The sequence below is a fragment of the Caloramator fervidus genome, assembly GCF_900108045.1.
GTDB classification, from domain to species: Bacteria; Bacillota; Clostridia; order Clostridiales; family Caloramatoraceae; genus Caloramator; species Caloramator fervidus.
Genome location: NZ_FNUK01000004.1, coordinates 1 through 57,671, shown reverse-complemented (window position 1 = coordinate 57,671; position 57,671 = coordinate 1). Strand labels below are relative to the sequence as shown.

The window sequence follows — 57,671 nt, the reverse complement described above, 5'->3', positions numbered from 1 at the left end:
TACAGGTTATGGATTATGCAGTTTTACCTGAAAAACCTGTAAAACCCAAGAAGTTGCTAAATATTGCTATAGCCTTTGTTATTGGTGTTATGGTATCTTTAGGCTTAGTATTTATGTTAGAATATATGGATAACACTATAAAAACGGAAAATGATGTGGAAAAAGTATTAGAGCTTCCTGTAATAGGAATCATTCCAAAATATAAAGAATAATGGGAAGTGGTTTTATGTTAGATATTCATTCTCACATAATCCCTAAAATGGACGATGGGGCGGATTCGTTAGAAACTTTTTTAGAAATGGCTAAAATAGCACAGGATGATGGAATAAAAATGATTGTTGCAACTCCCCATTTTTTAGAAGGAAAGTATGAAAATAGTTTTGATGATATACAAAAAAGTGTTTTAGATTTAAATAATTATATTAAGAGAAAAAACATAAATATTGAAATTATTGCAGGTCAGGAAGTCATGATTTCAAAGAATTTAATATCTTATTTAGAGGAAGGTCTTATTTCTCCAATTAAAGATACTAATTACATCCTTATAGAACTTCCTTTTGATAAAATTCCAAGTTATACTTTTGACGTTTTATATGAACTTAAGATAAGAAATATAATTCCTATAATAGCACATCCAGAAAGATATTTGGAAATTATAAAAAATCCTGAAAAAATTAATGATTTTATAGATGAAGGATATTTATTTCAACTTAATTCTTCTAGTTTTATAGGATTGTTTGGGAAAGATGTTAAAAATACTGCAGAAAAGCTTTTAAGGTACAATGTAATAGATTTTTTAGGTTCAGATAGCCATGATGCAAAGTATAGAAAACCTAAGATAAAAAATGCCCTTGAAAGGATAAAAGAGATTAACAAAGATGCTTATGAAAGAATAATTTTAAACAGTAGGCTTTTCAAAACAGGAGAAGTAAAATCAAGGCCGGAAAAAGTTAAAAATAAAAAGAGCATTTTCAGTTTCCTTTTAAGAAAGAGGGGGTAATTTTATGAGGGTCAGAAAAGCTGTTATTCCCGCTGCAGGACTTGGAACAAGGTTTTTACCTGCTACAAAGGCTCAGCCAAAAGAGATGCTTCCTATAGTAGATACTCCAACTATACAATACATAATTGAAGAGGCTGTAAATTCAGGAATAGAAGAGATACTTATAATAACTGGAAGAAACAAAAGAGCTATAGAGGATCATTTTGATAGATCTATTGAGTTGGAGTTTGAGTTAAAAGAAAAAAATAAACATGATATGCTTAATATGATAAATAATATAACAAATATGGCTCAAATTCATTATATAAGGCAAAAAGAACCTAAGGGGCTAGGACATGCAATTCTTTGTGCAAAATCATTTGTAGGAAATGAACCTTTTGCAGTTTTACTTGGTGATGATGTAGTTGATAGCAAAGTCCCATGCTTAAAACAACTTATTGATGCCTACAACATGTATAAAACAACAATACTTGGGGTTCAAGAAGTAAAAGAGGATGATGTTGATAAATATGGAATAATAAGTGGAGTAAAAATTGAAGATAGGATATATAAAGTAACTGATCTTGTAGAAAAGCCTAAAAAAGAAGAAGCGCCGAGCAATATTGCAATTCTTGGAAGGTATATAATAACTCCAGAGATATTTAATATATTAGAAAATACAAAGCCTGGCAAAAACGGTGAGATTCAGCTTACAGATGCTTTAAAGGAACTCCTAAACAAAGAAGCTATATATGCTTATAATTTTGAAGGAAAAAGATATGATGTAGGGAACAAGCTAGGTTTTTTGCAAGCAACTATTGAGTTTGCACTAAAGAGGGAAGATATAAAAGATGAATTTTTAAACTACTTAAAAGAAATTGCAGCAACTTTAAATTAAAAGGAGTTGTTATGAATGAAGTTAATAACAATAAAAGATCAAAAATCTCCAATATCTGAGGCTTACAGAACTTTGAGAACAAATATTAACTTTTCTCTTCCGGATACTAAGGTAAAAACAATTTTAATAACAAGTTCTGGACCAGGTGAGGGGAAATCTACAACATCAGCAAATCTTGCTGTTGTGTTTGCACAAAATGGATATAAGACAATAATAGTAGATTGTGATCTTAGGAAAAATACTGTTCATAAAAAATTTGGAATTTCTAATATAGTTGGTTTAACTAATATTTTAATAGGAGAACAGGAATTTGACGAAAAGTTATTTAAATATGAATCTGTAGAAAATCTTTATGTATTACCAGCTGGAACAAGACCGCCAAATCCTGTGGAACTTTTATCATCAAGGAAAATGGAAAGGTTTATTGAATATCTTAAACAAAATTTTGATGTAATAATAATAGATGCTCCTCCGGTTTTAGTGGTGACGGATGCACAAATTTTATCCCAGTATGTAGATGGTGTAGTTTTTGTTGTAGCATCAGAAGAAGCAGATAAACATGCAGCAAAAAGAGCAAAAGAACTTCTTGAGAAGGCAAATACTAAAATCTTAGGGGTTGTATTAAATAAACTTGATACAACTAAAAAAGGTTATTATGGATACTATTACTATTATTATTATGGTCATGAAAAAATTGAGCAAAGAAAAGCAAGGTTTTTAGGTAGGTAATTTTTAAGATAAATTAATAAGGAGGTGATATAATGCAGTCTCAAGTCAATATGAATTTTGAGAATGAGTATAAAAAAAGTTTTATTTATGAATTTTTAAAAAGGATGATAGATATAATAGGGGCAATTTTAGGACTCATAATTTTATCACCGTTATTTTTGCTAACAGCGATAGCTATTAAATTAGACTCAGAAGGGCCTGTGTTTTTTGTTCAAGAAAGGTGTGGAAAAAACGGTAAAGTATTTAAAATGTATAAATTTCGTTCAATGTATGTAGATGCAGAAGAAAGACTTAAGGAGCTTTTAGACAAAAATGAAATGTCAGGACCAGTTTTTAAAATTAAAAATGATCCTAGAGTAACGAGAGTTGGAAGGTTTATAAGAAAAACCAGCATAGATGAACTTCCACAGCTTATAAATGTTTTAAGAGGAGACATGAGCCTTGTAGGTCCAAGACCACCTATAGTTAGGGAAGTTAAGCAATATAATGCATATCAAATGCAACGCCTATTAGTTAAACCAGGTCTTACCTGTTATTGGCAAGTCTATGGAAGAAATAAAATAAATAATTTTGATGATTGGGTTGAACTTGATTTGAAGTATATAAGAGAAAGAAATCTATGGATAGATTTAAAGCTAATATTTAAAACTTTCTTTGTATTGTTTGGCGATGAGAAAGCGTGTTAAAGAAAGGAGTTGATACAATGCTTTGTGCACTTATAATGGCGGGGGGAAAAGGGGAAAGATTTTGGCCACTTTCAACTGATGAAAAGCCAAAGCAGTTTTTAAATCTCATTAATGAAGATACAATGATTCAAATGACAGTTAAAAGAATAGAAAAGCTCATTCCAATTGAAAGAATATTTGTTGTAACTGCTAAGAGATATGTAAATCTTGTAAAAGAACAGCTTCCATATCTTCCAGAGAAAAATATAATAATAGAACCAGTTGGAAGAAATACAGCACCATGCATAGCATTATCGGCATTTTACATAAACAAAATTTATCCCGATGCGATATTAGCAGTTTTACCATCAGATCACCTTATAAAAGACGTAGAAACATTTATAAGAACAATTGATGCTGCAAATAAATTTATAGAAGAAAACAAAGATGCAATAGTAACTTTAGGCATAAAGCCAGATAGGCCCGAAACTGGCTATGGATATATAAAATTTAAAGAAACCAAAACAATAATAGATAATTTTGAAATCAAAGAAGTTGAAAAATTTGTTGAAAAACCAGATAAACAAACAGCTCAAAATTACATTGATGAAGGAACATATCTTTGGAATGCAGGAATGTTTATATGGAAGGCAACAACTATACTTAAATATACTTACAAATTCTTACCACAAACCTTTGAAGTTTTAAGTGAAGTTGCAGCAACAAATGAAGAAGACTTTGAAGAGGTCCTCAATGAAAAATACCCAACAGTTGATAATATCTCAGTAGACTATGCAATAATGGAAAAGGCAGATAAAATATATGTTATCCCGAGCGACTTTGGTTGGGATGATGTTGGAACATGGACAAGTCTTGAAAGATATAGGGAAAAGGATGAAATGGGAAATATAGTTAAAGGAAATGTAATTTATGTTGATTCAAGTAACAATACTATTATTTCAAATACAAAAAAGATAATTTTGTTAGGCTTAAAGGATTGTATTATAGTAGAGAACAATGATGTTATATTAATATCAAGCAAAGAGAAGGTAAATCAAATTAAAGATTTGAAATATATTTGTGTAGGTGATAAAGTTGTTTAATAGAATTAAGTTTTTGAATACTTTTATAGATAATGTTACATTTGAAGAAGCAATAGCTATAATTGATAAGTTTATTAATGATGGAAAGTATCATTATGTTGTTACTCCTAATGTTGATCATATAGTGAAACTTGAAAAAGATGAAGAGTTTAAAAAAGTATATGAAAGTGCAGATTTAATATTGACTGATGGGATGCCGTTGATTTGGATTTCTAAATTATTAAAAAAACCAATAAAAGAAAAAATATCCGGTTCTGATTTATTTCCTGAAGTATGTAAAATGGCTGCAGAAAAAGGATATTCGGTTTTTCTCTTAGGAGCAGGTCCTGGAGTTGCTCAGAAAGCGGCAGAAAAATTAATGGCAAAATATAAAGGGTTGAAAATTGCTGGAGTATATTCACCGCCTTATGGATTTGAAAATGATGAAAAAGAAATAAGAAAAATAATTGAAATGATAAATCAATCTAAGCCGGATATACTTGCAGTTGGATTAGGAGCGCCAAAGCAAGAAAAATTTATATATAAGTATCTTAGTGAATTAAAAGTTCCAGTTAGCTTAGGTATAGGTGCAGCGATTGATTTTGAAGCGGGTAATATTAAGCGTGCTCCGAAATGGATGCAAAGATGTGGACTTGAGTGGTTTTATAGGTTTTTAAAGGAACCTAAAAGAATGTTTAAACGTTATTTTATAGATGACATGCAAATATTTAGAATATTTTTAAAATATAAGGGTGAAAACTATGATTAATAAAAAGAAAGCATTATTTTTAACAACAGAAATTCCTTATCCGTTAGATAATGGGGGAAAAATTAGATCATATAATTTGATTAAAGGATTGAGTAAGAATTACTTAATTGATTTAGTATGTTTTGCAGAATTTGATGTAAATATAGATGATATTAATGAATTGAAAAAGTTATGTAATGATATAAGAGTAGTCAATAAGGTATTTACTAGTAGTTTAAGCAAGGCAAATACTTTTGTTAATGTAGTAAAGAGTATATTTAGAAATAGGCCGTTTATAATTGAGAAATTTAATGACATTAGATTTGCAGAACATATAAAACATTTCATGTTGAATAATTTTTACAATATAATTATTTTTGATCATTTAAATATAACTTCGTATATTAATTTAGTTAAAAATTTAAGTGATAGGCCGATGGTTCTTAGTCAGCATAATGCAGAGTATTTAATAATTAAGAGACGCTATGAGAATGAAAAAAATATTTTAAAGAAGATTTATTTAAAATATGAGTATGAAAAAACAAAGAGGTTTGAAATGAAGGTATGTAAAGAATTTAAAAAGGTTATTGTTTTGAGTGAAGAAGATAAATTGAGTCTAGTAAGTGAAGATTACAAAGGGGATAACATAGAGATTTTACCAATTTCTATAGAAATGGGTTATAGAAAGAGGCAATATAATTCTAAGATAAAAAATTTATTGTTTTTAGGAACAATGTCTTGGTATCCAAATGAACATGGTATTTTATGGTTTTTAGACAATGTTTTTCCTAAGTTAATTCAATATGATAAAGATATAAAATTGTATATAGTAGGTAAGAATCCTAGTGAGAAAATTTTAAAATACAATAGTGATAATATAATTGTTACAGGATATGTAAAAGATGTTAATGAATATATAGAAAAATGTGATATATGTATAGTTCCTATATTTATAGGTGGAGGTATGAGGGTGAAAATTTTAGAATGTATGACAAAAGGGTTGCCATGCATATCAACAAGTATAGGTGCGGAAGGTATTAAAGCTGTTGACGGTGAAAGTATAATAATTGCTAATAGTGAAAGTGAATTTATTGAGAAATTATTAAATTTAAATCATAAATTTCTCATGAAAATTGCAGATAATGCTTATAAATTGGTTTGTGAGTATTATTCAGTAGATGCAGTTAATAATAAGTTAATTTCTATATTAGATAATGTTGATAAAGATTAGTGTTTTCTTTTTAATTTATAGTTAATATTGTATTTGTTAAAGTTAAAAAATATAGATAATTTTTATTTTGAAAAGTAAAATTTTTGTTTAGTTATGTGAATTTTAATAGATTAAGAAATTCTATAGCTAATTAAGTGTGAAGTAAGGTTTTGTATTATAAGTGATAAATTATATTTTTATTAAATTATATGTGTAATACATAATATTATATGATTTTAGTAAAATTTGGGTGTTAAGTAAGGGGTAAAGATATATGAAGAATTTGTTACATATAAGCACAAGAGATTTATTAAATTTTATTATCATTATTTACCCTATTTTTGATATTATTTTTACTATAAATAATAAAATATTAAATATAAACTTACCAGTAAATCAGATAGCTAGATTTTTGATTATGTTATTGTTTTATACAAAAATTTCAGATAAAAGAAAAAAATTTTTAGTTATAGTATTGTTTTTTTTATTTTTAATTGGTGAAATTAGTTATAAGTATTTTAATGATTTTGGGTTTATATTAGAAGATTTTAAATATATTTTTAAAATGTGTTTTTTAGTTATAACGATTTTTGCCTTTGAGGATATGATTAAAAATAATATTTTACGCATAATGGATGTAATAAAGTATATAGTTTTGTCTTCGTGGTGGATTATATTTAGTATATTTTTGAGTTTAATAGGTTTTGGATTTAAGTCCTGGGGGGATTATAGATATGGATACAAAGGGTTATTCTTAGTTCAAAATACTATAACAGCAAGTTTGCTTATTATATTACCATTAAGTCTGTATGTATATATTGAAACAAAGAAAAAAAAGTATCTTATTAACTATGTTTGTATGATATTATCTTTATTTATGATTGGAACAAAAGCAGGAATTATAGGAGCTATTTTTATATTTATTATTCAACAAATTTATTTATTATTTAGAACTAAAACAAATTATTATAAATTAATAATTTTGTCATTTTTACCAATTATTTTGGGAATAGTTTTATTTCTTTCAAAAGGATTTTTTAAAAATTTTATAGAGCAACAAAAATATTTGTTGTTAGCAATGTATAATAATGATTTTAAAAGCTTTATATTATCTAATCGTAATTTACAAATAATGTATATAAAGTCCTATATTAATGCTATGTATAGTTTCAAACCTACTTTATTATTTGGTATTGGATACTCAATAGCAAATAAAATAGTAAATATGGGTAAGTCGAATTTTTTAGCAATTGAAATGGACTTTTATGGTATATACTATTATTCAGGGGTTTGGATATTAAGTATATATATTATTATCATTTTAAAGAGGATTTTTTTAAATCTCAAATTATTGTTTAAATCAAAATTTAATTTAAGATATTTTTGTTTATTTTTAAGCATAATTGTTGGAGTAGTGCATTCATATTATGGAGGACATGTTTTATATGAAGCATTAACAATTTTGTATTTTGGTAGCGTTTTAGCAATTGCAAGTTTGAATTATTAGTTGATTAAATCGCATGCTTTTTTAAATTTTGGAGATATATAAATTTATTTCTTATTTGGGATGTAATAAGGTGCACTAATAAAGTTGAGAGTTTTACTTATATACTTAAAAATGATTATTTTCTTAAAAAAGTATTTAAATCGAAATTATAATTCTGTTTTGATAAAGTCTGTATTTTTTGTATATTTTAATGTTTAACAGTTTTTAGTCTAAAGTATTATTTATTCTTGGAATTGAAGATAAATTTAAAAGATTTATAATTAAAGCTAATTACGTTGATCTACGAGGGTTGTGAGACTTAACTACAGTTTTAGAGGTGAAAATAAAGAAGTTTAAGAATTTGTGGTAAAAAATAAATATCAAAGTATTAGCACTATTAAAGGAATTTAAAATTTCTTTTTTTCTTATACAAATCTTTCGAAGTATTATTGAAGTCCTCAATAACATTGAAATATAATCATTAAACGAAAAAAATTAAGTGTTTAACATTAGTAAAGATAACTTTAATAAGGATGTTACAAGCAGGGAATTTATCAGTAACAATTGAAAAGGGATAGCTAAACTTACTAGCAGAATTTAAAAGAGAGAAAGTATTGTAAATTTTTTGAGACAAATTAAATCCATTACTTATTTTTACTAAAATTATAAAGATTTTTACTAGTACATCTAGAACATGAATTTTTATTCATGTTTTTGCATGTGCTTTTACTTCTTCGTTGGAGTTAGTTTTATTTGGTCTATATTAGAGATAACTCTTTAAGAAGAGATAAAATTAAAATTTTATATAACTTTATGAACTACTTAATTTATGGGGGGATGTATATATATATGAAACAAAATATTTTAAATCTTAGGCAAAATAAAATTAGTTATTGGGTTATTAATGCAATTTTAAATTATATAATAAGACTAGTTCCTAGAAATAAAAAAATATGGATTTATGGTTCGTGGTTAGGATATAAGTATCAAGATAATTCAAAGTATATGTTTGAATATGTAAATAAAACGAATTCAGGTATTAAGCACATATGGATTACCAAAAATAAAAATATAGTTAATTATTTGCAAAGAAAAGGATATGAAGCTTATTATTATTTAAGTTTAAAAGGCTTATATTATCAAATTAGGGCAGGTGTAGTATTTTTTACAAATTCTCACCATGATATTAATGATTTAAATTTAATATCAGGAGCATATAAAGTTTCTTTATGGCATGGTATGCCGTTAAAAAGATTATATTGGGATGATAGAGTTGATTTACCCAGTAATAAATTGTTTAAGCATATAAAGTTATGTTTAAAAATGATAAAATGGAATATTTATTCAAATGTTAGCAGAGATTTAACAATAGCATCTTCAAATTTTTGTTTAAATAGCTTTAGATCTGCCTTTAGATTGAAAAATACGGATGATGTTTTATTGGTTGGACAACCTAGAAATTATATTTTGTTAACTTCTAAATACGATTATGATAAGAAGAAATTTTTAAGTAGTTTAAATATAAATATAGGTAATAACAACTTTAAAATAATAACTTATATGCCTACATATAGAAGAAGTGATAGGTTAATTGAGAGACAAAATAATTTAATTAAAGAATTATTAAGTAATTATAAATTACAAACTATTTTAAAAGAATTTAATTGTATTCTTCTAGTTAAGTTTCATGAGTTAGCTAATAATGATATTAAATTAATTGATAATGTGTATTTCCTTAATAATGACCAAATAGATGTCCAAGAGTTATTGAAAATGACAGATATTTTAGTTACTGATTATTCAAGTTGTTTTATTGATTATGCTCTTGTTAATAGGCCAATAATATTTTTAGCTAATGATATTAAAGAGTATGAAAGATTTGAAAATGGTTTTTATGTTGATTATTATTTGTTAGCAGGTAAATTACTAGCTCAATCTGTAGATGAATTTGTTTTTATTTTAAAAGATATCTTAACTAAAAATTTAGATTATTATGAAAATATTAAATATATAAATAGCCTCTTTAATGAATTTGAGTCTTCAAATTCATGTAGTATAATTGTTGATTATATAAAATCTAAATTAAAAATAAAGGAGGATTAAATGAAAAAGTTTATTATTAAAATATCCTTTAGCTTTAGTTAAAATTGTTTATTTAAACATAAGGGGGAAGTATTGTGGTAAGGGTAATAACTTATGGAACTTTTGATCTTTTACATTATGGACACATTAATTTATTAAGAAGAGCAAAAGAATTAGGGAATTATTTAATAGTTGGATTATCAACAGATGAATTTAATTTATTGAAAGGTAAAAAGTCTTATTTTTCTTTTGAAGAAAGAAAAATGATGCTTGAAGCTATAAGATATGTTGATTTAGTAATTCCCGAAACCTGTTGGGAACAAAAAGTAGAAGATATAAAAAAATATAATGTAGATATATTTGTTATGGGAGATGATTGGAAAGGAAAATTTGATTATTTATCTCAGTTTTGCAAAGTTATATATTTACCTAGGACACCTGAAATATCAACAACAAAAATAAAGTATGATTTAAAAGAAATTGCTTTGACTAAAGAAAAATAAATAATGGAGTGATACCATGTCAAAAAAAAGCATTATAAAAGGTTCTGCTATTATAATAGTATTTACAATCCTCAGCAAATTCCTAGGGTTTCTTCGTGAAACCCTTCTTGCTTTTAGGTTTGGTGCATCGTATGATACGGATATATATACTTTTGCTATGGGACTTGTTATGTTGATATTTGCAAGTATAGGAAGTGGAATTGGAACAACTTTTATTCCAATTTTTACGGAGTTTATTGAAAAGAAAAGTAAAGAGGATAGGATAAGGTTTGTTAATAATGTTATTAATATTATTGGGATAATAGCTATTGGATTTATTTTATTTGGAATTATTTTTTCAAAATATATTGTAATGTTGTTTGCACCTGGGTTTAGACAGGATTTTGCTGTTTTTAATAAGGCTGTTGTTGTATCAAGGATGATGTTTATTTCGATAATTTTTATTGCAATGCAATTTATTTTTACAGGAATTTTGCAGTCTCATAAGGAGTTTATAGCTCCTTCCTTTGTTGGAGTTTTGATGAATATTGTTATAATTTCATATTTAGCACTTTTATCACAAAAGTTTGGCATTTACGGTTTGACTTTAGCAACTATATTGGCTTATTTTGTTCAGTTTGTATTTTTGGTTCCAAAGTTTAAAAAATTAGGTTATAAGTATGAGTTTTATTTGAATTTTAAAGATGAGAATATTATTCGAATGATTAAACTCATGGTTCCTGTTATAATCGGTGTTTCTGTTTCACAGGTTAACTTTTTAGTTGATAGAATGCTTGCAACAACAGTCGGGGAAGGTTCTATTGCTGTATTAAATTTTGCAAATAAATTAAATACTTTTGTTTATGGTATATTTGCAGTTACAATAACAACGGTTATATATCCAACTCTTTCTGAGTATTCTGCAAAAGAAAATTTAAAGGCATATAGGGATGTGCTTATTAAGGGGATAAACGTGATTTTGGTAATAATGTTTCCTGCAAGCATAGGGATGATGGTTTTAAGACAGCCTATAGTTGATATTGTTTTTAAGAGAGGAGCATTTGATAGCAAAGCTGCATATTTAACATCTCTTGCACTTTTATTTTACTCTCCGGGAATGATATTTATAGGGGTAAGGGATGTTGTAGGAAGAGCATTTTATTCTATTAAGGATACGAAAACACCAATGATAAATAGTGTAATAGGGGTTGTTTTAAATATAGTTCTTAATATTATTTTAGTAAAATTTATGGGAGTTTTAGGGCTTGCACTTGCAACGTCAATTTCAACAGTTATTGTTACGTTGCTTTTAATAAGAAGTTTAAATACAAAAGTAAATGATATAGGTATGAAAGTAATAGTAAATTCTTTTAATAAAATTTTTATATCTTCATTAGTTATGGGAATAGTTGTATTTTTATTAAATAAGTTTATCCAGCTTAAATTTGGGATAGGATTTAAAGGAGATATTGTTTCTGTATTTATTTGCACTTTTGTTGGAGCACTAGTTTATTTTGGTATGATATATATTTTAAGGCTTGATGAATTTGAATATTTCATAAATATAGTAAAGAAAAAATTATTAAATAAAGCTGCCTAATGCTTAGGAGGTGTTGTATGCTCTATCCATTGTTTTTTAAGCCTGTTTATAAGGAGACAATATGGGGAGGACAAAATTTAAGAAAAATTTTAAATAGGGATCTACCTTTTGAAAAAACTGCAGAAAGTTGGGAAGTCTGTTGTCATAAAAATGGAATGAGTATAATTGAAAATGGAGTATTGAAGGGGAAAACTCTTCGGGAAGTTATTGATTTGTATAAGCAGGATTTAATTGGTTATAAAACTTTAGAGTATGATAGGTTTCCTATTTTAATAAAGTATATAGATGCTAATGATAAATTGTCTGTTCAAGTTCATCCAGATGATGATTATGCATTAAAAAATGAAGGCGATTTTGGAAAAACGGAAATGTGGTATGTATTAGATGCAAAAAAAGATGCAAAATTAATTTATGGTGTAAAAAAAGGAGTAACAAAAGAGGAATTTAAAAAAGCCTTACAAGAAAAGCGTTTAGAAGATTGTTTAAATTATGTTTCTGTAAAAAAAGGAGATATAATATTTATCCCAGCTGGGACGGTTCATGCTATATTAGATGGCATAGTAATTGCAGAGATACAGCAAAACAGTGATACAACATACAGAGTTTATGATTGGAATAGAGTTGATAAAACTGGAAAACCACGGGAGCTTCATATAGAAAAAGCCCTTGATGTAATTGATTTTAGTATGAATGGTAGTGTAACCTTTTCTAATCCTGTTAAAATGAACGGTTATTGTGTTGCAAATATATCAAGATGTAAATATTTTAATGTAGATGAAATTTCAGTTGAGTATGAATATAAGGATAAAACAAATGGACAAACTTTTTTCATCTATATGTGTATTGAAGGAAACGGAAAGCTTATATATAAAAATGGAGCCTATGAGATTGAAATGGGAAAAACATTTATGTTACCGGCAAAAGAAGAACAATTTAGTATACATGGAAGATTAAAATTGTTAAAAGTCTATCTTTAATGGGTAATATGTGTTTTATTGAAAAATTATGTAATATGGTATAAAATAATAAAGTGACTGTGTTTTTGGGAGGGATTCTGGTGAATTACATGGATATGTATAAAAGGTGGCTAAATTTTGATGAAGATACTAAAAATGAGCTTTTAAATCTTGATGAAAAGGAGATAAAGGAAAGGTTTTATAAAGAACTAGAATTTGGAACGGGAGGACTTAGGGGAATAATAGGTGCTGGAACCAATAGAATGAATGTATACACAGTAAGAAAGGTAACACAAGGGCTTGCAAATTACATAAAAAATAAAGGGATTGAAAATGCTTCTGTTGCAATTGCCTATGATTCAAGAAAATTTAGCGATAGATTTGCAAAGGAAGCTGCCCTTGTTTTAAATGCAAATGGAATAAAAACATATATGTATAAAGAATTGAGGCCAACTCCTATGCTTTCTTTTGCGGTAAGATATTTAAAGACTACAGCAGGTATAGTTATAACTGCAAGTCACAATCCAAAGGAATATAATGGTTATAAGGTTTACTGGTCTGATGGTGGACAGATAACAGAGGAGCATGCAGAGGGAATATTAAAAGAGATAAGTAAGGTTGATTATGATGATATTTTAACTATGGATTTTGAAAAAGCTGTAGACTTAGGGCTTTTTAATTACATAGATGATGAAGTTGAAACGGCTTATATTAATCTTGTAAAGGGGCTTACTGTCAACAAAGATATTGTTGAAAAAGCAAAAAATGATCTAAAGATTATTTATACCCCATTACATGGAACAGGAAATAAACCTGTAAGAAGGGTTTTAGAAGAAATAGGTTATAAAAATGTTTATATTGTAAAAGAACAGGAAAATCCAGATCCAAATTTTTCAACAGTAAAATATCCAAATCCAGAGGAACACGAAGTTTTTAAAAGGGCAATTGAAATGGCAAAAGAATTAGAGGCAGATCTTATAATAGGAACAGACCCGGATTGTGATAGAGTGGGGGTTGTTGTTAAAAATAAGGAAGGAGAATATATTGTTTTAACAGGAAATCAAACAGGAGCTTTGCTTACTCATTATATATTAGAAAATTTAAAGACAACAGGAAGGATGCCTAAAAATCCGGTGGTTATAAAAACAATAGTAACTACAGAAATGGCAAGAAGGATAGCAAAAAGTTATGAAGTTGAAGTTATAGATGTTTTAACTGGATTTAAATATATTGGAGAAAAGATTAAAGAATTTGAAGAAAAACAAAGCAAGGATTTTGTATTTGGTTTTGAAGAAAGCTATGGTTATCTTTCTGGAACATTTGTAAGGGATAAGGATGGAGTTATAGCATCAATGCTTATTTGTGAGATGGCAGCCTTTTATAAATTAAAGGGTATGACCTTATATGAAGGTTTAATAAGTCTTTATGAAAAATATGGATATTTTAAAGAAGATTTAAAATCAATAACTTTAGAGGGAATTGAAGGAAGTCAAAGGATAAAAGAGATTATGGATATGTTAAGGAATAATCCTCCAAAGGAGATTGCAGAAATTAAAGTAAGAGAAGTAAAAGATTACTTGAAAGGAATAAATGATCTTCCAAAGTCTAATGTTATTCAATTAGTTCTTGATGATGATTCAATAATTACAGCAAGACCATCAGGAACAGAACCAAAGATTAAGTTTTATTTTGCAGCAAGAGGAAAAAGCTATAAAGATACAGAGGAGAGACTAGAAAAGATTAAAATGGAATTTTTAAGACTTACTATTTAAACCTCAAAGCATAAAGCTTTGAGGCATTTTTATTATTAATAAAAAATTTAAGAATAAGCTATTTTACTACCCATCATATTTGAAGTATAATTATCTTTGGTGTTAAAATGATTGTATTTGGAAATATTATTAATTGAAAATAACTAAAGAGGTGGAAAGATGAGTTACTTGGTTATGTTTGTATCATCAGCCATTTTAAGTTTAATATTAACACCACATGTAATAAAACTTGCATATAAGCTAAATGCCATAGATGTTCCAAAGGATTCAAGGCGTGTTCATAAAAGGCCTATTCCTAGAATGGGCGGTTTAGCTGTTTTTATATCGTTTTGTATAGTTTCAATTTTTTCACTAAAATTAGATTTGACGCTAGTTGGTTTGCTTTTAAGTTCTTTAATTATAGTTTTTATGGGAATGGTAGATGATATAAAAACTTTAAGGCCTGTATCTAAGCTAATTATTCAATTGTTTGCCTCCATTTTGCTTATATTGTTTGGAATAAAAATAAAAAGTTTATCTATACCATTTATGGGGGTAGATAAATACATTAATTTGGGGTTTTTTAGCGTTCCTTTAACAATATTTTGGGTTGTGGGAATGACTAATGCCTTTAATCTTATTGATGGTTTAGATGGCCTTGCTTCAGGAATAGGTTTTATATCTTCCATAACTTTATTTATTATTTCTATTTTAACTTCTAGATATTTATCTTCTGTATTGACTATAATTTTAGCAGGTTCTTGTCTTGGATTTTTATATTATAATTTTAATCCGGCAAAGGTTTTTTTAGGTGATACAGGTTCTCAATTTATAGGTTTTATTCTTGCAAGCATTTCGATTATAAGTGCAATAAAGTATTATACTGCTTTTTCAATTTTAGCATCTGTATTAGCTTTTGGAGTTCCAATATATGATACTTTATCAGCAATAATTAGAAGAAAGCTTAATAACAGGCCAATAATGGAAGCAGATAGAGGACATTTACATCATAGACTTTTAGATAAGGGATTTTCCCATAAAAATGTGGTTATTATAATTTATTTGATTTCAATGGTTTTAGGTATTATTTCTATTTTTACCATTGTTTTGCCTAGTAGTATTTCAGTATTTTTATTTATATCAGCAGCTACTTTGTTAGTTTTTTGGAAAGTATTAAATAAAAACTACAGAGATCAACTTTATAATAAATGAGGTTTTAATGGGACTTAAAATTAGGAGGAATGATAAATGCTAGAGAATAAGCACAAATTGAAAAAAATTGTTTTTTTTATTTTAATATTAAATCCTTTTATAGATGTTGCAACAAGTTTGTATTTAAGAGTATTTAAAGGCAATAATATGTTTACTCCGGGAATTATTATAAGGAATGTTATATTGTTGTATTTAATTTTTTATTTTATAAGACATAAAAATAAAATTAAAAATTTAATATTATTAGCTATGACGTTAATTTTGACAATGGTAGTTCAAATTTTTTATGGCGTTAATTATAATGTATTTTTGGAAATTCAATATTATTTTAGATTTTTATTAAATTTTTTATTTTTAATTTTTATTGAAGATATATTAAAGCTTTTTAAGTATGAAAATAAAATTGCAAAACAAATTCTTAGGTATATAAATTATTCAGGTGCTATATTTGCTTTGATAATTGTTTTATCCTTTATTTTTGGAGTGGATTTTAAAACTTATAGAAGTTCTTTTTCAAGCAAAGGACTTTTTTATGCAGGAAATGAAGTTGCTGCAGTGCTTTCTGTAGTTTACCCTATAAGTATATATTTTTTAGTTTCAGGTGAAAATGTAATTTTAAATTATTTTCTTTATATAGCAACTCTTTTATCAATGGTGTTAGTTGGGACAAGAGTTGCCTTAGGGTCTATAATTGTAACTTTAATAGCTTTTATAATATTCTCATTGTATAGTTATAACAAAAATCTTTTAAATAAGATTGTAAAAATAATTTTATTATCAATGATATGTGTTTTTGTTTTTATAAAAGGAGTTTTATATTTTAAAAATATTAACTTAGTTCAACATAACATTGAAAGACAAATTGAAAACTATGAGAAAACCCAAAAAGATACAACGACATATGTATTAAGTTCAAGAAATATAAAACTTAAACAGGCTTATAAGGAATATAAAGAAAGTCCTTTGATAAGAAAGGTATTTGGGATAGGTAGAGGAAGTCAAAAGCTTACGATAGAGATGGATTTTGCAGAAGTTGTTATTTATTATGGAATTTTTGGTACGATAACTATGTTACTTCCTGTAATTACAAGAGGGGTAAGGTACATCTTAAAAATATTGAGCTTTAATAAAGATGTTTTATATATATCAATATTTTTATCTTTAGCTTTAGGTTTTGGATCTTCATTTTTGGCAGGTCATGTTTTGTTTAGTGCGGCAGGCATTTATTCCTTTATGATTTTAGGAATAGCAAGTTGTTTTACTGAAAAGGAGTGAAGTATTTTGGATATAATCTGCTTTTCGGCGGTTAATTGGGAACCACTTATGACGAGAATACAAAGTTTGATGCTTCGCATTCCAAAGCATAATAGAATTTTTTATATTGAACCCCCCAGCACTTTAATATCTCCATTAAAAGATAGTAAAAGATGGGAAGATTATATAAAATGGCTTAATAATCCTATTAAAGTTATTGATAACGTATATGTTTTCAAGTTGCCTCCAATACTACCTTTTTATAACAAAAATATTATGGTTAATAAAGTAAATCAATATTTTATAGCTAAATACTTAAATTTATTATTTAAAAAGTACAAGGTATCTAAACCTATTCTTTGGATTTATAATCCATTTAATGTTGATATATTAAAATATGTTGATTATTCTTGCGTTATATATGATTGTGTTGATAAGCATTCAGAATTTAAAGGTTTAATAAATAAAGAAATTGTAGAAGGATATGAAAAAAAGTTGTGTAAACTTAGTAATGTTGTGTTTGCTACAGCAGAAGCGTTATATGATAATGTAAAGTTATATAATGATAACACTTATTTAGTTCCTAATGGAGTAGATTTTGATTTATTTAATTCTGTAGATTTAATGAATTATGAAAGACCTTTAGAACTTAAAAACTTAAAAGGAAAAATATTAGGATTTATAGGTGCCGTTAAAGAATGGGTAGATCTTGAGCTGGTATATAAAGTAGCTTGTAAAAAGCATGACTGGAATTTTGTGTTTATAGGGCCTTTAGCTAGTTTAGAAATTATATCTAGACTAAAAAGTTTGAACAATGTTTGTTTCATTGAGCCTAAACCACAAAAAGATCTTCCAAGATATATAAAACATTTTGACGTTTGCTTAAACTTATTTAAAAAATCAGAGCTTACAAAAAACGTAAGCCCCCTTAAGTTTTATGAGTACTTAGCAACGGGAAAACCAATAATATCAACGGATATGCCTCATATAAGAAAATTTAGTGATTTAATATATATTGTGGAAGATGAAGAAGATTTTATAAAAAAGTGTGAAGATATTTTTAATGGTGAAGATGATATAAAGAAACAAAAAAGGATTGAAATTGCTAAAAAGGCTTCTTGGGATAATAGGATGAATGATATATTAGAATATATAAAAAATGTTTGTAAGATAAACTTAAGAGAAGGTGATAAACCTTGAAGAATAAATTAAAGTATTATTTGGATAGATTTGTTGATAAGTTAATCTTTGCATTTAGAAATTTTTTTAAAACTAAAAAAGGAAAAATTGTTCTTTTAGATTATACTCCTTATAGTGGTTCTAATACTTATGCTTTATATCAATATATAAAAAGTATTGGATATAATGATGTTGAACTTGTGGAGTTTAAAGATGTTAGATTTTCTAAATTAGGATTTAAAAAATACTTTGAAAAAGTAAAAAAAATATTAAGTGCGGAGGTTGTTATAACTACTCATGATGTTATTTTTTATAAAGATAATCAGCATTTAATTCAGCTTTGGCATGGGATTCCACTAAAAGCTATGGGGCTTTTAGATAAAACTTTAAACTTAAAAAGAAAAAGATATACTTTTGATAGTTTTAATAAGTATGATTATGTTATTTCAACGTCTGATACTTATAATACGTTATTAAACGCTTGCACGGGATATGTTAAAGGCAATTATTGTATAACTGGTCTTCCAAGGAATGATTATCTTTTTAAAAAGGGAAAATTAGAAAAACTATATGATGTTAAAAAATATAAAAAAATTATAATGTTTATACCAACCTTTAGAAAGGGTTATGCTCAAAAGGAAGAAGGTAATAATAGAAATAACAATATTTTTGGGTTTGACAGCTTTAATTTTAAAAAGTTTTGCGATTTTTTAAAACATAATGAGTTTTTATTTATTGCAAAGCTTCATCCTTTTGAAGAAAATTATTATAAAGAGCTTTATAAGGGTATAGAAAGTGAAAACTTTGTATTTTTATCTATAGACGAACTTTCAAAAAATAAAATTGATTTATATGAGATATTGAAGGATGCAGATTTATTAATTACGGATTATTCAAGTGTATATTTTGATTTTCTGCTTACAGACAAACCTATTATATTTATAAACAATGATATAGAAAAATATGAACAAAATAGAGGTTTTTTGCTCTATCCCTATGATTTTTGGACTCCTGGACCAAAGGTAAAGATGCAGGATGAATTAGAAAATATGATAAAGTTTATATTTGAAAAGGATGATTATAAAGAACATAGAAGAGTTATAAGGGATATTGTATTTAAATATAAAGATGATAAAGCAAGTCAAAGAATATGGAGTTTAATAAAAGATATATTGGGGGTATAATATGAAAAGGGTTATAACTTACGGAACTTTTGATATGCTTCATTATGGACATATCAATTTATTAAGAAGGGCTAAAGAGTTAGGAGATTATTTGATTGTTGGTCTTTCAACAGATGAGTTTAATAGACAAAAAAATAAAATTTCATATTTTAATTATGAAGAGAGAAAAAAATATTTAGAGGCTATTAAATATGTAGATGAAATAATTCCAGAAGATAGTTGGGATCAGAAAATAGATGATATAATTAAATACAAAATAGATGTATTTGTTATGGGAGATGATTGGAAGGGTAAGTTTGACTTTTTAAAGGAATATTGTGAGGTTATATATCTTCCAAGAACTCCCGTAATTTCAACAACTTTATTAAAACAAAATATTCTAGGTGGTGAAAAGGATAAACATGGAGAAAGAAAGTAGAATAAAAAAGCAGGCATTTTTAGTAACCCTTATTTTTTTTATGTCAAGGGTTGTTGGATTTATAAGAGAAATGATAATTGCTAAAATTTTTGGAAGGAATTCTTTAACAGATGCTTTTTTTGCTGCTTTTACAATTCCGGATGTTATGTACGATCTTTTAGTTACTGGCGCGTTAAGTTCAGGTTTTATGCCGGTTTTTAATGAGCATCTTGCAAAAGATGATGAAGAAGGTGCTTGGAAGGCGGCAAATACTTTTATAACAGTTGCACTCTTATTTATATTAGCCTTTAATATATTGTATTTTGCTTTAGCAAAGTACATAATACCTTTTGTAGCAATAGGGAATGTAAAAAACCCAGATACATATAACCTTACGGTTAAACTTACAAGGATAATGACAATTTCTGTAAGCTTTACAGTATGTGCAGGCCTAACTATGGGGATTTTAAATTCATATAAGATTTTTATTGCACCAGCGTTAGGGCCTGTTTTATATAATGTTGGTATAATAATTGGAGCTATTGCATTGGGAAAAAAGTTTGGCATATATGGCCTTGCCTTTGGAGTTATATTAGGATCTATGTTTAATTTATCAGTTCAGATTCCTAATTTTTTAAAGGTAGGTAAAAGGTTTAGATTAGAGCTTAACTTGCAAAATAAAAGCTTTAGAAGAATGCTAAAGCTTATGATTCCTGCATGGATTGGGCTTGGAGTTTTAAGAATTAATTTGGTTGTAAATCAAAATATAGCCTCTATTCTTGATGAGGGAAGCATTACAGGTTTAAGATATGCGCAAAGAATAATGCTTCTTCCAGCTATTTTTGGTTCAGGAATATCTACGACTATATTTCCTCTTTTAAATACTTATGTAGCTAGGCAAGAATATAAAGAATATAAAGAAGCTATTTTATATGGAATAAGGATATTGCTTTTTATTATAATCCCTTCTACATTTGGCTTGATTGTATTAAATTATCCAATAGTTAGACTATTATTTAAATCAGGTAAATTTACCAATCATGATGTTGCTGTTACAGCATTTGCACTTGCTTTTTACAGTATAGGAATTATTGGACAGTGTGTTTCACCGATTTTAACAAGATCCTTTTATGCTTTGCAGGATACTGAAACACCTGTAAAAATAGGAATAGTTATTGTTATATTTAATATCACATTGAACTTAATATTTGTAAAGTTTAGCAAACTTGCAATAGGTGGTATTGCTCTAACAAGCTCTTTGGGTTCTATTTTTCAATGTATGATAGCTTATACCATTCTTCAAAAAAGAGTTGGAAAGTTTAATAATAAGAGATTGTTAACTACTTTTGTAAAGGTCATGGTTTCTTCTATAGTTATGGCTTTAATAGTTAAGCTTTCTTATGGATATATATCAAATATTTTAACTTTTAGTGAAAAAATAAACGATTTAATTTCAGTTTCAATATGCGTATTTATAGGAGTTTTGGTTTATTTTTTCATGACCCTTATTTTAAAAGTAGAAGAAGTAAATGCGTTTGTTGACATTATAAAAAGAAAATTAAGTAAAAAATAAAAGATGTGGTAAATATGTTTGTTAAAATTTATAATGTTTTTCTTTATGTTTTATGCTTTTTAATTCCTTTATTTGATTATAAGCTTTTGAAAATAAATTTTGATAAATTTATTGTTATTGTTATGTTTATTATTTCATTTAAATATTTTAATTTAAAATTTTTAAAGAATAACAAGCTTTTGTTTAATTTTCTTTTTATTATTTCTTTTTTATTGTATTGTGTTTTTTCAATTTTATTTGTTAAAAATAAATATGAAGCCATAAAACAGCTTATTGATTTTATGGAATGTTTTGTTTTATTTTATTCAATTATGTTATTTGCTGATAAAAGGGCAATTAAAATAAGTTTTTTGTTCTTTTTATCTTCTATTTTCCTGAGCTTGTTCTATGGCCTTATACAGCTTATTTTTAGATTATCACCTTATACTCAAGAGGGTGTTATTAGGGTTTATTCAACATATGTAAATCCTAATTATTGGGGTGCTATATTAAATTTTGTTATATTTTTGCCAATTGTGGAGATGATTTATAAAAGAAACATAATGCTTTCTAGGGTTATATTGTTATTGTTAATTTTGATTAATTTAATGTTTACTTTAAATAGAAGTTCATGGATTGCATTTGTTTTAGGATTAACATTTGTTTTTTTAAATTTTAATAAAAAGTTTTGGTTTGTTTCTTTATTTTACATTCTTATTTTGTTGATGTTTCCTTATACTAGATCGAGATTGTTATCATTATTATATATTAATAAATGGATAGATAATTCGAGATTAAAACTTTGGAAGATGGCCCTTATAATTTTTAAGGAGTACTTTTGGTTTGGAGTTGGTTTGGGAAATTATAAGGATTATTATTTAGATTATATAAAAAAATATCCCTATTTAATTGTTAGTAAAAATTATTGGAGTCCTCACAATTCCTACTTAAGGGTTTTTGCTGAAATGGGAGTTATAGGTGGAATTATGTTGATTTTAATATATTTAAGTTTGCTTTATTTAGTGATAAAAAATAATAATAACAAGATTTTTTATTTAAGTTTACTTGGAGCATGGATAGCTTATCTTTTCCAAAATAATTTTAATAGCTTAATTTATGTTCATAGGGTTAATATTTTGATTTGGATTTTTACAGCATTTTATTTAAAATATACAAGGGAGGTTTAAGAAGATGGAACAAATAAAAGAAATGTATAAAAATGTTGCAGTGTTTGGTCAGGGGTTTGTAGGTCTTCCACTAGCTTTAAGTTTTGCTATGAGGGGTTGCAATGTTTATGGAGTAGATGTTGTAGAAGGGCTTGTTGAAGATATTAATAAAGGAATTACATATCATAAAGAAAGTTTTGAAGGAAAAACTATACAACAAATTTTAAATGAACAACTTAAAGCTGGAAGATATAGAGCAACAACTGATGGAGTTTTGGCTGTAAGAGAATGTAATAATATAGTTGTAACAGTTGGAATACCTATAAAAAATGGAGAACATGACCTTTCTGACCTTATAGAATGTTGTACATTGATAGGAAGAAATCTTAAAAAGAATGATTTAGTTTTGATAAGAAGTACAGTAATTCCAGGAACAACTGAAGAAGTTTTACTTCCAATTTTAGAAAAAGAATCAGGAATGAAGGCTGGAGTTGATTTTTATCTTGCTTATTCATCAGAAAGAATTGCTGAAGGAAAAGCTTTTGAAGAATTTGCTTATATGCCAACAATAGTAGCTGGTATAAATGAGGAAAGTGCCAAAAGGGCAAAGGAGCTTTTAGAGATAGTATGTAAAACAGATGTTATTGTTGCAAGTTCTATAAAAGTTGTTGAAACTTCAAAAGTTTTTGAAAATGTTCAAAGAGATGTGAATATAGCAATGGTTCAGGAGTTTGCAAGATTTACTGAAGCTCTTGGAATAAGCATTTTTGAGGTTATAAAGGTTGCTAATACTCACAAGAGAGTAAATCTTTTAATTCCAGGACCAGGGGTTGGAGGATACTGCATACCCAATGCATACCATTATTTAGAACCAAAGGCTAAAGAGCTTGGAGTAAACCTTGATATATTGAAACTTTCAAGGGAGAAAAATGCAAATCTTCCTAAAGTTATGGTTGAAATTTTTGAAAAATTACTTAAAGATGTTGGAAAGGATTTAAATGGAGCAAGGGTTGGAGTTTTAGGACTTGCAATGAAAGATTATTCTAATGATGATAGAATTAGTCCAGCAGTTGAAATTGTAAAGATTTTAAGACAAAGAGGAGCTGAAGTTTTAGCTTTTGACCCTGCTGTTGTTACAGAATATAGTTTTAAAGTAAATACCCTTGAGGAAGCTCTAAAGGATGTAGATGGAGTGATGATTTTAGCAAAGCAAAAGGAATTTGAAAATATTAATGCAGATGATATTTTAAAATATGTAAAGCCTGATGTGGTAATATTTGATACTAAAAATCTATTTGAAGGTTTTAAAAAGTTTTTTGAAGATAGAGGAATTATATATAAGACTATATAGGAGGATTTTCCCTCCTTTGTTGTAAGGAGAGAAATATATGAAGGTTTTACATATTATAAGCGGAGGAGAAGTTGGAGGTTCTAAAAAGCATCTTTTAAGCCTTGCTTTAAATGCTGATTTTAAAAATATAATTGTGTGTCTTATTGAGGGAGAGCTTTATAAAGAGGCTGTTAAATTGGGACTTGATGTTCGTTTAATCAAGCAAAAGGGTAGGTTTGATTTAAGCGTTTTAAAACAAATACAAAGGATTGTTATGGATGAAAAAGTTGATATTATAAATTGTCATGGGGGAAGAGCAAACTTTTTAGGTTTGTTTTTAAAAAAGTCTTTAAAAAAACCTTTTGTGTCTACAATTCACAGTGATTATTTAAGGGATTATGAAGGAAATTTTTTAAAATCTTTAATATTTTCAAATATTAATGCTTATGCATTAAAAAAATTTGATTATTATATTGCTGTTTCAGATGAGTTTAAAAAAATGTTAGTTGAAAGAGGATTTCCAAAGAATAGAATTTTTGTTGTTTATAATGGAATTGACTTTGATAAAGTTTATTCTTTTGAACTTGAGGATGTTGTAAAAAAATATAATTTACCTAAAGATAAAAAATTTGTTTCGATGGTGGCAAGACTTCATCCTATAAAAGGGCATAAATTTTTATTTGATGCAGCTAAAAAAGTTTTAAAAGAATATAAAGATGTTCATTTTCTAATAATAGGAGATGGTTCAATTAAAGAGCATCTTATAAATTATGTAAAAAAACTTAATATAGAGGATAATGTAAGATTTTTAGGCTTTCAAAGGCCTGATGAATTTTTAGCTATATCAAGTTTTAGCGTTTTAACATCTATGAGTGAAAGTTTCCCTCTTAGTATATTAGAGGCGGCAAAATATAAGAAAACTGTTGTTTCTACTTTAGTTGGAGGAATTTCAGATCTTATTGAAGATGGTTATAACGGATATTTAGTTAAATATGGGGATGTAGATGCCCTTTGTCAAAAAATATTGGATCTTTTAAAGGACGATTTAAAAGCCAAAGAGTTTGGAGAAAGATTGTATGATAAGGCAAAGGATATGTTTTCTTTAGAAAAATTTGTTGATGGTTATTCTAAAATATATAAAAAAATTATGGGGGAATGATATGATAAAGGAAAATTATTTAGGAGTAGATGTTTGTGCGCTTAACATGGAAGAAGTTTTAGATGAAGTGGATAATATAATTTTACAAAAAAAACCTTCTTTTATTGTAGCAATAAACCCTGAAAAGATAATGAAGGCGCAAAAGGATGAGAATTTAAGAAATCTTTTAAATAGTGCAAGTATTCAAATTCCTGATGGTGTTGGAGTTGTTATAGCTTCTATTTTAAATGGTGGAAGGATAAGATCAAGGGTTACCGGAATTGACCTTATGATAAATATTTGCGAGAGGGCTTCTAAAAAAGGATATAAGGTTTATATACTTGGAGCAAAACCTGGAGTTGCTGAAAAAGCGGCAAAGGTTTTAAAGAATAAATTTTTAGGACTTAATATTGTTGGAATTAAAGATGGATACTTTAAAGATGAAGAAGAGGTTATAAATGATATAAAAGAAAAAAGTCCTGACATTTTGTTTGTTGCAATGGGAAGTCCAAAGCAGGAATATTGGATAACAAGAAATATGGAAAAGCTTAATGTTCCACTTTTAATGGGAATTGGAGGAAGCCTTGATGTTATATCAGGAAATATTAAAAGAGCTCCTAAATTGATGAGAAATTTAGGACTTGAATGGCTTTATAGGCTTATTAAAGAGCCTTGGAGATATAAAAGGATGGCGGTTTTACCTGTGTTTTTATGTAAAGTTTTAAAGGAAAGGTTTGTAAGGTAAGGTAGGATTGAAAGAGTTTTTTAAAAGTGATAGAATAACTAATAAATTAAGTATATTATAAGGGGGATTTTTATGGATTTAAATCAAAAAATAGACAGCATGAGGGAAGAGATAATAAAATCTACTCAAGAAATATTAAAAATTAAAAGTGTAGAGGACACTCCAAAGGAAGGAATGCCTTTTGGTGAAGGAGTGGCAAAGGCGCTAGATTATGCATTAAATCTTTCAAATCAGCTTGGATTTAAGACTGTAAATTTGGATGGCTATGTAGGATATGCAGAATATGGTGAGGGAGAAGATTACATAGCAGTTTTAGGACATCTTGATGTTGTTCCAGAAGGAGATGGTTGGATATATCCACCCTATGGTGCAGAAATTCATGATGGGAAAATATATGCAAGAGGTGCCCTTGATGATAAAGGACCAATAATTGCTGCATTATATGGTCTTAAGGCTATAAAGGATTTAAATTTACCTATCTCAAAAAGAATAAGAATTATATTTGGAACTAACGAGGAAACAGGTTCAAACGATATACCATATTATTTAAAATATGAAAAGCCTCCAGTTGCTGGTTTTACTCCTGACGCAGAATTTCCATTAATTCATGCGGAAAAAGGATTAACAGTATTTAATATAGTAAAAGATTTACAAAGAAAACCTTCAGGAGATATAGAGATTAAGTATATAAAAGGTGGACAAAGAGCTAACATGGTTCCTGATTATTGTGAGGCAGGTTTAAGGGTTAAAAATAAAGAATTAATTGAAAATAAATTAAAGGAATTTAATGATAAAGGATTTGACTTAAAACTAGAAGAAAAGGATGATTTATTGGCAGTAAAAGCTTATGGAATTTCTGCTCATGGTAGCACTCCAGAGCTTGGAAAAAATGCTATTATGATATTATTTGCTTTTCTTGGAGAACTTGATTTACCAGAAAGTGATATAAAGGATTTTATTAATTTTATGAATAAGTATGTGGGATTTGAAACTAAAGGTGAATCTTTTGGATGTTATCTAAAGGATGAAACAGGAGAACTTTCTTTTAATGTTGGAGTTATTGATATGAATGAAGACAAGGTTACAGTATCTTTAAATTTAAGATATCCTTGCACATATAAACTTGAAGATATGATGAATCCATTTAATAAGAGAATAGAGGAATTAGGAATAAAAGTAGAAGATTTTTCACATCAAGAGCCTCTTTATTTTGCTAAAGACCATGAGCTTGTTCAAAAGCTTATGAAGGTTTATAGAGAGTTTGTTAATGATGATAGTGAACCTTTAGCAATAGGCGGAGGAACTTATGCAAAGGAAATGCCAAACACTTTAGCTTTTGGTCCACTTTTCCCAGGAAAACCAGATGTAATTCATAAACCAAATGAATATATAGAAATAGAAGATTTAATTATGATAACAAAAATTTATGCAAAAGCAATGTTAGAATTAGCAAAATAAGCAGGGGTAATCCCTGCTTATTTATTAATAGGGGGGATACTATGTTTGATGTTCATTCTGATATTTTAGTGGATATTACAGTAAGAAGGCAAAGTGGGGAAAGGGATGTTTTTAAAAAGTATCACTACGAAAAATTAAAAAAAGGGGGAATTGATGGGTTTATTGCTGCTGTTTGGGTTGATAGAGATGATATTGACCCTTTAGATAGGATGATGCAGATATTAAAAGAAGGTTTGAAAGAGCTTGAAGATATAAAGGATATTGCTCAGTTAGTTTTAAAATATGAGGATTTTGATGAAATAAAGAATAAAGGTAAGATGCAAATTATTTTAGGATGTGAAGGTTTATCTGGAATAAAAGGCAATCTTGATTATTTAGAGTTGCTTTATAAAATGGGAGTAAGATGTGCAAGTTTAACATGGAATGAGGAAAATGAACTAGCAACAGGAGTTAAAGGAGATAAAAATAGAGGATTAACAAAGCTTGGTAAAGAATGTGTTAAAAAGTTAGAGAAACTTGGAATTTTAATTGATGTTTCCCATGCAAATGAAAAAACCTTTTGGGATATATGCGAAGTTTCCGAAAAGCCAATAATAGCTTCCCATTCAAATGTTTATTCTCTTTGTAGACATGTAAGGAATTTAAAGGACGAACAGATAAAAGCTATATTTGAAAAGAATGGAGTTATTGGAATAAATGCCTATCCGGATTTTTTAGACGAAGTAAATCCAACTATATATAAGTTTGTAGAGCATATAGATTATGTTGTTGAAAAAATAGGAATAGATTATGTAGCATTAGGTTTTGATTACTGTGATTTTTTAGGCGAAAAAGTTACATCAGGCCTTGAAGATGCTTCAAAGTCGGAAAAAGTTATAGAGCTTCTTATAAAAAAAGGCTATAAAGAAGAGGATATTGAAAAAATTATGTATAAAAATATTAAAAGGGTTTTTAAGCATACATTAAATTTTGATATTTCAAAAAATTAACACAAATGTTATAATAATTATAGGTTATGGCTTACATAAGGGGGGAACAAGATGAATAAAGTTATAATTGATGGGAACAGTTTAACTATTGAGGATGTTGTTAATGTTGCAAGAAATGGGTATTTTGTTGAACTTAGTGATGAGGCAAAGGAGAGGGTAAAAAAGGCTAGAAATTTAGTGGATAAGTTTGTTGAGGATGAAAAGGTAGAGTATGGAATAACTACTGGGTTTGGGAAATTTGCAGATGTTGTTATATCAAAGGAGGATGCCAAAAAGCTTCAAAGGAATTTAATAGTTTCCCACGCTTGTGCAGTTGGAAATGAATTTGATACTGAAATAGTAAGGGCTATAATGCTTCTTAGGGCAAATGCCCTTGCTAAGGGTTATTCGGGAGTTAGATTGTCAACCCTTCAAATGTTAGTTGATATGTTAAACAGAAAGGTTCATCCTGTTATATACGAAAAGGGGTCTTTAGGTGCTAGTGGAGATCTTGCACCACTATCCCATATGGTTCTTGTTATGATAGGAGAAGGAGAGGCTTATTATAATGGAGAAAGGTTAAGTGGAAAAGAGGCTTTACATAAAGCAGGAATGGAACCTATTGAGCTTGTTGAGAAGGAAGGACTTGCACTTATAAATGGAACTCAAGTTATGACTGCAATTGGAGCTTTAGCTGTATATGATGCAATGAATTTATTAAAGGCATCAGATATAATAGCAGCTATGACTGTTGAGGCTCTAAGAGGAATTACCGATGCTTATTATCATAGAGTTCATGAGGTAAGACCTCAAAAAGGTCAGTTAAAGTGCGCAAAAAATCTTTTAAAACTTCTTGAAGGAAGTAGCTTAACTACTAGGCAAGGTCAATTAAGGGTTCAGGATGCATATACTTTAAGGTGTATCCCTCAAATACATGGGGCTAGCAAAGATGCTTTAGAATATGTAAAAAAGGTAATAGAAATTGAAATAAATTCAGCAACTGATAATCCACTTATTTTTGAAGATGAAATGAAGGTAGTGTCAGGTGGAAATTTTCATGGACAACCTGTTGCTCTTGCTATGGATTTTTTAGGTATTGCTATGTCTGAGATTGCAAATGTATCTGAAAGAAGGATAGAAAGATTAGTTAATTACCAGTTAAATGACCTTCCAGCTTTTTTAACTAAAAATGGAGGATTAAATTCAGGATTTATGATAGCACAGTATACAGCAGCTTCTTTGGTTTCTGAAAATAAGGTTCTTGCGCATCCTGCCTCTGTTGATTCTATTCCATCTTCTGCAAACCAAGAAGACCACGTAAGCATGGGAACTATTGCTGCAAGAAAAGCAAGAAATATTATATATAATGTATCTAGGGTTTTAGGAATAGAATATCTTGCAGCAGCGCAGGCTATTGATTTTAGAGGAAATGCTAAGCTTGGAAATGGAACGGAGGTTGCATATAAGCTTATAAGAAAAGAGGTTGAGCATCTTGATGAAGATAGGATTATGTATATTGATATAAATAAAGCAAGCAAAATAGTAGATAGTGGCCTTTTAGTAAAAGAAGTTGAAAAAGCAATTGGAAAGTTAGAATAAAAAGGTTCGGGATTCCGAACCTTTTTGTGTTGAAGCAAGGTTCATATAGTGTTATAATAATAAAAAATTTAGGGGGGATTTTATGTTAAACAATGAAAAGATTTTAGCTGATAACAAAGAAAATTTTTATAAAATGCTTATTTATAGAATAGAAAGTTACTTATCTTCTGAAAAGGATGTTTTAGCAAATCTTTGTAATACAGCTGCTTTGCTATACCAAAATTTAGAAGATATAAACTGGGCTGGATTTTATATTATGAAAAATGGAGAGTTAGTTTTAGGGCCCTTTGGTGGAAAAGCAGCCTGCACGAGGATTAAAATTGGAAAAGGAGTTTGTGGTAGTGCTGCAAGAGATAAAAAAACATATATTGTTCCAAACGTTCATGAGTTTGAAGGTCATATAGCTTGTGACAGTGCTTCTAATTCAGAGATAGTAGTTCCAATAATTAAAGATGAAGTTTTATATGGAGTTTTAGATGTAGATAGTCCTATATTTAATAGGTTTGATGAAGTTGATAAATATTACCTAGAAAAGTTAGTTGAAAAGTTAAATAAATATATAGATTGGAATGAAATTGCTAAAGTATAAGGAGGATTTATGTTAAAGGAATTTTTAAAGGATTTAAACGATGCATATAATAAGCTATTAAATGGAGAAGAAGATTTATATATATTTCAAAAATGGGGATCTTTAGGAGAGGCATATCAAAATTTAACAAAAAAAGAGGATAAAAAAAGATCAGGAAGCGTTTATACCCCTTTTGAAATAGTAAAATATATGATAGATACTTCTATAAACTTTGAGGACTATAAAAAAAATCCATTTATCAAGATACTTGATCCCTCTTGTGGAGGAGGATTTTTTTTAATTTATGTATATCAAAAGCTTTTGGATTACGCTAAAATACTAAATATTGAAAATCCACAGGAGCATATAATTAAGAATAATATATATGGAATTGATCTTGATGATTCGGCTGTAAAAATAACTATTTTAGAGCTTTTTAAACTAAGCAAAATAGTATCCAAAAATATTTTAAATAAGGATTTTTTATTTGAATTAAAGGATAAGTTTGATGTTATAATAGGAAATCCCCCATATATGGGGCATAAGATGTTGGAGCATGGTTATAGGGAAAAATTAAAAAGTTATTATTCAGATGTTTTTTATAATAAAGGGGATTTATCTTATTGTTTTATAAAAAAATCTATAGATCTACTAAATAATAATGGAAGGCTTGTTTTTTTTACTTCAAGATATTTGCTAGAGGCTCAAAATTCAGAGGGGATAAGAAACTATATTATAAAAAATGCTTCTTTAGAAAAAATTGTTGATTTTTATGGAGTAAGGGTTTTTAAAAATGTTGGAGTGGATAATATAATCTTATATGTTTTAAAGGATAATAAGAAAGAAGTTGAATATTTTAAAGTTTTACCTAATGTTAAAGCTAACATTAATGAAATTTTTGATGATGTAAATAATAGATTAAATGTTTTTACAAAAAGGGTTACTGTTTTAAAAAATGAGCTAGAAGAGGGTGGATGGAATTTTTTAAATAGTTTAGAAAAAAATATAATAAATAAAATAACAGGTATAAGATTAGGTGAGATTGCTAAATGTTATCAAGGGGTAATAACAGGATGTGATAAGGCTTTTGTATTAACTTATGAAGAGGCAGAGCGTTTAAAAATTGAAAAGAATTTGTTAAAGCCTTTTATAAAAAGCAGTGAAGTTGAAAGGTTTAAAGTAAGAAAAGGAAATAGGGTTTTAATTTATTCTAATCTAATTGATGATTATGGAAAATATTTATATGCTTTAAATCATATTGGAAAGTTTAAGGATAAATTATTAAAAAGGCGAGAATGTAAAAAGGGAATTAGAAAATGGTATGAGCTTCAATGGGGAAGAAGCTTAGAACTCTTTGAATCTAAAAAAATAATATTTCCCTATAAATCCTCAAACAATAGATTTGCAATAGATAAAGGAAATTTTTTTAGTGCGGATGTATATGCTTTAAAATTATTCGGATTATATGAATCTTTATATTCTTATGAATTCTTAGTAGGAGTTTTAAATAGCTCTATATATGAATTTTATTTAAAAACCCTGTTAAAAAAGTTGGGAGATAATCTGTATGAATATTATCCTTATAATCTACTAAAAATAAGGATACCAGAATATATAAAAGAAATTGAAATGGAAGTTTTAAAAGAAAAAGAAGTTAATGTTAAGGTAATAGATGAAATTTTAATTGATAAATTTAAAATTACAAAAAAGGAATTTGAACAAGTAAAATTTTGGGTAAGGCATTGATTTTTTGAAACTAATGTTTTATAATTTATTTAGGATACCCCATATAGGTATAAAGGAGGAGTTAAATATGGCAGTTATAGTTTATACAACACCAACTTGTCCATGGTGCACAAGGGTTAAGGAATATTTAAGAGAAAAGAATGTTCCTTTTACAGAAAAGAATGTAGCAGCAGATAAAGCTGCAGCTATGGAAATGGTAAGAAAATCAGGACAGATGGGAGTTCCAGTTATAGATATAAATGGTAAGATAATAGTTGGTTTTGATAAAGAAGCTATAGATAGGGCTTTGTAAAGGACTGTCGGTTTAGACAGTCCTTTATTTTATATCATTTTTTCTGTATCCAAAGGTTTCCCTAAATTTTTCATCTATAAGGTCAATCCCGGGGCCTATTTTATATCTTTTAGATGCAGTTGGAAGTTCTTTACCAACAATATACTTTTTGCTTTTTCTTACCATATGCTCACCTCCATCTTTTTCTAATTAAATTATGTGTAAATTATAAATTTTTATTAAAAGTCTGGTATAATATTACCTAGATACTTATTAAAAGGTGGGAAAACATGATAGATAAAAAGGGATTAAAAAGCATGTTAATATTTTTTAGTATAATAATTTTGTTATTAATTTTTTCAAACCAATTAAACTTTCTACCTTACAACATTAGAAGTGTTATACTTATTTTATTTATATTAATTTTTGTTTTTTACGAATCAACAAGGCCAATTAAAGACTTAAAGGATATAAATAGAGTTTATCAAAGAAAAAGTCTTTTTAGCAAAAAGAAGGCATTGGAAACATTAAAGGAAGGGCTAAAATTAGAGAATTTAAATTATAATGAAAGATTATTATTACATATTAAAATAGCTGTTGAGTATTATAACATGAAGGATTATGCAAATGCCTATAAAAGTTTTAAAAAAGTTGTAGAGGAAATTTTAAAAAATGATAATTTAAAAATTGAAGAGAAGTTTTTAATAAAACTTATTGGAACCTATATTTTAAATGATAAAAAGGAAGAGGCAAAAAAAATTTATTACAGGCTTTTAAGTTTAGGAAGATGTGAAAAAAGTAAGCTTGTTGAAGATATGATAAAAAGTTAAGGCCTAAGCTGTATCACTTAGGCCTATTTTATTAATTCTTGAATATATTTTGGTAATACAAAGCAAGCTTTGTGAATTTCTGGAGTATAATATTTTGTATCTAAATCTGGTATTTTGGTTATATCAACTTCTGTTGGGTCGTACTTTTTAGAACCTATTGTAAAGCTCCAATATCCTCCTGGATATGTAGGAATTGCAGCCATGAACAATTTAGTTATTGGGAATATGTTTCTAGCATCATTAAATACTTTCTTTACTGTTTCTGGTAAGTAGAATGGAGTTTCAGTTTGAGCAACAAATATACCATCTTCAGTTAATGCGTTGTATATATCTTTATAGAAGTTTCCTCCGAATAATCCTTCAGCAATGCTAAAGGGGTCTGTTGAGTCAACTATTATAACATCGAATTCGTTTTTATGTTCTTTTACGTATTGTATTCCATCTCCAACGAATATTTCACATCTTGGATCATCAAGAGCACAGCTTATTTCTGGAAGATATTTCTTGCATTCTTCAATAACATCTCCGTCAATTTCACAAAGAACAGCTTTTTCAACGCTCTTATGCTTTAATATTTCTCTTATTGCACCGCCATCTCCGCCACCTACAACTAGTACCTTCTTTGGATTTGGGTGTGTAAAGAGAGGAATGTGTGTTATCATTTCATGATAAACGAACTCATCCTTAACTGTTGTTTGAACTATTCCGTCAAGAACAAGCATTCTTCCAAAGATTTCAGTATCAACTATTGCAAGGTCTTGGTACTGAGTTTTTTTTCTTACGAGAGTTTCTTTTACTTTGTAAGTCATAGCTGCGCCTTCAATTTGCATTTCTTTAAGCCACATTTCCATAGCGTTTTCCTCCCTCTGTTATACTATACAATATAGGATTTTAACATTTATTTTAGTTATTATCAAGAGAAATATAAAAACATCATATTTACAAACGTTTATAACTTTATTATAATTTATTGTAGATGTTAAAGGGGAGTAGCTGCCCAAATGGGTGATAAAGTCAACATGCTGGCCTTTGGCCTGGCTTTATCTGCTTTAAAGCAAGCGAGACCTTTAACACAATGCTTTTGCATTGTGTTAAAGGTTTTTTAATTTGTAAAAACTAATTATAAGGAGGGATATTATGGCTTTTATCAAAACATTGTTTTTAGTGTTAATTGCTGAAATGGGAGATAAAACACAGCTTCTTGCAGCAGCCCTTGCAAGTAAATATAAAGTAAGGGATGCCGCGATAGGCATATTTATAGCAACAATTTTACTTAACGTTATTGCAGTTTTACTAGGAAGCAGTATAGGGAATTTAATTCCTATGAAACTTATTCAAATAATTGCTGGAGTTTTATTTATAGCTTTTGGTATAATGACCTTAAAGGAAGATGATGAAGATGAAGAAGAGGTAAAGGAAACAAAACTTAAACTTCCTAATTTTGTTACAGTGGCTTTGGCTTTCTTTCTAGCAGAGCTTGGAGATAAAACTCAAATAATGGCTTTTACTTTAGCAGCACAACTTAAAAGTCCTGTATCGGTTTTAATAGGAGCAGTTATTGGTATGTTTATAGCAGATAGTTTAGGATTTTTATTTGGAAGTTATATAGGAAGTAAAATACCTGAAAATTATATAAAGCTTGTAGCAGGATTTGTTTTTATAATTTTTGGTTTATCAACTTTGTATTCTTTATTAAATATTGCTGTTTTTTTGCTTATAACTATTACAGTTGGAATTATGGTTTATTTTGTTAAGTTTAAAAAAGATAGTTAAGTGGTATTACTACTTAATTATCTTTTTTTTTATACTTAGAAGGAATTTTATGGTTTTTATAGAATATATATACTGTGATTTTTTTAAGGGGGGATTATGATGCAACTAGTTTTTGATAAAAAAGACGATGTTCTTATAGTTAAAATGATTGGAGAACTAGATCATCATTCAGCGGAGGAAGTTAGAATAAAGCTTGATAACAAGATAGATGAGACAGGATTAAATAAAATTATTTTTGACTTTGCAGGAGTTAACTTTATGGACAGTTCTGGAATAGGAGTTGTAATTGGAAGATATAAAAAGGTTAAAGAGTTTAACGGAAAAGTTGCTTTAATAAATTTAAAACCGCATGTAAAAAAGGTTTTTGAGCTTGGAGGACTTTTTAAGATAATAAAAGAATATGATAGTTTACAAAAAGCTTTAGTGGAATTCTAAAAGGGGGATGTAATATGTTTGAAAATGAAATGAAATTGGAATTTCCAAGTAAATCCCAAAATGAAGCTTTTGCAAGGGTAGTTGTTGCTGCTTTTGCATCTCAACTTGATCCTACAATAGAAGAACTTTCAGATGTAAAAACTGCAGTTTCAGAGGCGGTAACAAATGCCATAATACATGGGTATGAAAATACTCAAGGGACTATAGTTTTAAAGTGTAAAATTGAAGGAAGAAAGTTAACTGTTGAAGTTATAGATTATGGGAAAGGAATTGAAGATATAGAGCTTGCAAGACAACCCCTTTATACGTCAAGACCTGAACTTGAAAGATCAGGTATGGGATTTACTGTTATGGAAACTTTTATGGATACTTTAGAAGTTGAATCAGAGCCAGGAAAAGGGACAAGGGTTATTATGACAAAGGAGTTTAAATCAGTATGATGGGGGAATTTTTATGTGTAATGACTCGCCCACAAAATTTTTGGATAGTCAAGATGTTTATGACTTAATTATAAAAAGCCAAAATGGAGATAAGGAGGCCCAGGAGATATTAGTAAAAAGCAATTTAGGGTTAGTAAATCTTGTAATAAGAAGATTTGTAAATATGGGTTTTGATTATGAAGAGCTTTTTCAAATAGGTTGTATAGGGCTTATAAAAGCTATAAGGAATTTTAAGGTAGATCAAAATGTGAAATTTTCTACATATGCTGTTCCTATGATTTTAGGAGAAGTTAGACGATTTTTAAGGGATGATGGACTTATAAAGGTTAGTAGAAATATGAAAGAAACTGCAAAAAAAGTAAAACAAGCAAAAGAAAAACTTGCAAAACAGCTAGGAAGAGAGGCAACTATTGAAGAAATTGCACAGGAACTTTGTATCACTTCTGAAGATGTGGTTTTAAGTTTAGAAAGCCTTAATGGTCCTGAATATCTTTACGATACAATACATCAGGATGATGGATCCCCTGTTCTTCTTATAGATAAGATAAGTGAAAGAGAAACCTCTGAAGGAGATACTATAGATAAACTTGCTATTAAAGAGATTATAAACAAACTTGAGCCTAAACAAAGGCAAATTATATTTTTAAGATATTTTAAAGATTTAACCCAAAGCGAAGTTGCTAAAATGCTTGGAATATCTCAGGTTCAGGTTTCAAGAATAGAAAAAAAGGTTTTAAATTTAATAAAACAAGCTTTAGAGTAATCCGGATAATTCCGGATTTTTTGTATTTTTTTTTTGTATTTAGGGAAAAATAATGGTAGCCGGAGGTGCAGGTATGTATTATGAACATAAGAAGATAGAGGTGTCAACCATAAAGCAAAAAGAGGATAAGCTTTTAAGATTTGATTATGATAAATGTAAAGTGAATTTAGAGTCTTTTATTATAGGAGAAAATGAAAAAATAAAGGAAGCAAGGTGATAGAATGGAAAAACGTAAAGAGAATGAAATTAAAAATACCTATCAACAAATAGTTCAGAAAAAAGTTCCTCAATCTTCTATTTTAAAGGATGCAGTATTTGCTTTTGTAGTTGGAGGGTTGATATGTGATGTAGGTCAGTTTTTTATGAATTTATTTTTATCCCTTGGAGTTTCTAAGGATGATGTTGGTTATTATGTAGCTACGGTTATGGTTTTTCTAGGGGCGTTTTTAACAGGAATAGGTGTTTATGATAACATAGGCAAATATGCAGGAGCAGGCTCTATAGTTCCTATTACTGGCTTTGCAAATTCTATAGTTTCACCTGCTATGGAATACAAAAGAGAAGGTTATATTTTTGGAGTTGGATCTAAGATGTTTGTTATAGCAGGTCCTATTTTAGTTTACGGAATATCATCTTCTATATTGGTTGGAATAATATATTACATTATCAAAATACTTGCGAGGTGAAAATATGGCTGAAAAGAAAATAGGGCTTCATACTGTTAAACTAAAAAATCCTCCATCTATCTTATCTACTGCCACTATAGTTGGACCAAAGGAAGGTCAAGGACCTTTAAAGGATTATTTTGATATAATTCTTGAAGATGATTTGTTTGGAGAAAAGTCTTGGGAAAAGGCTGAATCAAAGATGTTAAGGGAAGCAGTAAGGCTTGCCATGAATAAAATTAATTTAACTCCAGATAAAGTGGATTATTTTTTTGCTGGTGACCTTTTAAACCAGATAATTTCATCGAGTTTTGCTGCAAGGGAACTTGGTATTCCTTTCTTTGGATTATACGGTGCTTGTTCTACATTAACTGAATCTATGAGTCTTGCAGCTATGATGATAGATGGAGGATTTGCGGACATAACTATTGCTGCTACATCAAGCCATTTTTCTTCAGCAGAAAGACAATTTAGATTTCCTCTAGAGCATGGAAATCAAAGACCGCCTACATCTCAGTGGACGGTTACTGGTGCAGGAGCAGTTATTCTTGGAAAAGAAGGAAATGGGCCCTATGTAACATATATAACAACAGGTAGGGTAGTTGATTTTGGTATAACTGATGCAAACAATATGGGAGCAGCAATGGCACCTGCTGCAGCTGATACTATTTTAAGACATCTTAAAGATACAGGATTTAATGCTGCGGATTATGATTTAATAATGACAGGGGATTTAGCTAAGATAGGAATGGAAATAGCAGTAGATATAATTAAGCAAAATGGATATGATATAAGCAGTAAGTTTACCGATGCAGGCATTGAAATATTTGACCTTTCTACTCAGGATGTTCATGCAGGAGGTAGCGGGTGTGGATGTTCGGCAGCAGTTTTTGCAGGATATTTATATTCTCAATTTATGAGTGGAAATTTAAATAGGATAATGATAGTTTCAACTGGAGCTTTATTAAGTCCTACAAGCACACAGCAAGGAGAATCTATACCAGGTATAGCCCACGCTATTACCATTGAAAGGAGTGTGGGAATATGATGGATTATGTTTGGGCCTTTATTGTAGGAGGAAGCATATGTGTAGTTGCACAAATATTAATGGATAAAACTAACCTAACTCCTGCAAGAATATTAGTTTACTTTGTAACTGCTGGAGTTATTTTAGGGGCTTTAGGTCTTTATGAGCCTTTAGTGAAAATAGGGAAAGCAGGAGCCACAGTTCCACTTCCAGGTTTTGGATATAGTTTAGCAAAAGGAGCTATTAAGGAAGTTGAAAAGTATGGTATAATAGGAGCTTTTACAGGTGGAGTTAAAGCAACTGCAGCAGGTATAGCAGCGGCTATATTCTTTGGATATATAATGGCTCTTCTTTTTAATCCTAAGACCAAGAATTAGGAGTTGATTAAATGAAAAAGAAAGTTATAATTGTCACCGATGGAGATTTAATGGCCCAAAGGGCCGTTGAAACAGCGGCTAAAAACATTGGTGCAAGGTGTATTTCAAGGTCTGCAGGTAATCCAACTGTTTTATCTGGAGAGGAGATAGTAGAGCTTATAAAGCAAACTCCCTATGATCCTGTAGTGGTTATGGTAGATGATAGGGGAAATACCCATAAAGGAGATGGAGAAACTGCCATGGAATATATTTTAAACTCTAATGAAGTTGAGGTAATGGGAGTTATAGCTGTTGCTTCTAATACAAACCAAGTTAGAGGAGTTAAAGTGGATATTTCTATAGATAAGGATGGAAATGTAACTTATCAAGCTGTTGATAAAGATGGAATTCCAAAGCATAATAAAGTATTAAAAGGAGATACAGTTGATGTATTAAATGACTATGATGTATTGGTGGTTGGAGTTGGAGATCCTGGAAAGATGAATGGATGCGATGATGTAGAATTTGGAGCACCTATTATGACAAAGGCAATGGAAGAGATTATAAAGCTTTATGAGGAAAAGAAAAAAAATTAGGGCCCATATGGCCCTTTTATTGTGAAGTTATATTTGTATTTTGTTGTGTATTTTGAGGATTATCTTGTTGAGGAGTATTATTCTGAGTATTATCTTGCTGAGTATTATTTTGCTGATTGTTGTTTTGAGCATTATCCTGTTGGTTAATTTGTGTATTATCTTGGTTTGGAGTTGTTTCATTAGGTAAAGAAGGAGCAGAATGATAATCACAAATCTCAACGGGTTGAGTTCCTTCTATAAATATTTCTGTAATCGTTTTAGGACAATATTCATTTGGATACTTTCCAGATATAGGACAAACTTTTTCATATATTAATCCTGCTGGCCTTGGGAAGTCCTTAACTTTTAATCCTTCATGGGCATGCTTCATTATATCTCCCCATATTTTAGCTGCAAGGGAGCTTTTAAGTCCTGGAATTGATTTGTTTGGTTTATCATGTCCTATCCATACAACTCCTGAATAATATGGGGTTACCCCACAGAACCATACGTTAGTATAATCTGAAGTCGTTCCTGTTTTTCCTGCAACAGGCATAGAGCCAAAACGAGCTCTTGACCCTGTTCCATAAGGTTTTCTTACAACATCTTTCATCATGTCAAGCATTATATAAGCTGCCTGACTTGATATAGCTTTTGTTTGATTTGGTTTTTTTTCTAGTATAATATTGTTATATCTATCAGTAACTAATGTATATAATATAGGTTCTGAGTATATTCCTTTATTTGCAAAAACTCCATATGCTGCAGCCATTTCTATTGGATAAACTCCTTCTGTAAGTCCACCAAGGGATAAAGGAGCTACATATTTGTCTGAGTTTGTAATTGTTGATATATGGAATTTATTTTGTAAATAATTAAGAGAGTTTGATATACCAATTTCTAACAAAAGTTTAGATGCAACTACGTTAATAGAACGTGTAATTGCTTCTCTTACAGTTACTTTTCCTCGATATGAGAAGTCGTAGTTTTTAGGTTGCCACCCTCCAGTTAATGCTAAAAGATCTTTAGAAAATGGTGTATCATCTATTACTGTTGCTGCAGTTGCTATTTTTAAATCAATAGCTGGAGCATAAACTGCAAGAGGTTTTATAGCAGAACCTGGTTGCCTTTTAACTTCAGTTGCTCTGTTTATAGATCTTAAAGGATGAGGACCTCTACCTCCAACTAATGCCCTAACTTCTCCTGTAAAGGGATCCATTATTACAGCAGCAGCTTGAGGCTGAATAATCTCTGGAGATTTTTCATCTGGTGAATATGGTTGCAATTTAAATTGTTTAAAATAACTATCATTATTCAATATATCTTCAGCTGCTTTTTGAATTTTAGTATCAAGGGTAAGATATATATTATATCCTCCTGTCCTAAGCTTTTGTTTTGCTTCTCCTTCAGATATATTAAGCTTATTTGCCATATCTTTTGCAATCTGATCTATTGCAGCTTCTATAAACCATTGATATTTCATTGTGTTTGATGATTCTTTGCTTTTAAAAACAAGTTTTTGATTTATAGCTTCATTATATTCAGATTGTGTTATATATCCTTGTTCCAGCATTTTTTTAAGAACTGTCCTTTGCCTGTCCAAATATACCTTAGGATTTTCCTTATTTTTTTTGCTGTAAGGATAATACTTATATGGGCTTTGTGTAAGTCCGGCAATTAATGCGGCTTCTGCAACGGTAAGTTCACTTACGTCTTTTCCAAAGTAATACATTGATGCAGCTTGAATTCCATAGGCATTTCCACCAAGATATATTGTGTTAAGGTATGCCTCAAGTATTTGTTCTTTGCTAAGCTTTCTTTCAAGTTGAAGGGCAAGATACATTTCTTGAATTTTTCTTGAAAAGTCTTTTTTAGGAGATAAAGCTATGTTTTTAATAAGCTGTTGAGTTATGGTTGAGGCACCTTGAGCTTTTGACATTGTTTTTATATCATACCATATAGCTCCTAATATTCTTTTTGGGTCTATCCCGTGGTGTTTCCAAAATCTTTCATCCTCAATGGCTATAAATGCATTTTGGACGTGTCTAGGTATTTTGTTTAAAGGCACTATAGTTCTATTTTGAATATCTGAAAAGTCTTCTATAAAATTTCCATCCTTGTCATATATTTTGCTGCTTTGTTTTAAGTTATCCAAAATGTTTGCATCTATTTCTGGAGCAGATTTTATTATAGCTAAAGTTATTCCAATTCCTGCAGCAATTGTAAATAAAAATATAGAGAGTAGTATTATAAGAAGTATATTTAAAACTCCTCTTTTTTTACTTTTTCTTTTTTTGACCATAATAATCCCCCTTAGTGTATAGGATGCATAAGTTTATTATAACAAATCTCAATACCATTATCTATATATATTAATTTGTATTATTTTTTTCGGTTTTGTAAATAAATTTTTAACTTTAAGATAGTTTACTTTTGAAGGGATAAATGTGGATGTATAATAAATGTGAAAGTAGGTTTTTGGTATACTTATTTTAAACTTAAACAAATAATATTTATGGAGGAATTGACATGAAGGGATTAGTTTATAATATTACTTTTTTCTTTCAAATGGGCGTGTTTATAATTATGTTGTATTATTTAGTTATATCTTTTTTTGGGCTTTATAAAAAGAAGGAAAATTCAAAGGATGTAGCTCCTGAAAAATCTTTTGCTTTAGTAGTTGCTGCCCACAACGAAGAGATGGTGATTGGTAACATAATAGATAGTTTAAAGCTAATGGACTATCCTAAAGAACTATATGACATATATGTAATTGCTGATAATTGTTCTGATAATACAGCAAAAATCGCAAGAGAGCATGGAGCTATAGTTTATGAAAGGTTTGATGATGTAAAAAAAGGTAAAGGATATGCTCTTGAATGGATGTTTAATATTCTATTTAATATGGATAAAAAATATGATGCTGTAGTGGTATTTGATGCTGATAATTTAGCTTCAAGGAATTTTCTAAAGGAGTTAAATAAAAAGTTAAAGGAAGGTTATAAGGTTGTTCAAGGATATATAGATAGTAAAAATCCACATGATTCTTGGATATCAGAATCTTATTCGATCTCCTTTTGGACTGCTAATAGGCTTTTCCAATTATCAAGGTCAAACTTAGGGCTTTCAAATCAAATAGGTGGAACTGGTTTTTGCATTGATATGGAGGTATTAAAAGAAATAGGGTGGGGAGCAACTTGCCTTACAGAAGATTTAGAGTTTACCTGCAAGTTGGTGTTAAATGGACAAAAGGTTGGTTGGGCTCATAACGCGGTTGTATATGATGAAAAACCTTTAACTTTAAAACAGTCTTGGAGACAAAGAAAAAGATGGATGCAGGGGTTTGCTGATGTTGCTTCAAGGTTTTTCTTTAAACTTATGAAAAAAGCTATTAAAGATAGAGATTTTGTTGCTTTTGACTGTGCTTTATATACAATTCAGCCATTTATAATAGTTGCTTTTGGTTTATCTACTATATTAACGATGCTTCAAGGTTATAGTGCTGATGGAATGAATATTTTTATAATAAGTTACTTGTTTTCTCCAATAGTTTGGAAGATTTTAAGTGTATTCCAGTTTTTATTTACTCCTTTTGTTATGTATCTGGAAAATAAATTGTCTAAAAAGCTTCTTGTATATTTTTCACTGTATTCTTTAAATATTTTTATTTTTGATTATATGTTTGATCCAGATTCAAAGCTTATTTATATTGTTTTAGCCCATGCTATATTTTTAGGGTCATTTATGTTAGTTATTAAAAACTTTGAAGGTAAGCTTGCCTTTAAGATGTTTATTTGGTATTTATTATATGGAATATATACTTTAACTTGGCTTCCAATAACTATTCAAGGAATTTTAGATAAAGATAATAAAGAGTGGGCTCATACTAAACATACAAGACAAATTAGCATAAGTGAAATTGAAAACTTAGATGAATCTATAGCATAAGGCAGGTTTATCCTGCCTTAATATTTTTTGTAAAGGTTTCATATAATTTATAATAGCAATATAAAGGCTGAGTTTTATGAAAGGGAAAAAGAGAAATTTTAAGATGATTATTTTTATTTATGTTATAATGTTTATTTTTATGTCTGTTTTACTTTTAATTTATTTAAATTATTTTTTAAGGCCAACTCTTATTGCTTACTGTGATCAAGAGGCAAGGATAACAGCAGCAGAAACTATAAATAATACGGTTAAATTTGAATTTGCTAATAAAATATCGTATGATGATATAATGACTGTCAAGACAGATAAGGATGGAAATATTGTGATGATACAGGCTAATACAGTTGAACTTAACGTCATAGGTTCACAAATTGCTCTTGAAGTGCAAAAAAGGATTGCAGATATAAAGGAAAAAACTGTAGAGATTCCTCTTGCTGTTCTTACAGGTATAGAAATTTTATCAAATTATGGTCCTAAAATTCCTTTTAAAATGAGGCCTATAGGTTCAGTTTTAACATCTTATAGATCTGAATTTATTTCAGCAGGAATAAATCAAACAAGGCATATAGTGTATCTTGATGTTTCGGCTACGGTTCAAGTTATTGTTCCACTTGCAAGAAATAGTGTGACGGTAACTTCAAGTATACCTATTGCAGAAAGTATAATTGTTGGAAAGGTTCCAGAAACCTATGCGGAAATAAAAACTGAAAATGTAAGCAAAGATGTAAAGAAGTATAACATAAAAAAATAAAAGGGGATTTGCCCCTTTTATTTTAATTGATCTAGATATTCTACTGCATTTAAAGCTGCTATTTGACCTTCTCCTATTGCTTTTGCAATTTGATATGGTTTACCCGCTACGTCTCCTGCTGCATATAATCCTTTTATATTTGTTTCCATTTTTCTATTTACAACAACATGGGGACCGTCAACTTCAAGTCCAGGAACTAAACTTGTTAAAGGTAAACTGTCTTTTAATACGAAAAATCCATCGGCTTCAATGGTTGTATTTTTTAAAATTAATTTTTCAGCTTTTAGAGAACCTTCAAATTTTATAGGAATATCGTTTATTATTTCAACGTTGTCTTTAAATTTAAATTCTCCCTTTATTATTGGAACAAAATAAACTTTGCTACAGATTTCTGCAAGGAAATTTGTTTCTTCAATTGATTCATGGTTGTATCCAATAACTACTACTGTTTTGCCTTTATAAAGAGGAGCATCACATGTAGCACAGTAACTTACTCCGTTTCCTAAAAATACATCTTCGTTTTCTATGGATTTTTTAAAATCTACTCCTGTTGTGAGTATAACAGCTTTTGCTTCATAAAAGTCGTTTTCAGCTTGAATTGAAAAGTGTTTTCCCATTGCGTATACAGCAAGAACAGTTTTATTTATGATTTTAGCGTTTGTTTTATTTAAATGGTCATTTAATTTTTCCATAAGTTCAGAACCTTTAATATCTGGCAAACCAGGGTAATTAGGAATATGGGGGCTAAGCAAAACTTTTTTGCTGTCGCCCCCAAAAATCACAACGCTTTTGTTTCTTGCAAAGGCATTTATAGCTGCTGAAATGCCAGCAGGGCCTTTGCCAATTACCGCTATATCAAACATTATAGTCCTAGCGCTCCTTTTATAGCGTTTTCAATTTGTTCAGCAGGCCTAAATCCTACAAGTTTACCCAATGGTTTGCCATCTTTAAATAGAACAAGAGTTGGTATGCTGGAAATACCATAAAGTGAAGCTGTCATTGGATTTTCATCTACGTTAAGTTTTGCAACTATTAAATGTTCGCTAAGGTTATTTGCAACCTCTTCAAGAACAGGAGCTAACATTCTACATGGTCCACACCATTCAGCCCAAAAATCAACTAAAACTGGCTTATCTGAATTTAATACTTTTTCATTAAAATCAGCGTCAGTAACGTGTATTATCATAGTTATTCCTCCTTTAATTCTATTAACATACCCCTAGGGGGTGTTCTATTATTATCATATTACTTTATTTTTATTTTGTCAACTATTTCTATAAAATATTAAAAAAATAAGCACCATTTTAGGTGCTTTATTCCCAATTAAATATATATGGCTTATTTCTATAGTAATCTCCATAATTTAAACCGTATCCTACTACAAATACATCAGGGATTGTAAAGCAGCAATAATCAGGAGTTATTTCAACTTTTCTTCTTTCAGGTTTATCTAAAAGAACACAGGATTTAACGCTTGCAGGATTTTTAGATTTGATATATTCCATAACAAATTTCATAGTAATGCCTGTGTCGATAATATCATCAACTATCAAAACATCATATCCTTCAATGTTATCAGTTATATCTTGAACTATTTTTACTTGACCGCTGCTTACTTCGCCATGACCATAGCTTGAAGTAGCCATAAATCCTATTTTAACAGGAACATCGATATGTCTTACAAGATCAGCAGTGAATATGAAACTTCCTCTTAAGAGTGATAAAACATAAAGTTTTTTATCCTTGTAATCTTCAGAAATTTTTTTGCCAAGCTCTGCAACTTTCTTAGCAATTTCTTCTGAGCTTATTAGTATATTTTCTTTTTTATTACTAACCTCCATCTTTTTCCCTCCATATTTGTTTTTATATTGGAAGTTTGTTAAGAATTAATATAAGTTAAAGTTATAGTTTTGTCAAGGTTTCTATAGCAATTGTTTAATATAAATTTATTATGTATAATATTTTTGTGGGGTGATTATATGATAAGAGGAAATTTAGAAGGAATAAAAAAAGCATTTATTAATGAGCTTGAAGCTTTACTTGATATTGAAATTGATAAGAATATAATAATTTCTAAAGAAGTTTTAAATGTTATATCAAGAATCTCATGGGAGTTAAAAAGAGAAATTGCAATATATGTAAATAGAAGAGGTAGAATAATTGATGTTGCTGTTGGAGATAGTGCAACTGTAAGCCTTGAGGAAATATATGAAAAAAGAAAAGAAGGGGGCCTTTCGGGGATAAGGTGTATTCATACTCATCCTTCTGGAAGAGGAGATCTTTCAGCAGTTGATATTACAGCTCTTGTGAGCTTAAAATTTGACATGATGATAGCTGTTGGAGTAGATGAAGGCAAACCTATTGATTTTTCTATAGGACTTATAAGTGTAATTGATGGAAGGCTTTCTAAAAGGGCAGATGTTTTAGGGCCTTATGATGTTAATATGATAGAAACATTTGATGTTTTAAAGCTTATAAAGGAATTAGAAGATAAATTGGAAGATAGAATATTTGTATTAGAGGAGAATAAAAAGGAAAGGGTTATTTTAGTTGCTGCAGGTAATGATGATTTATACACCATTGAGGAATCTTTAGAAGAGCTTAAAGAACTTGCAGAGACAGCTGGAGCAGAGGTTGTTTATAAAGTTTTTCAAAAAAAGAATAGGATAGATCCTGCAACTTATATAGGAAGTGGAAAAGCTAAGGAGATAAGCCTTATAAGACAAAGCCTTATGGCAGATGCCGTTATATTTGATGATCAGTTAAGTCCGGCGCAAATTAGAAATCTTGAAGAAATTTTAGGATGTAAAGTTATCGATAGAACTGCTTTAATACTTGATATTTTTGCTCAAAGGGCAAAGTCAAAAGAAGGAAAACTTCAAGTGGAACTTGCTCAGCTAAAGTATAGGCTTCCAAGACTTACAGGTTTTGGAGCTATGCTGTCAAGAACAGGTGGAGGAATAGGAACAAGAGGACCTGGAGAAAAGAAGCTTGAAATAGACAAAAGGCATATAATGAGACGCATTAATGATCTTGAAAAGGAATTAGAGGCTGTAAGAAATACAAGGCAGGTTCAAAGGGAAAGAAGAATTTCAAATGAGATTCCTGTTGTGTCAATTGTTGGTTATACTAATGCAGGAAAATCTACTTTAAGAAATAAGCTTTGTGAAATTGCAGGAGTTGACAAAGAAAAAGTTTTAGAAGCTAATATGCTTTTTGCAACGTTAGATACAACAACAAGGCTTATAAATTTACCCAATGGAAAGGAAGTTCTTGTATCTGATACGGTAGGTTTTATAAGGAAGCTACCTCATGAACTTGTTGAGGCTTTTAAATCAACTCTTGAGGAGATAGTATATAGTGATCTTATTCTGCATGTTGTAGATGCATCTAATAAGAATGCAGAGGCTCAAATTAAAGTTGTAAATTCTGTATTAAATGAAATTGGAGCAGCATCTAAGAAGACTATATTAGTTTTAAATAAGATTGACGTTGCTCCAGTTGAAAATGTTGAGCTTTTAAGGAGCAAGTTTAATGATAATGATATTGTTGAGATTTCTGCCCTTGAAGGAGTAAATTTAGATTTATTGCTTGATGTTATACAGCAAAATGTGTATAAAAATATGATAAAGGCAAAACTTTTAATACCTTATTCACAAACAAAATTAGTTTCTTATTTACATGGAAATAATTGTGTTGAAAAAGAAGAGTATACTCAGGATGGTATTATTGTTTATATAAATACTACGTTAGATGTGTTTGGAAAGGTTAAGGATTTTGTTATTGAATAACCCTAAGGGATTTACCTTTGGGAGCTTTAAAGTTTGTTTAAATCATATATTGAAATCTTGGGAAGATATGCTATAATAATAAGTGATGATGCCGAGTAGCCAAGTTGGTAAGGCACCTGACTCTGGATCAGGCAGTCGTAGGTTCGAGTCCTACCTCGGCAGCCATAATGGGGTGGAGTATCCACCCCATTATTTTTTATGACTATATTATTGAAAATTTTAAATGTTTTGAATATAATATATAAAAATGCTTTAGGAGGATTAATATGGATAAACTTCTTATTGAAAATGTGGGAATTATTACTATGGAAGAAAATAATTTTATAGATGAAGGATACATATATATAGAAGATGGAATAATAAAAGAGGTTAAAAGTGGAAGCTTTAAAGGTGAAAAAGAAAATTTAAAGAAAATAAATGGAATAGGATGTATTGCTTTACCAGGTTTTATTAACTGTCATACACATGTTCCTATGACTTTGCTTAGAGGATATGGAGAGGGTTTACCCCTTATGAGGTGGTTGAAGGAGAAAATCTGGCCTTTTGAAGCAAAATTGGAGGAAGAAGATATATATAATGGTGCTCTTTTAGGAATAATTGAAATGATAAAAAGCGGGACTACATCTTTTGTAGATATGTATTTTAAAGAAGATGTTATTGCAAAGGCCTGCAAAGAAGCTAACATAAGGGGATTTTTAGGAAATCCTATTATAGGTGATGGATGGCAAGGACAGGTGGAGGATACTATAAGCTTATTTGAAAAATTTAAACATGATGAAATGGTAAAAATATTTATTGCACCTCATTCTCCCTATACATGTTCCTTTGAATGTTTAAAGGAAGTAGGAGAGGTTGCAAGAAAATTAAATATTCCTATACATATACATATTGCAGAAACAAAGGATGAGGTTTATATTACAAAAGATAAATATAGTCTTTCTCCAGCTTTTGTTTGTTATGAAACTGGATTATTTGACAAAAATAAGACCTTGGCAGCCCATTGTGTTTATTTAAATGATGCTGATATGGAGATGCTTTTAAATTACGATTTTACAGCTGTATATAATCCTCAGAGCAACATGAAATTGGCAAGTGGAGTAGCTCCTGTTGTAAAAATGATTAGAAAAGGAATAAATGTTGCTTTAGGAACCGATGGGGCATCTAGTAATAATAATTTAAATATGATAGAAGAAATGCAGACTGCATCCCTTCTTCAAAAGTTAAACTGTAGTGATGCAACTGCATTAAATGCTTTTGAAACTTTACAGTTAGCGACAGTTAATGCAGCAAAGGCGATAGGAATGGAAAACAATTTAGGATATATAAAGGAAGGTTTTTATGCTGATATAATTCTTATAGATTTTAATAAGGCTCATTTAAATCCTAAAACTGATGTATACTCTAATATTGTGTTTTCAGCTCAGGGATCTGATGTAAAAACCGTTATTATAAACGGTAAAGTCGTTATGGAAAATTATGAAATAAAAGTGCTTGATGAAGAAAAAGTAATATTTAAGGCTAATAAATCTTTTAAAGATGTTTTGAGTAGGTTGTAATTATTTTCTAAAAATAATTTTAGTAGCTAAATAACTAACATAGGAAGATATTAAAATTAAAGCTACTGGTACCTTGTTTATGTTTTTAAATTTCTTATTTTGAAAGGTCATATTGTTGCATATAACTAATGATTTGCCTTCCATATAAGGGGTTTTAGGAAGGTTTAATATATCACATATTGTAGGTGAAATATCAAGTTGTGTTGTTGATACTTTTTCATAAAACTTTATATCTTTTAAATTACCTAAAAATATAATTGGTATTTCAAGACATTTTAAGTTATCATCACCATGCCCACCTTTATCTTTATGACCATGGTCCGAGGTTATGATTATGGTATAATTTTTAATTTTTTCATAAAGTTTCTGAATATCGTTATCTATTTCTATACAGGCTTTTTTATAATTTAAGGATATTCCTCCGTATTTATGTCCAGCTTTATCTACTTTCATGGGGTGAATTAAGATAAGGTCGGGTTTATGTTTATCTATGATATTTAAAGCCTTTGTAAAAATGTTTGAGTCATCATTAAAGTATATATATTTGTAATTAAAGGAAAAAGGATAAAGTTCGTAAATCCAGTAATATCCACAAAGGGCTGTCTTAAGCCCTTTTTTTCTTGATAGTAAAAATATATCTGGAATAGTTGACGGAATAGGATAAAAATTTTTTGAAACTCCGTTTATTTTTGTTGAAGAGCCTGAAAATATTCTTACATATCCTGGTCTTGACAGTGAAGGAATAAAACAAGAGGACTTATAAAATAGGGCTTTTTTTTCATTTATTTGTTTTTTTATAAAAGGCATATATTTTATAGCATCCAATCTAAGCCCGTCAATTAAAATTATACATACCTTTTTATTATTTTTTTGATTATCAATAAAAGTAAACTTGCTAAGTTGAAAATTTAAAAACATATTATAGGATGTTAAAAATAAAAATATAAAAATAAAAATTTGAGCTAATATCTTCATATTATCACCTAATATTAGTTTTCCAAAAAGTATTAAGTTAAAGCGGGAAGGGAAAATTATTTTTAGAAATAATCTAAAGAGGTGAATTTTATGCTTATTTGTCCTGTATGTAATGGATTGGTTGAATATAAAAGGGTTTGTCCATCCTGTGGAAGTTATATGGAAATTTTAGACAGGATAGAAAATTATTATGATAGTTATTCAGCTGATTTACCGTATGAAATAACAGATCTTAGCGATGGCGATCCAAGTTATATATGCAGGCATGTGTTATTTTGTCAAAATTGTGGTTATAGAACAATTGAGGGATTTTATAATATAAAAAAGTGACTATACTTTACAATGTTTTAGTTAAAATTATATAATAAATTAAGCATATTTTAAAAACGGGGGAGGGAAGACGTGAGTAATATAGTAAAAATATATCAAGAAGCTTATGAAAAGGCTTTTAATAAGTTAAAAAATAATAGTAATGTTATAGCTATTATTGTTTACGGAAGTATTGTTTCAGGAGATTTATGGGAAGAGTCTGATATAGACTTTTTTGTTATAACTAAGGAGCAAAATAAAATGATTAATATTTACAGTAAAATAAATAATGTTCCTGTTCAGGTAAATTATGTTTCTAAAGATATATTTATAGAATCTTATAAAAATTTACTTAAAGGTGGAACATTTCATAAGGCATTTTTCACTGGAAAGCTTGTTTATTGTTTAGATGATGATATAAAAGATATTTATAATTCCATAAGATTTTATTATGATAGGGATAGGAGCATAAGGAATATAGAGATATTATGTAATATTTTAAATTGCTTACACTATTCTAGGAAATATTATGTAACTGGTAAATATGAAACCTCATTTCAGTGGATAGTTGATTTAATAACAAATTTTGCAAGGCTTCAGCTTAACATGATGGGACATATAACGGATAAAGATATTTTATCATTTGCAGTTAACATGGATGAAAATATAGAAAGGTTATTTGATGTTATTAATTCTGGTATTACATTGAAAGAAAAAATAAGCATTATTATTGAGTCGGTTTGCAAATATTTAGATCAGAATATAGAGGATATATCTTATCCTATAATAGAGTTTTTAAAAGAGAAAAAGGATTTCGTATCTGTTAATGATATAAAAAGTGCTGATGAATTTAGACAAATAGATGGAAATTTAAACTTGCTTTTAGAATTTTTAGCTAAAAAAGGTTTTATAAATCAAACATTAAGGAGTTTGAAAACTCGTGGTGATGAAGAACTCATAGAAGAAATAGTTTATTATGTTTGCTAATTTTGGAGGTGGATTATGAATAAGATAAAAATAATTGCAGATAGTGGGTGCGATCTTAAAAGGGATTATGCACAGGAGCTTGGTGTTCATATAATTCCTATGATGGTTTTTTTTGATGAAGAAGCCTACTATGATAGAGTTACTATTACTCCACAAGAATTTTATGAAAAGCTAAAAAATTTTAAAGGTCTTCCCAAAACTTCTCAAATTACTCCGAATAGATTTATAGAAGAGTTTAAAAAATTTCTAGAGGAAGGTTATCATGTAATTTACATTAGCTTATCCTCTGGTATTAGTGGAACCTATCAATCGGCTTTAATTGCAAAGGAAGAGTTAGGAAGTGATAAAATAGATGTTATAGATTCAAAGGGTGCTTCTGTTGGGTATGGACTTATAGTTAGAGAAGCTGCGTTTATGGTAAAGGAAGGAAAGACAAGGGAAGAAATTTTAAATAGAGTAATTTATATGAGGGATAGAATGGAATATATTTTTACTGTTGGTAATCTTGAAATGCTAAAAAGGGGAGGAAGAATTTCAAGCTCTAAAGCTTTGATAGGTAACTTATTAAATATAAAGCCTGTTCTTCAATTTGATGATGGTAAGATTGTTCCATATGATAAAGTAAGGGGAGAAAAGGCAGTCATAAAGAAAATGATTCAGACCATTGAGGAGAGGGGATATGAAATAGAAAATCAAGTTATAGGTTTATCTTTTTCAGGAAATGATGATTTTTGCATGCAGCTAAAAAATGAGATTGAAAAGAATTTTAAAATTAGAGAATTTTTCATATCAGAAATAGGTCCTACTATAGGTAGTCATGTTGGAGAAGGAACGGTAGCACTATTTTTTATGAGAAAATAGGTGGTTTTATGAAATTTTATGATGGCATAAAACTTGATGATTATTCAAACGAGCCAAAGTATGTTCAGCTTTATGAAAAACTTAAAAATTTAATAGAAGATGGTGCTATAAAACCAAATGAAAAGCTTCCTACTATAAGGGAACTTTCTAAAAAATTAGGGGTTAATGCAAGTACAGTTGTTAATGCTTATAGACTTTTAGAACAAAAAGGTTATATTTATACAAAAGTCGGAAGTGGAACTTATGTTTTAAAAAAAAGTGAAGAAAAGATTGAATTTTTTTCAGAAAATATAACGGTATTACACAAAAAAGATGAATTTAGCATAAATGAAGGAATTAATTTTTCAACCTTAACTCCCCATTCAAATCTCTTTCCCGTTGATGAATTTAAACTTGTTATTAATAAAGTATTAGATAGGGATGGAGCCCATGCGTTTACTTATGCTGATCCTCAAGGATATTATTTTTTAAGGGAATCTATAACAGATTATCTTAAAGAATGTGGTATTGAAACGCAAATAGAAAACGTAAGCATAATATCTGGAGCACAGCAGGGCATAGATTTGGTTGCAAAAGCGTTAATTAATTTTAATGATACTATTGTTGTTGAAAGCCCTACATATACAGGTGCGGTTGCTGTATTTAAAAATAGAGGGGCTAATATAATAGAGGTTCCTATTTTGGAGGATGGAATTGATATAGATGAGCTTGAGGAGGTTTTAAAAAGACATAGGGTAAAATTAATATATGTAATGCCTAATTTTCAAAATCCTACATCTATAACATATAGCTTTGAAAAAAAACTTGCTCTTTTAAATCTTGCTCAGAAATATAATGTATTTATTCTTGAAGATGATTTTTTAACGGAAGTAAATTTTGGAAATAAAGATGCTCAACCTTTAAAGTCTTTAGACTTTTGTGATAGGGTTATTTTTATAAAAAGTTTTTCTAAAATATTTATGCCTGGATTGCGGATTGCAGTTTTAGTTTCACCTTTAAATATGTCTAAGAATTTAATCTTTTTAAAACAAAACTCTGATATTTCTACGTCTAGCTTAATTCAAAGAGCTTTTGATTTATATATTAGGGAAGGTTTTTGGACAAGTCATTTAAAAAAGTTAAAAGATATTTATTTTGAAAGATATATGATTATGAAAGAAAATCTTAGTAAGCTTTATTTTGTAGATTTTAAAGAACCCTATGGAGGAATTCATTTTTGGATTAAAACAGATATAGATTCTTCTATTTTAGCTTATTTTGCTAAAAAAAATGGGGTAATTTTAGCACCAGGAAATGTATTTTATTTAGATTCACGAAGCAGTAACAATATAAGGCTTAGCTTTGCTCAAACTAAAATAGACGAAATTAAAGAGGGTATAAGAATATTAAAGGAATGCTATGAGAAAAATAAATTGCCAGGTTAAAACCTGGCAATTTATTAGCCTTTTATTGCTTCGTTTAAGTCTTTTAGCATAGCATCTAGATTAATTCCATGTGCAAGAGCACCTTGTTCTAATGTTTCATATCTAGCTGCTATGCAACCTAAACAGCCCATTCCATATTTTGCAAAAACTTGAGCTGTTTGAGGGTATTTTTGAACTATATCGATAATGTTCATATCTTTTGTTATCATAAAGTTACCTCCTTATGCAATATTTTAAGCTTAATTTATCTTAACATAATTTAAACAAAAATACAACTATATTAGTCAGAATTTTGTTAAAAACTGTTATTTAGAGGGTGATTATAATGTTAAAGGAAGATTGGACTGTTCTTAATCAAGTAGAGGTTTCCTTTGAAGAAAAAAAATCACTATTTATATGCAATATAAAAAGAGTTAAAAATGAAGAAGAAGCAATTGAATTTATAAACTCAATAAAGGAAAAATATAAAGATGCTACCCATAATGTTTATGCTTATATTACTAATAATGGAATTTCTATGCGTTATTCTGATGATGGTGAACCTCAAGGAACGGCAGGACCCCCAGTTTTGGAAGTTCTAAAAAGAGAAGGACTTAATGATGTTGCGGTTGTTGTTACAAGATATTTTGGAGGAATTTTATTAGGAGCAGGAGGACTAGTTAGAGCGTATAGCGCATCTTGTAAACAAGGGGTAGATGCTGCTAAGAAGGTAAAAAGAAAAAAGGGAGTGGAATTTAAAATAGTTTTAGATTATGAAAAGTATGGAAAAATAAATCATTATCTACAAAATAAAAATGTAAAAATATTAAATACAGAGTATTTAGAAAATATAAAAATGAATGTGGTATGTCTTGAAGAAAATTTTGAAAAGATTCATTCAGACATAATTGAACTTATGAATGGAAATGATATTATAAAGGTTGTTGGACATAGGCTTGTATTTATTGATGAAAATGATCAAATAATAAAGGTGCAGGACTGATAAGGATAAAAAAGCGTTGTTCTAGATTTCAACCTTTAGTTTAAATGTAAGAGTTTATTAAAAAGGTATGGAATTTGAAGCTCACCTTTGTTTAGGGTGAGCTTTTTCTTTTTTGCTTAAGTATATTTCATAAGCTCCCATTATAAGAAGAAATATTCCAAACATTTTTTTTAACATATCTGATTTTATGCTAACTGCCAAAAAAGAACCTATTATAGATCCTATTATCCCAAAAATTATAAGATTTTTTAAAACATCTTTTACAACATTGCCTTGTTTTGTGTGAAAATAAAGAGCTACGATGGAAGTTGGAATAAATATTATTAAGTTAGTACTTTGAGCTATATGTTGCTTTATGTTAAAAAATATTATAAGGGCTGGAATTAAAATAGTTCCTCCTCCAATTCCCATACCGCTTATTATACCTGAAATTAAACTAACAATAAAAATTATCACTTAAAAAACACCATCCTTATTCCAGCTATTATCATAAATATTCCAAATATCAATTTTAAAGTTCCATCAGTAAATTTGTTTAGTATTTTTGCTCCTATAAAACCTCCAATTGAATTTGATATTACTACTTTTAATGTTAAATTCCAGTCAACCATGTTTTTTGAAATATAAAATATGGAGCTTATAATTGATAAAGGCAGTATTATGGCAATTGCTGTTGCGTGGGATTTGTGCTGTTCTATTTTTAGTATATGATTCATAGAAGGCACTAACAAAGTTCCTCCTCCAGCTCCAAATAATCCATTACACATACCTGTTAATATACCTATTAATGCAACTTTAAAACTTTTTTTCATAATATCACCTATAAATTATTTTTAAATTTAATTGCTTTTTTTATACCTTTTGAAGCTTGAAAGTTAATTATTATTATGCTAATATCTTAAAAGAAAGTTCTAGGAGGTATTTGAAAATGTTTGACGTAGAAAGGGTTGCTAACGAACTTGTTGAATGGTTAAAAGAAAGAGTATATGAAGCTGCAGCTAAAGGAATCGTAGTTGGAATAAGTGGTGGAGTTGATTCAGCTGTTGTTGCTGCTGCTTCTAAAAAGGCTTTTCCAAATGATACTTTAGGAATTATTATGCCTTGTTACAGCAATCTTCAGGATGAAAAAGATGCGATGCTTTTAGTAAACAAATTAGGTATAAAATACAAAAAAGTAGTTTTAGATGAAGTTTATGATGCTATTTTAAAAGCCGTTGGGGCAACGGGAAATGAAAATAGGTTGGTTCTTGCTAACATAAAGCCAAGACTTAGAATGACTACTTTGTATTATCATGCAGCCCTTTATAATTACCTTGTTGCAGGCACAGGAAATAGAAGTGAACTTACGGTAGGATATTTTACTAAATATGGAGATAGTGGAGTCGACATAATGCCTCTTGCATCTTTTGTAAAACATGAAGTTTGGGAACTTGCAAGATATTTTAATGTTCCAGAGGAAATTATAAACAAGGCTCCAAGTGCTGGGCTTTGGGAAAATCAAACGGATGAAAAGGAAATGGGTATAACATATAAAGAGCTTGATGAATATATTCTTACAGGAAATGCAACAGAAAAAGTTAAAAGAATTGTTGATGAACTTAATAGAAAAAGTCAACATAAAAGGGAAATGCCTAAAATTTTTGTGCCAAGCAGTAGATAATGCAACAAACTTTTAAGGGGGAATGATTATGGCAGGACATTCAAAATGGGCGAATATTAAACATAGAAAAAGCAAACAAGATGCTTTAAGAGGAAAGTTATTTACTAAAATAGGAAAAGAAATTCAAGTTGCAGTTAAAGAGGGTGGACCAAATCCAGATGCAAATCCAAAACTTAGAGATGTTATTGCAAAGGCTAAAGCAAACAACATGCCTATGGAGAATATACAAAGGGCAATAAAAAGAGCATCCGGTGAACTTAAAGATGTTAATTATGAAGAAATAATTTATGAAGGATATGGTCCAAATGGTGTTGCTGTAATAGTTCAAGCTTTAACTGATAACAGAAACAGAACAGCAGGAGATATAAGACATATATTTGAAAAATATGGCGGAAACCTTGGAGCAACTGGATGTGTATCCTTCTTATTTGAAAAGAAGGGATTAATTATAGTTGAAAAAGAAGATGGAATTGATGAAGATTCTCTTATGATGATGGCACTTGATGCAGGAGCTGAAGATTTTTCAGCTGAAGAGGATTCATATGAAATAATAACTTTACCTGAAGATTTTTCAAAAGTTAGAGAGGTATTAGAAAACAATGGAATAAAATTAGCCTCAGCAGAAATTTCAATGATACCAAGCACATATGTTTCTTTAGATAACGAAGCTGCTGAAAAGTTTGAAAAGCTCCTTGATAAATTAGAAGAAAATGATGATGTTCAAAACGTTTGGCATAACGCTGAATTCCCAGAAGGATGGGGAGAGTAAAGCTACATTCCTTTTAAGGAAGGTTCTATGTCAATAGTTGGGGTGGGCAAATTATTCAGATGCCCGCCCTTGCTAATTTCCAAGGAGTTTTTATGTAATTGAGATTAATTTAAGCAAAAGCTTTAAAAATGGGCATGACAAAAAGGCCAATCAAAGGTTGGCTTTTATAAAAGCTCAGCGTATTGTTTATTTTTGCACGTAGTTTGGTATAGGTTTAAGAAGAAAACCTTTAAAGACTGACTTAGGTCGACTAAGGTTTTCTTCTTAAATTTTTTGCGCGAGGCCGTTAAAAATTGTTGTAGATTTAATAGTTTAACAAGTTTATACACAACAATGAAGAATTCGATTTCTAAACCTTT

Annotated in this window: 61 protein-coding genes, 1 tRNA gene and 1 riboswitch (1 of these 63 running past the window's edge); of the genes, 52 read left to right on the top strand and 10 right to left on the bottom strand. The window is 29.1% G+C overall.

Annotation, left to right across the window (positions count from 1 at the left end; genetic code table 11):
* The 30 genes from C4R78_RS02510 to C4R78_RS02365 all read left to right on the top strand — a co-directional run.
* On the top strand, positions 1–212 hold the 3' end of the coding sequence (locus C4R78_RS02510) for a YveK family protein (protein WP_103895523.1). The gene continues 469 nt to the left of window position 1, outside the view; 212 of the gene's 681 nt are visible here — the last part of the coding sequence; the start codon falls outside the window, past its left edge; its stop codon occupies positions 210–212.
* 14 nt (positions 213–226) lie between these two features.
* Positions 227–1,000: a tyrosine-protein phosphatase gene (locus C4R78_RS02505; RefSeq protein WP_103895522.1), complete on the top strand. Its 774-nt coding sequence runs from the start codon at positions 227–229 to the stop codon at positions 998–1,000.
* A 4-nt stretch (positions 1,001–1,004) separates the two neighbouring features.
* The gene (gene galU, locus C4R78_RS02500) at positions 1,005–1,877 is read left to right on the top strand and encodes a UTP--glucose-1-phosphate uridylyltransferase GalU (protein ID WP_103895521.1); all 873 of its coding nucleotides are present in this window, start codon (positions 1,005–1,007) and stop codon (positions 1,875–1,877) included.
* A gap of 15 nt (positions 1,878–1,892) precedes the next feature.
* Positions 1,893–2,606, top strand: coding sequence for a CpsD/CapB family tyrosine-protein kinase (locus tag C4R78_RS02495; RefSeq protein ID WP_103895520.1), 714 nt, complete (start codon positions 1,893–1,895; stop codon positions 2,604–2,606).
* A gap of 32 nt (positions 2,607–2,638) precedes the next feature.
* Positions 2,639–3,292 (top strand): exopolysaccharide biosynthesis polyprenyl glycosylphosphotransferase, encoded by a 654-nt coding sequence (locus C4R78_RS02490; RefSeq protein WP_103895519.1) that lies wholly within the window; start codon positions 2,639–2,641, stop codon positions 3,290–3,292.
* A 17-nt stretch (positions 3,293–3,309) separates the two neighbouring features.
* Entirely contained in the window at positions 3,310–4,374 is a 1,065-nt protein-coding gene (locus C4R78_RS02485) for a mannose-1-phosphate guanylyltransferase (protein ID WP_103895518.1), read from the top strand.
* A complete protein-coding gene (locus tag C4R78_RS02480; RefSeq protein ID WP_242971182.1) occupies positions 4,358–5,122 on the top strand; it encodes a WecB/TagA/CpsF family glycosyltransferase in 765 nt (254 codons plus the stop codon). Before C4R78_RS02485 ends, C4R78_RS02480 begins: the two co-directional genes overlap by 17 nt.
* Positions 5,115–6,332, top strand: a complete 1,218-nt coding sequence (locus C4R78_RS02475; protein ID WP_103895517.1) for a glycosyltransferase — start codon at positions 5,115–5,117, stop codon at positions 6,330–6,332. Before C4R78_RS02480 ends, C4R78_RS02475 begins: the two co-directional genes overlap by 8 nt.
* Before the next feature lie 253 nt (positions 6,333–6,585).
* Complete coding sequence (locus C4R78_RS02470; RefSeq protein WP_103895516.1) at positions 6,586–7,818, top strand: O-antigen ligase family protein; 1,233 nt, start codon at positions 6,586–6,588, stop codon at positions 7,816–7,818.
* A gap of 828 nt (positions 7,819–8,646) precedes the next feature.
* The gene (locus C4R78_RS02465) at positions 8,647–9,900 is read left to right on the top strand and encodes a CDP-glycerol glycerophosphotransferase family protein (RefSeq protein WP_159945777.1); all 1,254 of its coding nucleotides are present in this window, start codon (positions 8,647–8,649) and stop codon (positions 9,898–9,900) included.
* 74 nt (positions 9,901–9,974) lie between these two features.
* Positions 9,975–10,382 carry a glycerol-3-phosphate cytidylyltransferase gene (gene tagD / locus C4R78_RS02460; RefSeq protein WP_103895514.1) on the top strand — a complete coding sequence of 136 codons (408 nt, stop codon included), beginning with the start codon at positions 9,975–9,977 and terminating at the stop codon, positions 10,380–10,382.
* 16 nt (positions 10,383–10,398) lie between these two features.
* Complete coding sequence (murJ, locus tag C4R78_RS02455; RefSeq protein WP_103895513.1) at positions 10,399–11,961, top strand: murein biosynthesis integral membrane protein MurJ; 1,563 nt, start codon at positions 10,399–10,401, stop codon at positions 11,959–11,961.
* Between the two features lie 17 nt (positions 11,962–11,978).
* Positions 11,979–12,938 carry a type I phosphomannose isomerase catalytic subunit gene (locus C4R78_RS02450; protein WP_103895512.1) on the top strand — a complete coding sequence of 320 codons (960 nt, stop codon included), beginning with the start codon at positions 11,979–11,981 and terminating at the stop codon, positions 12,936–12,938.
* An 80-nt stretch (positions 12,939–13,018) separates the two neighbouring features.
* Entirely contained in the window at positions 13,019–14,689 is a 1,671-nt protein-coding gene (locus C4R78_RS02445) for a phospho-sugar mutase (RefSeq protein ID WP_103895511.1), read from the top strand.
* 159 nt (positions 14,690–14,848) lie between these two features.
* Complete coding sequence (locus tag C4R78_RS02440) at positions 14,849–15,880, top strand: glycosyltransferase family 4 protein (RefSeq protein WP_103895510.1); 1,032 nt, start codon at positions 14,849–14,851, stop codon at positions 15,878–15,880.
* A 36-nt stretch (positions 15,881–15,916) separates the two neighbouring features.
* Positions 15,917–17,155, top strand: coding sequence for an O-antigen ligase family protein (locus C4R78_RS02435; protein WP_103895509.1), 1,239 nt, complete (start codon positions 15,917–15,919; stop codon positions 17,153–17,155).
* Positions 17,156–17,161: 6 nt separating this feature from the next.
* Positions 17,162–18,334, top strand: coding sequence for a glycosyltransferase (locus C4R78_RS02430; protein WP_103895508.1), 1,173 nt, complete (start codon positions 17,162–17,164; stop codon positions 18,332–18,334).
* 20 nt (positions 18,335–18,354) lie between these two features.
* Positions 18,355–19,497: a CDP-glycerol glycerophosphotransferase family protein gene (locus C4R78_RS02425; protein ID WP_159945776.1), complete on the top strand. Its 1,143-nt coding sequence runs from the start codon at positions 18,355–18,357 to the stop codon at positions 19,495–19,497.
* 1 nt (position 19,498) lies between these two features.
* Positions 19,499–19,915 (top strand): glycerol-3-phosphate cytidylyltransferase, encoded by a 417-nt coding sequence (tagD, locus tag C4R78_RS02420; RefSeq protein ID WP_103895506.1) that lies wholly within the window; start codon positions 19,499–19,501, stop codon positions 19,913–19,915.
* On the top strand, positions 19,899–21,467 hold the full coding sequence (gene murJ / locus C4R78_RS02415; RefSeq protein ID WP_103895505.1) for a murein biosynthesis integral membrane protein MurJ: 1,569 nt from the start codon (positions 19,899–19,901) through the stop codon (positions 21,465–21,467). The genes tagD (C4R78_RS02420) and murJ (C4R78_RS02415) overlap by 17 nt, the downstream gene beginning before the upstream one ends.
* Positions 21,468–21,481: 14 nt before the next feature.
* Positions 21,482–22,633, top strand: a complete 1,152-nt coding sequence (locus tag C4R78_RS02410) for an O-antigen ligase family protein (RefSeq protein WP_103895504.1) — start codon at positions 21,482–21,484, stop codon at positions 22,631–22,633.
* A 4-nt stretch (positions 22,634–22,637) separates the two neighbouring features.
* On the top strand, positions 22,638–23,963 hold the full coding sequence (locus C4R78_RS02405) for a nucleotide sugar dehydrogenase (RefSeq protein WP_103895503.1): 1,326 nt from the start codon (positions 22,638–22,640) through the stop codon (positions 23,961–23,963).
* Positions 23,964–24,000: 37 nt separating this feature from the next.
* A complete protein-coding gene (locus tag C4R78_RS02400; protein WP_103895502.1) occupies positions 24,001–25,101 on the top strand; it encodes a glycosyltransferase family 4 protein in 1,101 nt (366 codons plus the stop codon).
* Between the two features lies 1 nt (position 25,102).
* On the top strand, positions 25,103–25,825 hold the full coding sequence (locus tag C4R78_RS02395; protein ID WP_173689736.1) for a WecB/TagA/CpsF family glycosyltransferase: 723 nt from the start codon (positions 25,103–25,105) through the stop codon (positions 25,823–25,825).
* 72 nt (positions 25,826–25,897) lie between these two features.
* Positions 25,898–27,283, top strand: a complete 1,386-nt coding sequence (pepV, locus tag C4R78_RS02390) for a dipeptidase PepV (RefSeq protein WP_103895501.1) — start codon at positions 25,898–25,900, stop codon at positions 27,281–27,283.
* Positions 27,284–27,324: 41 nt separating this feature from the next.
* A complete protein-coding gene (locus C4R78_RS02385) occupies positions 27,325–28,272 on the top strand; it encodes a dipeptidase (protein WP_103895500.1) in 948 nt (315 codons plus the stop codon).
* Between the two features lie 51 nt (positions 28,273–28,323).
* Positions 28,324–29,850, top strand: a complete 1,527-nt coding sequence (gene hutH, locus C4R78_RS02380; protein WP_103895499.1) for a histidine ammonia-lyase — start codon at positions 28,324–28,326, stop codon at positions 29,848–29,850.
* An 82-nt stretch (positions 29,851–29,932) separates the two neighbouring features.
* Positions 29,933–30,439 carry a GAF domain-containing protein gene (locus tag C4R78_RS02375; protein WP_103895498.1) on the top strand — a complete coding sequence of 169 codons (507 nt, stop codon included), beginning with the start codon at positions 29,933–29,935 and terminating at the stop codon, positions 30,437–30,439.
* A 9-nt stretch (positions 30,440–30,448) separates the two neighbouring features.
* Positions 30,449–32,164, top strand: coding sequence for an Eco57I restriction-modification methylase domain-containing protein (locus C4R78_RS02370; protein ID WP_103895497.1), 1,716 nt, complete (start codon positions 30,449–30,451; stop codon positions 32,162–32,164).
* A 67-nt stretch (positions 32,165–32,231) separates the two neighbouring features.
* Positions 32,232–32,456, top strand: a complete 225-nt coding sequence (locus C4R78_RS02365) for a glutaredoxin family protein (RefSeq protein ID WP_103895496.1) — start codon at positions 32,232–32,234, stop codon at positions 32,454–32,456.
* A gap of 24 nt (positions 32,457–32,480) precedes the next feature.
* Here the strand turns inward: C4R78_RS02365 and C4R78_RS09385 are convergent, their stop codons facing one another.
* Complete coding sequence (locus tag C4R78_RS09385; RefSeq protein ID WP_159945774.1) at positions 32,481–32,621, bottom strand: hypothetical protein; 141 nt, start codon at positions 32,619–32,621, stop codon at positions 32,481–32,483.
* Positions 32,622–32,725: 104 nt separating this feature from the next.
* On the opposite strand from C4R78_RS09385, the gene C4R78_RS02360 reads away from it, so the two are divergent.
* Positions 32,726–33,265: a hypothetical protein gene (locus C4R78_RS02360; protein WP_103895495.1), complete on the top strand. Its 540-nt coding sequence runs from the start codon at positions 32,726–32,728 to the stop codon at positions 33,263–33,265.
* Between the two features lie 23 nt (positions 33,266–33,288).
* Here the strand turns inward: C4R78_RS02360 and speE are convergent, their stop codons facing one another.
* A complete protein-coding gene (speE, locus tag C4R78_RS02355) occupies positions 33,289–34,116 on the bottom strand; it encodes a polyamine aminopropyltransferase (protein WP_103895494.1) in 828 nt (275 codons plus the stop codon).
* A 121-nt stretch (positions 34,117–34,237) separates the two neighbouring features.
* A riboswitch (yybP-ykoY riboswitch) is annotated at positions 34,238–34,365 on the top strand.
* A 37-nt stretch (positions 34,366–34,402) separates the two neighbouring features.
* On the opposite strand from speE, the gene C4R78_RS02350 reads away from it, so the two are divergent.
* The 9 genes from C4R78_RS02350 to spoVAEA all read left to right on the top strand — a co-directional run bounded on the left by C4R78_RS02350 (position 34,403) and on the right by spoVAEA (position 39,320).
* Positions 34,403–35,038, top strand: a complete 636-nt coding sequence (locus C4R78_RS02350) for a TMEM165/GDT1 family protein (protein ID WP_103895493.1) — start codon at positions 34,403–34,405, stop codon at positions 35,036–35,038.
* Positions 35,039–35,137: 99 nt separating this feature from the next.
* Positions 35,138–35,473 carry an anti-sigma F factor antagonist gene (gene spoIIAA / locus C4R78_RS02345; RefSeq protein ID WP_103895492.1) on the top strand — a complete coding sequence of 112 codons (336 nt, stop codon included), beginning with the start codon at positions 35,138–35,140 and terminating at the stop codon, positions 35,471–35,473.
* Between the two features lie 14 nt (positions 35,474–35,487).
* Positions 35,488–35,913 (top strand): anti-sigma F factor, encoded by a 426-nt coding sequence (gene spoIIAB, locus C4R78_RS02340; protein WP_103895491.1) that lies wholly within the window; start codon positions 35,488–35,490, stop codon positions 35,911–35,913.
* 13 nt (positions 35,914–35,926) lie between these two features.
* Positions 35,927–36,676 (top strand): RNA polymerase sporulation sigma factor SigF, encoded by a 750-nt coding sequence (gene sigF / locus C4R78_RS02335; protein WP_103895490.1) that lies wholly within the window; start codon positions 35,927–35,929, stop codon positions 36,674–36,676.
* A gap of 73 nt (positions 36,677–36,749) precedes the next feature.
* Positions 36,750–36,893 carry a hypothetical protein gene (locus C4R78_RS09380; protein ID WP_159945773.1) on the top strand — a complete coding sequence of 48 codons (144 nt, stop codon included), beginning with the start codon at positions 36,750–36,752 and terminating at the stop codon, positions 36,891–36,893.
* 4 nt (positions 36,894–36,897) lie between these two features.
* The gene (gene spoVAC, locus C4R78_RS02330) at positions 36,898–37,362 is read left to right on the top strand and encodes a stage V sporulation protein AC (RefSeq protein ID WP_103895489.1); all 465 of its coding nucleotides are present in this window, start codon (positions 36,898–36,900) and stop codon (positions 37,360–37,362) included.
* Between the two features lie 4 nt (positions 37,363–37,366).
* Positions 37,367–38,389, top strand: coding sequence for a stage V sporulation protein AD (gene spoVAD, locus C4R78_RS02325; RefSeq protein WP_103895488.1), 1,023 nt, complete (start codon positions 37,367–37,369; stop codon positions 38,387–38,389).
* Positions 38,389–38,745: a stage V sporulation protein AE gene (gene spoVAE, locus C4R78_RS02320; RefSeq protein WP_103895554.1), complete on the top strand. Its 357-nt coding sequence runs from the start codon at positions 38,389–38,391 to the stop codon at positions 38,743–38,745. Before spoVAD ends, spoVAE begins: the two co-directional genes overlap by 1 nt.
* Before the next feature lie 11 nt (positions 38,746–38,756).
* Positions 38,757–39,320 (top strand): stage V sporulation protein SpoVABEA, encoded by a 564-nt coding sequence (spoVAEA, locus tag C4R78_RS02315; RefSeq protein ID WP_103895487.1) that lies wholly within the window; start codon positions 38,757–38,759, stop codon positions 39,318–39,320.
* Between the two features lie 16 nt (positions 39,321–39,336).
* On the opposite strand, the gene C4R78_RS02310 is transcribed toward spoVAEA, so the two are convergent.
* Positions 39,337–41,601, bottom strand: coding sequence for a transglycosylase domain-containing protein (locus C4R78_RS02310; protein ID WP_103895486.1), 2,265 nt, complete (start codon positions 41,599–41,601; stop codon positions 39,337–39,339).
* A 227-nt stretch (positions 41,602–41,828) separates the two neighbouring features.
* On the opposite strand from C4R78_RS02310, the gene C4R78_RS02305 reads away from it, so the two are divergent.
* A complete protein-coding gene (locus C4R78_RS02305) occupies positions 41,829–43,247 on the top strand; it encodes a glycosyltransferase family 2 protein (protein ID WP_103895485.1) in 1,419 nt (472 codons plus the stop codon).
* 76 nt (positions 43,248–43,323) lie between these two features.
* On the top strand, positions 43,324–43,998 hold the full coding sequence (gene yunB, locus C4R78_RS02300; RefSeq protein WP_103895484.1) for a sporulation protein YunB: 675 nt from the start codon (positions 43,324–43,326) through the stop codon (positions 43,996–43,998).
* A 17-nt stretch (positions 43,999–44,015) separates the two neighbouring features.
* Here the strand turns inward: yunB and C4R78_RS02295 are convergent, their stop codons facing one another.
* From C4R78_RS02295 to hpt, 3 genes are all read right to left on the bottom strand, one after another.
* Positions 44,016–44,861 (bottom strand): NAD(P)/FAD-dependent oxidoreductase, encoded by an 846-nt coding sequence (locus tag C4R78_RS02295; protein ID WP_103895483.1) that lies wholly within the window; start codon positions 44,859–44,861, stop codon positions 44,016–44,018.
* Positions 44,861–45,184, bottom strand: a complete 324-nt coding sequence (gene trxA / locus C4R78_RS02290) for a thioredoxin (RefSeq protein WP_103895482.1) — start codon at positions 45,182–45,184, stop codon at positions 44,861–44,863. The genes C4R78_RS02295 and trxA overlap by 1 nt, the downstream gene beginning before the upstream one ends.
* Before the next feature lie 127 nt (positions 45,185–45,311).
* Complete coding sequence (gene hpt / locus C4R78_RS02285; protein WP_103895481.1) at positions 45,312–45,839, bottom strand: hypoxanthine phosphoribosyltransferase; 528 nt, start codon at positions 45,837–45,839, stop codon at positions 45,312–45,314.
* A 138-nt stretch (positions 45,840–45,977) separates the two neighbouring features.
* On the opposite strand from hpt, the gene hflX reads away from it, so the two are divergent.
* The 3 genes from hflX to C4R78_RS02270 all read left to right on the top strand — a co-directional run bounded on the left by hflX (position 45,978) and on the right by C4R78_RS02270 (position 49,345).
* On the top strand, positions 45,978–47,789 hold the full coding sequence (gene hflX, locus C4R78_RS02280; RefSeq protein ID WP_103895480.1) for a GTPase HflX: 1,812 nt from the start codon (positions 45,978–45,980) through the stop codon (positions 47,787–47,789).
* Between the two features lie 89 nt (positions 47,790–47,878).
* Positions 47,879–47,954 (top strand) — tRNA-Gln (locus C4R78_RS02275).
* 101 nt (positions 47,955–48,055) lie between these two features.
* Entirely contained in the window at positions 48,056–49,345 is a 1,290-nt protein-coding gene (locus tag C4R78_RS02270) for an amidohydrolase (protein WP_103895479.1), read from the top strand.
* Here the strand turns inward: C4R78_RS02270 and C4R78_RS02265 are convergent, their stop codons facing one another.
* Entirely contained in the window at positions 49,346–50,320 is a 975-nt protein-coding gene (locus tag C4R78_RS02265; RefSeq protein ID WP_103895478.1) for an alkaline phosphatase family protein, read from the bottom strand.
* 90 nt (positions 50,321–50,410) lie between these two features.
* Here C4R78_RS02265 and C4R78_RS02260 point away from each other — a divergent pair, with 90 nt between their 5' ends.
* The 4 genes from C4R78_RS02260 (at position 50,411) to pdxR (ending at position 53,901) form a co-directional block, all read left to right on the top strand.
* The gene (locus C4R78_RS02260) at positions 50,411–50,650 is read left to right on the top strand and encodes a hypothetical protein (RefSeq protein WP_103895477.1); all 240 of its coding nucleotides are present in this window, start codon (positions 50,411–50,413) and stop codon (positions 50,648–50,650) included.
* 72 nt (positions 50,651–50,722) lie between these two features.
* Complete coding sequence (locus C4R78_RS02255; RefSeq protein ID WP_103895476.1) at positions 50,723–51,616, top strand: nucleotidyltransferase domain-containing protein; 894 nt, start codon at positions 50,723–50,725, stop codon at positions 51,614–51,616.
* A gap of 15 nt (positions 51,617–51,631) precedes the next feature.
* A complete protein-coding gene (locus C4R78_RS02250; protein WP_103895475.1) occupies positions 51,632–52,477 on the top strand; it encodes a DegV family protein in 846 nt (281 codons plus the stop codon).
* Between the two features lie 8 nt (positions 52,478–52,485).
* On the top strand, positions 52,486–53,901 hold the full coding sequence (gene pdxR, locus C4R78_RS02245) for a MocR-like pyridoxine biosynthesis transcription factor PdxR (RefSeq protein WP_103895474.1): 1,416 nt from the start codon (positions 52,486–52,488) through the stop codon (positions 53,899–53,901).
* A gap of 14 nt (positions 53,902–53,915) precedes the next feature.
* Here the strand turns inward: pdxR and C4R78_RS02240 are convergent, their stop codons facing one another.
* On the bottom strand, positions 53,916–54,110 hold the full coding sequence (locus tag C4R78_RS02240; RefSeq protein ID WP_103895473.1) for a DUF1858 domain-containing protein: 195 nt from the start codon (positions 54,108–54,110) through the stop codon (positions 53,916–53,918).
* A 116-nt stretch (positions 54,111–54,226) separates the two neighbouring features.
* Here C4R78_RS02240 and C4R78_RS02235 point away from each other — a divergent pair, with 116 nt between their 5' ends.
* On the top strand, positions 54,227–54,883 hold the full coding sequence (locus C4R78_RS02235; RefSeq protein ID WP_103895472.1) for a YigZ family protein: 657 nt from the start codon (positions 54,227–54,229) through the stop codon (positions 54,881–54,883).
* Positions 54,884–54,964: 81 nt separating this feature from the next.
* Here the strand turns inward: C4R78_RS02235 and C4R78_RS02230 are convergent, their stop codons facing one another.
* Positions 54,965–55,339 (bottom strand): sulfite exporter TauE/SafE family protein, encoded by a 375-nt coding sequence (locus tag C4R78_RS02230; protein ID WP_103895471.1) that lies wholly within the window; start codon positions 55,337–55,339, stop codon positions 54,965–54,967.
* Positions 55,336–55,695, bottom strand: coding sequence for a sulfite exporter TauE/SafE family protein (locus C4R78_RS02225; RefSeq protein WP_103895470.1), 360 nt, complete (start codon positions 55,693–55,695; stop codon positions 55,336–55,338). Before C4R78_RS02225 ends, C4R78_RS02230 begins: the two co-directional genes overlap by 4 nt.
* Positions 55,696–55,811: 116 nt before the next feature.
* Between C4R78_RS02225 and nadE the strand changes: the two genes are divergently transcribed.
* Entirely contained in the window at positions 55,812–56,543 is a 732-nt protein-coding gene (gene nadE / locus C4R78_RS02220) for an NAD(+) synthase (RefSeq protein ID WP_103895469.1), read from the top strand.
* A gap of 28 nt (positions 56,544–56,571) precedes the next feature.
* Positions 56,572–57,312 carry a YebC/PmpR family DNA-binding transcriptional regulator gene (locus C4R78_RS02215; protein ID WP_103895468.1) on the top strand — a complete coding sequence of 247 codons (741 nt, stop codon included), beginning with the start codon at positions 56,572–56,574 and terminating at the stop codon, positions 57,310–57,312.
* The last annotated feature ends 359 nt before the right edge of the window (positions 57,313–57,671 follow it).

Coding starts and splice junctions, on each gene's coding strand:
- C4R78_RS02505 (WP_103895522.1), top strand. CDS start 227: ATGTTAGATATTCATTCTCACATAATCCCTAAAATGGACGATGGGGCG.
- galU (WP_103895521.1), top strand. CDS start 1,005: ATGAGGGTCAGAAAAGCTGTTATTCCCGCTGCAGGACTTGGAACAAGG.
- C4R78_RS02495 (WP_103895520.1), top strand. CDS start 1,893: ATGAAGTTAATAACAATAAAAGATCAAAAATCTCCAATATCTGAGGCT.
- C4R78_RS02490 (WP_103895519.1), top strand. CDS start 2,639: ATGCAGTCTCAAGTCAATATGAATTTTGAGAATGAGTATAAAAAAAGT.
- C4R78_RS02485 (WP_103895518.1), top strand. CDS start 3,310: ATGCTTTGTGCACTTATAATGGCGGGGGGAAAAGGGGAAAGATTTTGG.
- C4R78_RS02475 (WP_103895517.1), top strand. CDS start 5,115: ATGATTAATAAAAAGAAAGCATTATTTTTAACAACAGAAATTCCTTAT.
- C4R78_RS02470 (WP_103895516.1), top strand. CDS start 6,586: ATGAAGAATTTGTTACATATAAGCACAAGAGATTTATTAAATTTTATT.
- C4R78_RS02465 (WP_159945777.1), top strand. CDS start 8,647: ATGAAACAAAATATTTTAAATCTTAGGCAAAATAAAATTAGTTATTGG.
- murJ (WP_103895513.1), top strand. CDS start 10,399: ATGTCAAAAAAAAGCATTATAAAAGGTTCTGCTATTATAATAGTATTT.
- C4R78_RS02450 (WP_103895512.1), top strand. CDS start 11,979: ATGCTCTATCCATTGTTTTTTAAGCCTGTTTATAAGGAGACAATATGG.
- C4R78_RS02440 (WP_103895510.1), top strand. CDS start 14,849: ATGAGTTACTTGGTTATGTTTGTATCATCAGCCATTTTAAGTTTAATA.
- C4R78_RS02435 (WP_103895509.1), top strand. CDS start 15,917: ATGCTAGAGAATAAGCACAAATTGAAAAAAATTGTTTTTTTTATTTTA.
- tagD (WP_103895506.1), top strand. CDS start 19,499: ATGAAAAGGGTTATAACTTACGGAACTTTTGATATGCTTCATTATGGA.
- murJ (WP_103895505.1), top strand. CDS start 19,899: ATGGAGAAAGAAAGTAGAATAAAAAAGCAGGCATTTTTAGTAACCCTT.
- C4R78_RS02410 (WP_103895504.1), top strand. CDS start 21,482: ATGTTTGTTAAAATTTATAATGTTTTTCTTTATGTTTTATGCTTTTTA.
- C4R78_RS02405 (WP_103895503.1), top strand. CDS start 22,638: ATGGAACAAATAAAAGAAATGTATAAAAATGTTGCAGTGTTTGGTCAG.
- C4R78_RS02400 (WP_103895502.1), top strand. CDS start 24,001: ATGAAGGTTTTACATATTATAAGCGGAGGAGAAGTTGGAGGTTCTAAA.
- C4R78_RS02395 (WP_173689736.1), top strand. CDS start 25,103: ATGATAAAGGAAAATTATTTAGGAGTAGATGTTTGTGCGCTTAACATG.
- pepV (WP_103895501.1), top strand. CDS start 25,898: ATGGATTTAAATCAAAAAATAGACAGCATGAGGGAAGAGATAATAAAA.
- C4R78_RS02385 (WP_103895500.1), top strand. CDS start 27,325: ATGTTTGATGTTCATTCTGATATTTTAGTGGATATTACAGTAAGAAGG.
- hutH (WP_103895499.1), top strand. CDS start 28,324: ATGAATAAAGTTATAATTGATGGGAACAGTTTAACTATTGAGGATGTT.
- C4R78_RS02375 (WP_103895498.1), top strand. CDS start 29,933: ATGTTAAACAATGAAAAGATTTTAGCTGATAACAAAGAAAATTTTTAT.
- C4R78_RS02370 (WP_103895497.1), top strand. CDS start 30,449: ATGTTAAAGGAATTTTTAAAGGATTTAAACGATGCATATAATAAGCTA.
- C4R78_RS02365 (WP_103895496.1), top strand. CDS start 32,232: ATGGCAGTTATAGTTTATACAACACCAACTTGTCCATGGTGCACAAGG.
- C4R78_RS09385 (WP_159945774.1), bottom strand. CDS start 32,621: ATGGTAAGAAAAAGCAAAAAGTATATTGTTGGTAAAGAACTTCCAACT.
- C4R78_RS02360 (WP_103895495.1), top strand. CDS start 32,726: ATGATAGATAAAAAGGGATTAAAAAGCATGTTAATATTTTTTAGTATA.
- speE (WP_103895494.1), bottom strand. CDS start 34,116: ATGGAAATGTGGCTTAAAGAAATGCAAATTGAAGGCGCAGCTATGACT.
- C4R78_RS02350 (WP_103895493.1), top strand. CDS start 34,403: ATGGCTTTTATCAAAACATTGTTTTTAGTGTTAATTGCTGAAATGGGA.
- spoIIAA (WP_103895492.1), top strand. CDS start 35,138: ATGCAACTAGTTTTTGATAAAAAAGACGATGTTCTTATAGTTAAAATG.
- spoIIAB (WP_103895491.1), top strand. CDS start 35,488: ATGTTTGAAAATGAAATGAAATTGGAATTTCCAAGTAAATCCCAAAAT.
- sigF (WP_103895490.1), top strand. CDS start 35,927: ATGTGTAATGACTCGCCCACAAAATTTTTGGATAGTCAAGATGTTTAT.
- C4R78_RS09380 (WP_159945773.1), top strand. CDS start 36,750: ATGTATTATGAACATAAGAAGATAGAGGTGTCAACCATAAAGCAAAAA.
- spoVAC (WP_103895489.1), top strand. CDS start 36,898: ATGGAAAAACGTAAAGAGAATGAAATTAAAAATACCTATCAACAAATA.
- spoVAD (WP_103895488.1), top strand. CDS start 37,367: ATGGCTGAAAAGAAAATAGGGCTTCATACTGTTAAACTAAAAAATCCT.
- spoVAE (WP_103895554.1), top strand. CDS start 38,389: ATGGATTATGTTTGGGCCTTTATTGTAGGAGGAAGCATATGTGTAGTT.
- spoVAEA (WP_103895487.1), top strand. CDS start 38,757: ATGAAAAAGAAAGTTATAATTGTCACCGATGGAGATTTAATGGCCCAA.
- C4R78_RS02310 (WP_103895486.1), bottom strand. CDS start 41,601: ATGGTCAAAAAAAGAAAAAGTAAAAAAAGAGGAGTTTTAAATATACTT.
- C4R78_RS02305 (WP_103895485.1), top strand. CDS start 41,829: ATGAAGGGATTAGTTTATAATATTACTTTTTTCTTTCAAATGGGCGTG.
- yunB (WP_103895484.1), top strand. CDS start 43,324: ATGAAAGGGAAAAAGAGAAATTTTAAGATGATTATTTTTATTTATGTT.
- C4R78_RS02295 (WP_103895483.1), bottom strand. CDS start 44,861: ATGTTTGATATAGCGGTAATTGGCAAAGGCCCTGCTGGCATTTCAGCA.
- trxA (WP_103895482.1), bottom strand. CDS start 45,184: ATGATAATACACGTTACTGACGCTGATTTTAATGAAAAAGTATTAAAT.
- hpt (WP_103895481.1), bottom strand. CDS start 45,839: ATGGAGGTTAGTAATAAAAAAGAAAATATACTAATAAGCTCAGAAGAA.
- hflX (WP_103895480.1), top strand. CDS start 45,978: ATGATAAGAGGAAATTTAGAAGGAATAAAAAAAGCATTTATTAATGAG.
- C4R78_RS02270 (WP_103895479.1), top strand. CDS start 48,056: ATGGATAAACTTCTTATTGAAAATGTGGGAATTATTACTATGGAAGAA.
- C4R78_RS02265 (WP_103895478.1), bottom strand. CDS start 50,320: ATGAAGATATTAGCTCAAATTTTTATTTTTATATTTTTATTTTTAACA.
- C4R78_RS02260 (WP_103895477.1), top strand. CDS start 50,411: ATGCTTATTTGTCCTGTATGTAATGGATTGGTTGAATATAAAAGGGTT.
- C4R78_RS02250 (WP_103895475.1), top strand. CDS start 51,632: ATGAATAAGATAAAAATAATTGCAGATAGTGGGTGCGATCTTAAAAGG.
- pdxR (WP_103895474.1), top strand. CDS start 52,486: ATGAAATTTTATGATGGCATAAAACTTGATGATTATTCAAACGAGCCA.
- C4R78_RS02240 (WP_103895473.1), bottom strand. CDS start 54,110: ATGATAACAAAAGATATGAACATTATCGATATAGTTCAAAAATACCCT.
- C4R78_RS02235 (WP_103895472.1), top strand. CDS start 54,227: ATGTTAAAGGAAGATTGGACTGTTCTTAATCAAGTAGAGGTTTCCTTT.
- C4R78_RS02225 (WP_103895470.1), bottom strand. CDS start 55,695: ATGAAAAAAAGTTTTAAAGTTGCATTAATAGGTATATTAACAGGTATG.
- nadE (WP_103895469.1), top strand. CDS start 55,812: ATGTTTGACGTAGAAAGGGTTGCTAACGAACTTGTTGAATGGTTAAAA.
- C4R78_RS02215 (WP_103895468.1), top strand. CDS start 56,572: ATGGCAGGACATTCAAAATGGGCGAATATTAAACATAGAAAAAGCAAA.